Genomic DNA, 48,733 nt, shown 5'->3' on the forward strand with positions numbered 1-48,733 from the left:
AACCGCGACCTGGCGGCTGAAGTCGCGGCCCATCGCTTCCGCGAGGATCTGTACTATCGCCTCAATGTGGTCGCGCTGCAGGTGCCGCCCTTACGCGAACGCAAGGAGGAGTTGATGGTGCTGGCGCAGGCCCTGCTAGCTGCCGCCGCCGGCCGCAATCATCGCAGCCCACCACGGTTGAGCGCCGAGGCCCAAGCCGCGCTGGCGCGCTATCGCTGGCCGGGTAACGTGCGCGAGTTGCGCAACGCGATGGAGCGGGCGGTCATCTTCGCCCGCGGCGAGGAAATCACACCCGACTGCCTACCCGACACCCTGTTTCGCGACCAAGGCGAGGGGCCCGCGCCCACCGGCAGCCTGGAGGAATTGGAGCGCGAGCATATTGTGCGGGTGCTGGCCGAAGCCCCAACGCTGGAGGACGCCGCGGCGCGTTTAGGGATCAACACTTCGACCTTGTGGCGCAAGCGCAAGCGCTTCGGCATCGACTAGTCGCATCGTTGATCCAAATATCGATGGGCCCCAATTCCTGTTCCACTTGAACCGCCGCGCTTGCAACCGTGGTGATTGGCGACCTCGGTCGAAATTGCCAGTGCCTGCCCGCCGGTTGCCAGGACCTCCTGAGGTCCCCCTCCAGCCCCTGGCGCCCACGTGCCAGCAAGCCTATTCGTATTCCAGGCCTGGCGAACCGGCGCACTACCGCCCGGCCCACTCAGGCCGAGGCTCCGGTTACGACTACGACCTCGCATGTTTCTATGGGGGGTACCTCAACTAAAGAGCATAGCTGGCACCCGACCGGGCACGAACTAAAATTGAGTCTTAGGACAACGGACAGACTCGCCTGCGCAATGGCACCAGCGCTGTGCTGATGCTAAGAGTCAGGCGATGCCAAAGGTCAAAGGTTATCGACTGTTTGGACCGCGTTTCGCCGTGCCTGGATGGAGCGAAAGGCCCTCTCCAGCGGGAAAGGATTAGAAGGCGATGTTGAGTTTCGGCGCCAATATAATGCTAACCGACCGCACGCTGCGCTCGTCCGAGGTGGCGCAGGCGGTGGAGGCACGCGGTTTGGATGCGCTGCTGTTCTCCGAGCATACCCATATTCCCGTGCAACATACTACTCCCAGCCCGTTGCCCGAGGACTACTTCCGCACCTTGGACCCTTTGATGGGAATCGCAGCTGCCATCCCGGTCACCAGCCGGATCAAATTGGGCACTTGCGTACTGTTGGCGGTCGAGCATGATCCCATCACTCTGGCCAAGGCGATCGCAACCTTGGACGTAATGTCCAAAGGACGCGTCTTGCTTGGGGTCGGGGTGGGCGGTTTGCGCGAGGAGAACGCCGACCACGGCGTGGCGCCCCATTCGCGCTGGCGCATGATGCGCGAGAAGCTGATGGCCTTGCGCGAAATCTGGACCCATGAGAAGGCGACCTTCGAGGGCGCGTTAGTGCGCTTTCCACCGCTTATCTCCAATCCTAAACCGGTCCAGCCCGGCGGTCCGCCCATCTTGTTGGGTGTGCGCGATCCGCGTTTTATCGCCCGCGCCGCACGGCCTCCCTACGACGGCTGGATGCCCACCGCCGCGCGTGCCGATCTAGCGGGCGGCCTGAAGCTGTTGCGCGAGAGTGCCGAGCGCATCGGTCGTGACCCCAGCGAGCTCAAGGTGGTGGTAGCGGGGTTGGCCCCGGCGCGCGAGCAGCTTGAGCCGTTGATTGAACTGGGCCTGGACAATTTTCTCTTTCGTCTGCCCAGTGCAGGCGCCGACGAAATTTTCCCGCTCCTGGATCGATGCGCCGAGTTGGCGCGGCGGATGCGCTGACGGGCCCGACGGTATCGCTTGACACAGCTGCGCTCTGGCTTGTTGGCATGAATATCAGTAATCTTAGCAATTCTATGTTACGAGACCTACGCGGATGAGCGCGGGTATGCAGGTGCGGTCGCAGGGTGGTCAGGCTTGGGCGGCGCGGCCCGAGGTCACACCGGTGCCAACGGCGCCGGCGACGGTTGTGATCCTTGGTTTGTCGCAGGCTGCAACTGAGATCTACGGTCGCCCCCTACTGGAGCGAATTCTGTTGAACTGCCAGCGCGCAGGAATCTCACGCTTCGTGGTCGACTGCGATCCCAATAAACGGGGTTTGATGCGCGAGGCAGCCGGCCAATTCGCGGCCGATCCAGGGCTCCTGCTGGTAGAAATCGGCAAAAACGGGGTGCCCGGTCTCCCTGCCAATACCGCCTGTGTGATGGTTTGTGGCAACCTGGTCTTCGCGGCCTCTCATCTAGCCCGCTTGCTGGCGCTCCAGCGCGCGCAGCCCGGTCAGGTCGTAGCGCTGGCGGTTGGCGCGGGTGCGGCAGAGGCGCAGCTGTGCGCTGGCCCGTTGACGGATTTGCTGGACCGCCGGCACGCGACCTCCCACCGCCCTGGCTCGATCGGCGCAGACCTGCCCTACGCGATGGATGGCCGGGAGTCCAAGAGCGAGGCCGAGTTGCGGTTGGCGCGCGCGATGCGACTGGAAACCGCGCATACCGACGGCTTCATGGCGCGCTGGCTGGATCGCCGTCTTTCCTGGCGCATCAGCCGTCGCCTGGCTGCTACCCCCATCACGCCCAACCAGGTGACTTGGTTCAACACCGCATTGGGACTACTGATCGCGACGCTGGTGGCTTCGACCTCTTACTGGTATCGGGTAGGAGGCGGGTTGCTGCTTTTGGTGTCGGTGACCTTGGACGGTGTGGATGGCGAGCTGGCGCGGCTCAAGATGACGGAGTCGGAAGCTGGCCGCCGCTTGGACGTGCTTACCGACAATCTGGTCGAGGTGGCGATCTTCATCGGCTTGCTGGTGGGCTGTTATCGAGGCAGCGGTAACCAGGCTTATTTCTACCTGCTGGCCATTTTGCTGGGAGGGTTCGGTTTTTGTGCAATTTCGGTCAATCGCGCGGTCTCGCTCAGCAAGGAACAATTCAAGCGCTGGATTGAGCTGGTCGAGCGGGTGGCGGGGCGAGACTTCGCTTATTTGATCTTCGTATTGGCCTTGCTCAATGGCTTTTCCTGGTTTGCCTGGGGTACCGCTTTCGGCACGTGGATTTTTGCCGGGGGCCTGTGGATCTTGACCAGCCTCAAGCTGCGCTGCGCAAAGGTCGAGGACTAAGATGGACGCTATCTTCACCAAAATTCTCTGTCCGGTTGACCTCGACCATTCTTTCCACGCCTTGGATTTCGCGGCCCACCTGGCCCAGCGGATGAATAGCCGCATTTTGGTTTTTAACGTGGCCGCGATTCCGCTGGGTGCAACCGAAGTGGCCGCCTCCGGGATCGAGGAATACCCCTACTGGGAGCTGGCCAACCGCGACAAAATCAGGCAACTGGCCGAGCAAAAACTGGCGGGCCGAGTGGATTACGAAACCGACGTTCGCAGTGGCGAGCCGGTAGCCGCGATCCTCAAACGGGCAGCCGAGTATGGCGCCGACCTGATCGTGCTGGCCACCCACGGGCGCAAAGGCCTGAGCCATCTGTTGCTGGGCAGCGTTACCGAGGCGGTGGTGCGCGGGGCTTCCTGCCCGGTCTTGACCATCCGCCCCCATTAGCGCGGCGAATCTCACTCTAATAACTGGGCGGGTAGCGCGCGCCGCTTCTTGCACAACAGACGGCGAGACTTCTTCTCTGCCGGAGCGGGAGGAGTGGAAACCGCGGGAGCAGGGCGCGGAGGCTTTTGCCCGGCCGCTTAGAGCGCCGGCAAATGCGGTTGCTGGCTATCAACCGACCACAGCCGGCTGCGGCGTCGCCGCTGGGGTGGGAAGCAGGCTGACGCAGGCCAGCGGCGCCAATGCGGCCAACGCCAGAAGTACGAAGCAGATCGCAAAAGCTGGGCGATAGCTGGCGTACAGGTCAAAGATGCGTCCGGCCCCAATCGGTCCGACCGCCTGGGCCAGCATCGTGAAGGTTCCTACCAGGCCCCATAGGGTACCAAAGCGCTTGAGGCCGAAGACTTCGGCCCCCAGCATCGGGGTCAGGGCCACGGGCGCGCCCACCCCGATACCGTAAACCACGACGAACAATACCATCGACCACGCTCCGGCCGCATAGACCAGCGACAGACAGCCCAGACTCATCATCGAATAGACCATGGTCAAGGTGCGACGAGGCCCGATGAGATCGGCTAGCGCGCCGAAAAACGGCTTACATAGCGCATCGACCGCGAACATCGCACTGAGCACTCCGGCTGCGCGCGCTGGCGTTGTGCCCAACTCAATCAGATAGGGCGGGACGTGAATTGTCACCGCGCCCGCGCTAAAAGCGTAGGCAAAACACATCCAGCCCAGCAGCCAGAACGAACGGCCGCCCAGTGCCTGGCTGACCTGGAGGCCCGGCAACTGAGCGGCCTGGCGGTACGCGCCCTCGTCGGGAGCAAGTTCGGGCGGCCGGCTGCGCACGAAGATCAACCCCATCGGCATCACGACCAGAAGCATCGGCAGGGCCAGTACGGCGTAAGCCCAGCGCCAGCTCTCGTGGCGTATAACATAGCTTGAAAGTTGCAACATCAGAGCCGCGCCCACCGGCATCCCGGTCCAGGTGATTCCCATCGCCAGTCCGCGCCGCTGGCGAAACCAATTGGCCAGTACCGTGCCGCCGGGGACGGTGGTGGCAGCCGTCATTCCCAGCGATAGCAGCAGGCTGGAGTACACCAGGGTTTGGTAGGAATGGGCCTGGCTAGCCATCAACAGAGCCAGGGCCGCCAGCCCGGCGCCGGCCCCGACCAGCCATCGAGCTTCGATTCTATCCAGCAACCAACCTACGATCGGAGAGAAAATCACCCCGCCGGCGCTGGCCAGCACTGGGATCACCGATAATTTGGCGCGGCTCACGCCCAGGTATTTGAGCAATGGGGTAAAAAACACGCCGGCGGTTCCGAACGTGCCTCCGATGATAAAGAGCATGCTCAAAAACAGCGTTGCCACGATCATTTGTCCGCGCCGTTGCGTGGTCATGGCATCTCCAGAAGATCAGCCGGGAGCGCTGGGATCGCTTCGATATGGCAGGGACAGTGCGCCCGCTTTACGGTGCAAGTCAAGCCGGTGGCTGGCCATCGCCCGGTTGGTATAATCTTTGGGGCCAAGAGGTGGCTGGACTTTGCGCGCCGAACATAGCAACGGGGCTGGGGCGAAGACAGGTAATGCGATTCCGCGGCGCCGCCTGTTGGGTGCTATTTGGCTGCTTCCGGCTTGGTGGCATCTGGGCGGTGCCAATCCGACCAATCAATTGGTTTCTTCCGAACCGACGAACCTCGTGACGGTGGTCCGATTCAGCCCCGACGGCGAGCCGACGGGGGAAGCAGCGGTGCCCAAAGTGATCAAAAGCGATGCCCAATGGCGGCGCCTGCTGACCCCCGAGCAGTACTGGGTGACCCGGCGCGGGGTGATGGAGCGGCCGTTCGCGGGCCAGTTTGCCAGCTTTCGCGGGCGCGGACTCTACACTTGCGTGTGCTGTGCCAATACCCTGTTCAGTTCCCAGACTAAGTACGAGGCCGGAACCGGATGGGCCAGCTTCTGGGCACCGGTGGCGACCGAAAACGTCAGGCTCAGGGCTTCGTCAGGGGTACGACATCCGGCAGTCCTATGCGTGGAATGCGACGCCTTTGTAGGCCAACTGTTTGCCGATGGGCCGCCCCCTACCCATCGACGCTATTCCATTAGCTCGGCTGCGCTCAATTTTCGCGAATTTCCGCGCGCCTAGCCGCTGGTTGTCTCGTCGCATCGTTTGCAATTTAGGCGGGCGTCCAGCCGGCTTTTGCGGCCGGCTGCGGTGACCACCCAGGGGCGTAGCTGCCACGGCGGTCGATGGCGCACGTGTTGGGTATGTCCGCAGGCCAAATCGGCGACCCAGTCGCCGTGTTCGTCCCGATGAAATCCGACGATAGGTTGTTCCACGATCTTTTGCTTCATGTCTCGGACGCGAAAGGAAGGGTTGTCCCCCCTTGAAAGCGCGTGCGGGACGCCATTAGATAAAATATGTGAGCTTATTGGCAATGCTGTTGATGGCGATGCTGGTGCCGACGTTGGCGTCGGCCACAACCATCAAATCGGCCGGTTCGCTGACCACTGCCCCCAATAGTTCGATCGTGGTAATCGCTACCGATCCTACGATTCATGACACCCTCAGCGAGGATTTCAATGCCCAGCGCCGTCGGGAGAGCAAACCGGGCCCCGATGTGGCCTTGACCGTGACCCTGGTTTCGCGCCAGTTGACCCCCGACCTGTCGCCCGATGCGGTGGCACCAGGGGTAAGGGCAACGGCGGCCTTGCTGCGGGCGGCGGGATGGGTGCCGTTGACCGACGAAGCGGCGGCCGGCCCAACTCCACAGGAACCGGTGTCGAAATCGATTCAGGAGTACTTGAGCCAGGGCAACAGCTTGATGAGCAATGGCATGATGACGCAAGGGCCGCCCACCACCGTCCAGCAGATTTATCAGCTCAGCAATCCGCCTGACAGCTCGGGCGGATTTACCGAGCTGCCGCGCTATGTGGGCTCGCAGATCTACAAGCCCGAGGTGGGGGACCAGCCGCAGACCTACGATACCGCTTTGGTCGCCCACGCGGTGCTGGGTAACGGCACAGGCGACTTCACAGTGCTTGCGGTGGTCCATCCCGGCGACGACCTCGAAGCGGCCAAAAAGCTCATCGCGGAACGGATTGCCAACGCGGTCTTGCATTAGTCCGCCATTGTACTGGGAGCGCTCGAACGCCAGGGGTCGCGTGTGCTATCAGCGAAAAGCGGGAATGATCTGCTCGGCGAAATCGCGGAAGACCTCGCGCTGATAGTCGGCCGCGGGCAGCAGGTTTAAGCCACTGAAGCCCACCTTTTCCATCGCGCGAATGTGAGAGATGATTTCGTCGGGCTCACCCGCCAGGCAGGTGCCGCGAATTGCCTCGGGGGTGACAAAGCGCCGCTCCTCGGGCTGTAAAAAAGTGCAGTGGCCGTCGTGAATCTGCCGAAAGCGGGCCTGGGGCGGCAAACTGAAGTTGGCTACCCGCTTGAGATAATCATCCCATTGAGCGCGAAAGAAGGGCGGCACGACCTCCTCCTTATGTCCGGAGGCCTCCCAGACTTCATAGGTCTGATGCAAAATGCAGGTGACGTAGGAACCGGTCTCGTTGATAACCCGCTCGGAGGACAAACTCTCGCCCGGGCGCAGGACGCAGGCACAGGTCTGAAAGCTGAAATAGAAATCGTCGGGAAGTTGGCGGCCGGCAGCCTGGGCGCCCGCGCGCAATTCGGCGATATGATGGCGCCCGATTTCGGGATTCTTGGTTGAGGTGGTCCAGCCGTCGGCTAATTCGCCGGCCAGGCGGATAGCCTTGCTGCCGTTGGCCGCGATCAGGATCGGAATCCGATTTTCCAGATTGATGTAATGGCGATCCAGATGCATGAACTTGATCAGTCGGGGTTCGCCCTTGTAGGGATAATTCACCTCTTCGCCATTGAGCAGTCCTCGTACTACCCGCACGTATTCGCGCAGCGTCGCCAATGAGGATGGCTTGCGCCCGATCAGCCGCACAGAGGTATGGCCGGTGCTGATTCCGAAAAAGACCCGTCCCGGCGCCAGCCGATTGATAGTCGCGATCGCGCAGGCCGATACCGGCGCGATGCGCAAAGCGGGCGATGTGATGCCGGTGCCGATCAAAATGCGACTGGTGTTGGCAGCTATTAGCGCCAGGGTGGCATAGGGATCGGACCAGATCATTTCCGAATCCGGAATCGCTACGCGGTCAAAGCCCAGCTCCTCAGCGTAGCGTGCAAGCGGCCATTTATCGATGTGGGTGTCCAAAGTAACGCTGAATTGCATACTAAATATTGTCCTGCTCCGGTGTCCCCAGTCCAGTCGGAATGGTCCAATCCGCGTGGCAGTGGCGCAAGCTACTTGAAAGCGGGCATAATGAGCCGGGCGAATTCCTCGAACACGGCGCGGTCGCAATCTGCCGGCGGATAGAGATGAAGCTCGGCAAAGCCGATTTGCTCCATTGCTCGGATTCGATCGATGATTTCCTCGGCGCTGCCCACCAGGCAAATCGCCGCGATCGCTTCGGGAGTGATGAAGCGGCGCTCCCGCGCGGTCACGAACGTGCAGTGGCCTTCGTGAATTTGGCGAAAGCGCGCGACCGCGGGCAGGCTCATGTGCTCGACATGAGCGACGTATTCCTCCCAAATGGAGGCGAAGAAGGGGGGGACGGTTTCATCCCGGCGCCCGCTCTTGTTCCACAGCTCCCAGGCAATATGCAAAACGCAGGCGACATGCGCCCCGGTCCGATCGATCACCCGCTCCGAGCGCAAACTTTCGCCCGGGCGCAGGACGCAAGTGGTGGTTTGAAAGGTGGTATGAAAAGCAGCCGGCAGTGAGCGGGCACCCCGACGCGCTCCATCTTGCAATCGTCGCAAACCAGCCGCGCCCACGGCCGGAGCGATCGTGTGAGTAATCCAACCGTCGGCGATTTCTCCGGCCAACTCAGTGGCCTGCGCGGCATTGGCGGCAATATAAATCGGAATGCGATGATCGAGATCGAGATAGGCGCGGTCGCGATGCATGAATTTTATTAGACGTGGTTCGCCCTGATAGGGGTAATCGACCTCCTCACCGTCGAGCAGCGCGCGCACGACCCGGACGTATTCACGCAAACTGGCTAAGCTTGCCGGAGGCCGCCCCACCAGGCGCATCGAAGTGTGGCCCGTCCCTAGCCCTAGAAAGACCCGGCCGGGAGCTATCCGGTTGATAGTCGCGATTGCGCATGCAGTGACTGGAGCCAGGCGCGAGCCCGGGTTGGAAACCCCGGTGCCCAGGGCGATGCGCCGGGTGTTGGCCGCGGCTAGCGCGAGGATTGCATAGCAATCCGACCAAATCATCTCTGAGTCCGGGACATAGGCTCGATCGTAGCCAAGCTCTTCGGCGTGGCGAATCAGCGGCCACTTGTCGATGTGGCTATCGATCATGATGGCAAATTGCATCGGCTATTTCGTGGGTCGAGTAGGCGTCGCGCTCTCCATCTCTTGTTGAGGCCGCGCCCCCCTTTGAGCCGGCGCGAGCATCGACAAGCGCGCCAGGGAAGAATCAATACGAGAGTGGAAGAAACATGGGGCTCCCGAGGTTCACGAGATGGGCTACCGATGGGAGAGCGCTGCTCCTGATTGCTTTGGGCCGGATCGGCCTGCTGCTTGAAAGGCAGCAGGCTGCATGACAGTAGCCTTGCATCCTCAATCTTTTTCCCCTGACCGGGCGAGATAATAGCGTGGGGGTTAGTTGGGAGACTTTCTCCCCCGCTAGGCTTCCTCGTCGGTAATCACCACAGCACTGACTTCGCTTTCGCCCACCTGCGCGTTTGCCCCGGCGGGCGTGCGGCTCAGCGCGATCAGCTCGCGCAGCGCTTCGAGCGCTTGGCGCAATTCCGCAGCAATCGCTGCGAGGCTGGCCACCGCCTCGGTAAGGGCGCTGTTGGCCGCGCTCGGCGCGGGAGCGCGACTGGGGCGACGAACGGCGCGTCGCGCCGTGGTGATTTTGCCGGGACGTTTGCTCCCGCTCTTGGCTTTAGCCTTGGGGGCGGGGCGCGGCGGCATGGCCGTGGCTTTCTTTTTCATCGTCGTACCTCGAACGCTAAGCCGGCGCTAAGCGTCGGCGGGGGTTGCCACGAGCTCGCCCCGGCTTCGGGAGACGTGCCTGGAATCCTGCGGGACGCGCCCCTGAATTATGAGCGGTGTGCGGCGCGAAGTGCAACCGTTTGCGCCGCACACCGCTCAAGTTCAGCCCAACGGACCCTGAAAAGTCTGGTCCAGGTAGGTGTCGGACAGCGCTTCCAGGTGGTCCGGCCAATTGGACGCCACCGGACGGCGCAGTTCTTTGGGGCGTGGCTTGCCGTCCCATCCGATCTGCTCCATGTAGTAGTAAAGTTGGATGCAGTTGCCCTCGGGATCCAACGCATGGGCGGCGTAATCGATCCCCGGATAGAGATCGGGTGGAATGGTGTCGTTGAAATGTACGCCCTGTTCCTTGAGGAACCGCACCGCGTTGCGCAACTGCTCGTAGCTGCCGACTTCGCATCCGAAGCTCATCAGGCTGCCGCGCGGGTTGAGGTTGAACCCAGCACGCAGCTCCACCGGAAACAGTCCCAGGCTGTGATGCTCGGTGCCATTGCGCATGAAAACGCATCGCCGCCCTTTGAAATTGACCTCTTCGGTTCGGATGAAGCCTAAAATGTCGCTATAGAAGGCCTCGGCCGCGGCCAAATCCTTGACAAACAGCCCCACCGGTCCGATTCGGGTGATCTTGAAGGGGCGGGGCAGAAGCACGCCGCCGACGTTATATTTGCGCTCGCCGCTGTCGGCCAAACGCTGGCCGGAGAGCGGATTGATGCCTTTTTGGTAGGCTTCCTCCAGCTCGATTTCTTCGCCGATTTGCGGCAATTGCGGGGTCTCGTTGAAGCGCCGGTAATACATCTCGCGCGGCTTGCTTTGCAGGTTCCAGCCCACCTGCTCCATTCCGTAATACAGCTCGATGGTGTGGCCGTCGGGATCCTTCATGTAAACGTGCCAGTTGCTGCCGGGCATGTCGCGCCCGGTGCGCACTACCGGAACTTCGCGCTTCCGCAGGTAATCGATGGCCTGCACTACCTCGTTGAGGGTTCCCAACTGCCAGGTGATCTGATTGGTGTTGACCTCGGGATAGCGCGCGTCGCCCATCAGGGAATGATGCCCGATGACGAAGGCGTGGTGGTCGGTGCCATAGGTAGTGAAAATCAGGCGTGGGTCTTTGACTGCACCTAGCTGCTGAGCGCGTGGCGATTGGCTCAGGTCGATCACGTCGCTGACCCGAAAGCCGAGCAGCTCGCTGTAGAAGTGGCGCCCAGCATCCAGATCGCCTAAGTTGATGCCGAAGTGGCCCAGGCGGCGAATCTTGAACGGTCTATCCATCAGGACGCCGCCGACATCGTATTTGCCTTGCTCGTTGGCCATTTGATTTCTCCTCGCTGGTTTAATGCGGCCTATCCTCGGATTTGATTTTGTCGTGTCCGCCTGTGCTTTCCAATCCTGCTGCCCAGTCCGGCGCCATTTGTCCGCAGTCTACCACCGAGAGGGCAAATTTAATAACGGCAGCAGCCCTTCTTCACGCCGCTTTCGCCGGCTCTCCCCGGTAAAGGTTTTTGCCAACAGCGGCATTATTCTGGTATTGCCATATCGACTGGTATTGCCATATCGACCGCCTTGCCGGCGAGGCGGTCGTGGGAGGCCGCGCAATGGGTGAGATTCTCGGATTGGGAGTGACCCACTACCCCTCCTTGACGGTGGCGGATGAGGGGATGCTGTGGCTATTCAAGCACATCCTCTCCGCGCCCCTTATCGATCACCGCTACAAGGATCGCCGGAATTGGCCGGCCCCGATGGCGGCCGAGATGGGCGAGGACGAGGGGCTGAGCGCGGGGCGCCGCTACCGGGCGCGGATGTGGGAGAATTTTCGCCGCATCCGGCGCCAAATCGACGATTTTGCTCCGGACTTCGTGGTAATTTTCGGCGACGACCAGTACGAAAACTTTCGCGACGATATCATCCCGCCCTTCTGCATTCTGGGGCTGGATGACGATTTTGCCCTGCGCCCCTGGCTGCGTGGTGGCACTTATAAGCAGAAGAATTACTGGGGTGAGCCCGACGCTTGGAGCATGCCCCTCCATGGCCATCGCGAGGGGGCCAAATACCTTACCACCGGTCTGCTGCGGCGCGGGATCGCGATGCCCTATGCCTATCGCCCGCTGCACCATCCCGGCCTGGCTCACGCCTTCACCAACACCCTGCTTTACCTGGATTGCGACCGCCGCGGCTTCCCCTACCCGGTCGTTCCCTTTGACGTCAATTGCTACGGCAGCGTGGTGATCCAATCTCATGGCGGCTGGGCTCATCTGTTCAAGGAAGCGAGCGAGGAAAGTCAGCCCGACCCACCCGGCCCGGCCCCGGCATTGTGCATGGAAGTGGGCGCCAAGCTGGCCCAAACGCTGCGCGAAAGCCCTTATCGGGTCGCCTTGATTGCGTCATCGAGCTGGTCGCATTGCTTTCTGACTCCCACCAATGGCTGGGTGCTGCCCGACTACGAGGCCGACCGCCTGATGCTGGAGGCATTGTCGCGCGGCGATTACGAGTTTTGGCGCACCCGCTCTATCGCCCAGATCGAGCGGGCGGGTCAGCACGAGATGCTTAACTGGATGGTGTTGGCCGGGGCGATGGCGGAGCTGGGGCTGACGCCCCGGGTGCATGACTATATCGAGACCTACATTTTCCAATCCGACAAATGCTTTGTCTCGTTCCCGGTAGCCTGAAGCCGGATTTGCCTAGCCGGTCTTAACTGCCAGATCGACCGCCGGCGAAGCGCTGGCGCGCCATTTGGCGGGAAAAACCAGCGTGCTGAGGAGGGCGGACAACAGAATTACGCCACCTGCCAGTTCGAAGGCCAGAGTATAGCTGCGGGTCAAGTCAAAGAGCAGGCCGGCGATAATCGGGCCGCTGGCGTGTCCCAGCGCATCGGCGCACGAGAAGCCACCGCTGAGGGTGGCGAAGCGCCGAGGCCCCAGCGCTTCCAGCATCAGTACCGGTAGTACGCCGCGGTAGCCCATGTCCAACCCCCACAGGACGATATAAGCCAGTGTCGCCGCCAGACGCCAATGCGGATCGCGCACAGCCAGGATGCTGAGTAGGCCCAGCGCGAGCAGGGTCAAGGTCAGCGCGGTCATCAGCTTGGGGCCGTAACGGTCGGCCAGCGCGCCGGCCAGGATTAGCCCGACTCCGGAGAGAAAGGCTTGGACGCCGAAGATGCTGGCGGCGGCGCCGGCCGTATAGCCGCTGCCGACCAGGAAGGGAATTGCGTGTACATAGCCGGCCCCTTGGCCCAGCGCGCTGAAAAAGGCGACTGCTACCACCAGCCAATAAGCGGAGGTGCGCAGCGCTGGGCCCAGATCCAAGCCGGGCAGTTCGTGCGCGGGTCGGTCGCGGGTGGCGATCTCACCGGCCGGCCGGCCGCTGATCAGAAGCAGGTCGACCGGCAGCGCCACCAACAGCATCGGCACGGCCACCGCCCGCATCGCGATACGCCATCCGGTATGAGCGATGATTGCGGTCAGAATGCGCGGGGCCAGCGCCATCCCGATCGCCACGCCCATCCCGGCAATTCCAATCGCCATCGCGCGCTGGTTGGGAAACCAGCTCGTGCCCAGGACATAAATCGGAACCCAGGCGGCAAATGAGGCGCCCACTCCCATCATCGCGTAGCACAGGACCAATGGCGTGAGCGCATGTATATGGCTGCCAAGCAGACAGCCGGTGGCGGCGGATAGAATCCCCAATGCCACTACCCAACGGGCCGAGATGTGATCCAGCAGCCAGCCCGAGCCCAGCGCTGCTGCGCCCATCGATAAGGCGTAGGCGGTGGCGATTCGCGAGGCCTGTTCGTGGCTCCAGCCGAACTCCCGGATAAAAGGAAGGATGAACACTCCCATCGTGCCCGAGGTCGGACCGAACATGAATAGCTGGATCACGGTCAGGCCGAGGAGAATCTTCCACGCTTGGCGTCGGGTGGGACTCATGAGCGTCATCTTGCGCCAATTCGGGGGCGATAAGCGAGCGGTCAAGCCAGCGCTTACATCTCCTCTGCTTCTGGATTCAGGGGGAGACGATCGGACATTTGTGGGCGCGCGGTCTGCAATTACTCGCGCTTTGGGATAAAAGAGTACAAGCGCGAGCACCGGTGGGGTAGCCGCTAGCTAGCAGCCAGAGCGGGGCAATCGAGCTTCATGAGGGATGCTGACGACTTATGCCATCCGATTTATCGCGCCCTGGGCTGGGCGGTCCACGGCTATACCGCGTCAGGCGCCATGCTGGGGCTACTGGCGATCGAATTTTCCGCCACCGGCCGCTTTCGCGCCGCGTTTGTCGCGATGGCGCTGGCGACCGTTATCGACTCCAGCGACGGGCCGCTTGCCCGCGGCTTGCGGCTCCAGCAACTGATCCCTCAATTCGACGGCGCCCTGCTGGACAACCTGGTCGATTATCTCACATATGTGATCGCTCCGGTCTTCTTGATGTTGCGCGCGCAACTAATGCCGGTTGGGTGGGCAGGTTGGCTACTCGCGACGGCGGTGGTGATCTCGAGCGCGTTTGGGTTTAGCCGGGTCAACGCCAAGACCGCCGACAATTATTTTCTGGGCTTTCCTTCCTACTGGAACTTGGTGGCGTTTTATCTTTATTGCTTCGCGTTTAGTCGCACGATTAACGCTGTGATCATGCTAGTCCTGGTAGCTTTGGTGTGGGTGCCGAGCAAGTATATCTACCCCAACCGTACCCTGCGTCTGCGTCGCTTGACCCTTATCCTGGCCGCACTGTGGGCGGTCCTGGTGGCGATTATTTTGTTCGAGCTGCCCCATCCCAAACCATTGCTGGTTTGGTGCTCGTTCGGCTTTATCGGCTACTATCTGGTCATGTCCTGTATTTTCTCGATCCAGGGGCGTCGTGCGCTTGTGCCACCATGAAAGCCGCCAGTGAAAACACGTCTTCCACTGCGTGCAGCCGGCCAGAGTGGCTAGAAGCAATCGCTGGAAAGGGCTCGGTGCTTTTGCTGGCGCCCCATGGCGGACGGGCCGAAGCGACGGCGCACGCGAGCCCCAATCCGCGCATCAACGATCTGCACACGGCGCAGTTTACCCGCGAATTGGCTGGGCGGTTGCAGGCCAGCGCGCTGATTAACCGGGCGATGGATCGTAATCGGCTCGATTGCAACCGTATCGATCAGCTTTTGGCGCGCGCTCCGGTGGTATTGGATCTCCTGGCCGAGGTTTTGGAGCAAATCGTCGCGCGCCAGGGCCACGCCTTGGTGCTGCTAATCCACGGTTGGAACGTGATCGAGCCACGAGTGGATTTCGGCTTGGGTGCGCGCGTGCTGGACGAGCAGATACGTCCGGCGGGTGGCGCCTTTCTGAGCGCAACCCCACGTTTTCTTGCCAATACGCTGGCGCCGCTGTGCGCCCACCTGGAGGCAATCGGGGTGAGCGCCACGTTGGGGTTCCGCTATCCCGCCGGCGGTCGGCATAACCTGCTCCAGGCCTTGACTCGCCGCTATATCCAAAGTCCCGAGCCGGCCTTGCGCCGACTCGCGCGGCTGACCGAGCAGGGTGAAATCCAGGCCTTGCAAATCGAGCTGTCGGTGGCGGTGCGCTGGCCGGGGCCGCGGCGCGCACAAATCCTGGACTTGCTCGGCCGGAGCTTCAGCGACCACCATGCGGCGTTGGAACCGAAAGCGTCGCGCTACCCGCAGGGTTTGCCGCTTACGCCACCGGCGTTGGCGCGCAGCGCCCATCGCTTCGGTCTGGAGTGTTACGATGCGCATGCCGGCGTGGGGATCATCGCCAGCTTTGACCTGGACGGAGGCGGCGGCGCACGGCTGGCTTTGCTTATCGGCACCAACCTTTGGATATTCACGGCCGACGGTGCGGTGCGCACCCAGGGCGATCGGATAAGCGGCGGCCCGCTGCAGCTAACCGTGGGGGCGGGCGAGCTGGAATTGCGTTTTAACGGGCCAATGCTGCGAGTTGACGACAGCCGAACCTACATGCGGCTGGAACAGGCCTTGGCCGGCGCATACCTGGAGCCCGCGGTGGGGCTCGATTGTCGTTTTAGGTCGAGCAGCCTGGCGCCGCTTTGGCAGACCGAACGGAGTTGTTTCGGCCGGCTCGCAGGTGCGCTTCAATTGGGAGAATCAACCCTCGCAATTCAGGCTATCGGGCGAAGCGGGCCGCCGCTGGCAAGTCCGCTCGACTTCGACCTCAGTCGGCGCTGCGCGTTGTGGGGCGCGCTGGAGGACGGGTCTGCAAGCATCGGCCTGGAAGTAGTCAGCGTCGAGCGCAACGGCGGTATCAGTGCCAGCGCGCGCAAGATCTTCGCGCAAGCCGCGATTCCCGGCGTGGTACAGGCACTCACCGCTCAACCGCGTCTGCCTGGCGTGCCACCGGCAGTGATCGAGGGGCGAGTGAGGGTGGGATTGAAGGAGGAGACGTTCGCGGCCCAGCCCCGATGCTTCATGGCGATGGCGCGGCCGGCCGCCGATGGCGCGCGGCTTTGTCTGTCAGTGGGCTTTGCAAGCCTTGAGCTCGACGGCGCGGCAGGAATCGCGATGTTCGAATGCGCCGATTTGGTCAGTGCGTCCGCCGCTCGCCCGTATACGCCCGAGGATGAGCCGGCAGATTAGGAGCCGGTCCGGGGCCTCGCACTCGCCATCATCCTCCACTGGTGCGTCGATTACGCCCACCCCAGTCCCGAGTCTCTCTCGCCACCATCGACCGTTCGCCTCGCCACACCTCCGCCCGCCCCCTTCCGCGCGCCTCGTCTAACTTTCGGCGCATCCACGGACTGGCTGCTCGCGCCCTTAGCCTATCCGCCCCGGACCGGCTGTCGTGTCGTCCTGGAGCAAGTCGTGTTCCAGGGAAATAAGTAAGCGCTAATACTGGATTTGTGCGAGCAGACTGTACCGCTCCGGGTCATAGCGGACTCAGCAATACAGACCCAGCCGTGTCCGAGAGCGGGCCTGGGCGGCAGGGACATTACGCCGGCGGGGTTGCATGCGGCATCGCTTTCTTTGAGACTGTGAGCCAATCGGGCATCCAGGACCAGGGCTAACTGACGGCTCTGCCCGCAAAAGTATCGCTTAACCAACTTAATCAAGGAGCAGGCTTATGGCAGAGGAACGAAAAGGCGTGGTTACGATGCGCGGCAATCCGGTTACCCTGATCGGGCCGGAGCTTAAAGTAGGGCAAAGCGCACCCGCCTTCACGGTAACCGGTAAGGGCTTGGCGCCGGTTTCACTCGACCAGTTTCAGGGCAAGGTCAAGATCATCTCGGCGGTGCCCTCGCTGGATACGCCGGTGTGCGACGCCGAGACTCGACGCTTCAACGAAGAGGCGGCCAAGTTGTCTGCCGACACGGTAATCCTGACCATTTCGCTGGATCTGCCCTTTGCGCAGGCACGCTGGTGTGCTGCCGCCGGGGTGGATAAAGTCACGACCGCCAGCGATTATAAAAGCCACGAATTCGGCGAGAAATACGGTACCTTGATGAAGGAGAGCGGGCTGTTGTGTCGTGCCGTGTTCGTGCTCGACAAGAACAACAAGGTGGTACATTCCGAATACGTCAGTGAGGTCGCCAATCAGCCTAACTTCGAAGCGGCGCTAGAGGCGGCGCGCAAGGCCGCCTGAGCGGGAAGCGAGAGGAGGGCCGGGGCGAGGCAGGACGCGAATAGCAGATGGCAACCGAAAAGCATTCGTTTTCGGCGGCGCGCCGGCGCGGTCTGTACGAGGCAATTTTTCGCCGCCGCGACATGCGCGAGTTCCTGCCTGACCCGATTCCCGAGGACAAGCTGGCGCGGGTTTTGATCGCGGCTCATCATGCCGCCAGCGTGGGCTTTACCCAGCCCTGGGATTTCATCCTGGTGCGTGACTTGGAACGGCGCCGGCAGGTCAAAGCGGTCTTCGAGGAAGCGCGCGCGCGCAACGCCGAGCAATTCAGCGGCGAGCGCCGGGCCAAATTCCTCTCGCTGAAGTTGGAAGGCATCCTGGAGGCGCCGCTCAACGTAATCGTGACTTGCGAACCCGATCGCTTCGGCCCGGCGGTGTTGGGTCGAGTCGAATCGCGCGACGTCGAGATCTTCTCCACCTGTCTGGCGGTGGAAAATCTCTGGCTGGCAGCGCGCGCCGAAGGATTGGGAATGGGCTGGGTTAGCATCCTGCGCAACGATGCCCTGCGCGAACTGTTCGCGATTCCCGCCCATATTATTCCCATTGCCTACCTCTGTTTGGGCTACGTTAGGGATTTTCCCGACCGTCCGGTGCTGGAGAGCGAGGGCTGGCTGGAGCGTCTGCCGCCCGAAGCTCTGATTCATTTCGAGCAATGGACCGGCGACCTCGCTCGCCGCCGCCAGTTCACCGCGCTGATTGCCGATCCAGCCATCTGGCGGGATATTTTCCCCGAGGGCCAGCCGGACTCCGATTCGGCGGACGATTCTTGATGATTGGGTCGAGCGCGCTCGCTGCGGCGGCTGCATTGCCTTGCGCGATCGCTCCGGTCGCTGAGCGATGACCTCAGAAAGTCTTGCACCAAGGTGGGTAGCGCGCTCCCGGCGATGAGCTTCGCCTGGTTTCTGCCTACCGGTTTCATCGCCGTGGCGATGGTGCTCGATGTGGCGCTGGGCGATCCCGCCGCGCTGCCCCATCCGGTGCGCCTGATCGGCTGGCTGATTGCTTTTGGCGAACGCCATCTGCGGTGCGCTAAACCCGCTTCCGATTTGCGCCGGGGCGGGCTTCTGGCCACGCTCGTGATGCTCTTGGTGGGTGGCGCGGTGTGGCTTCTGATTTGGGCCGCGGCCCAAGCTACTCCGGCCTTGGGTGCGTTGGTCGCGCTGATCCTGGCCTGGACCACGCTTGCACTGCGCGAACTAGATCAGGCGGCGGCACGGGTTGAGCAAGCCCTGGGATGGAACGATCTGGGGGCCGCGCGCCGGCGGTTGCCGGCCTTGGTGGGGCGCGACCCCGCGTCGTTGGACGAGGTGGGGATCGCGCGTGCGGTAATCGAGTCGGTGGCGGAAAACTCCTCCGACGGCGTGATCGCGCCGTTGTTTTACCTTTTCCTGGGCGGGCCGCTGGCCGCGATGGTGTATAAGGCGATCAACACCATGGATTCGATGATTGGTTATACCGACAGCCGCTATCTGTACTTTGGCCGCGCGGCTGCGCGCCTGGACGATCTGGCCAACTATCTGCCCGCGCGCCTGAGCGCGCTGTGTCTGGTGGTAGCGGCCCAGTTTATCAACCGGCGGGGCCGATTCGCCTGGGAGACGATGGTGGCCGACGGCCGCCGCCATCGCAGCCCCAATGCCGGATTGCTGGAAGCCGCGATGGCCGGGGCGCTGGGGATTCAGCTCGGTGGCGAAGCGTATTACGAGGGTGAGCTGGAGCCTCGTCCGCTGATGGGGCGGGCGCAGCGGCCGCTGCGTATCGCGGATATCCGCCTAGCCCGTACCATGATGTGGACCCAGACCCTGTTCGCGTTTTTGCTGATGGCAACGGTGCGTGCGCTCCTGGGTCTGCGATGACTTCGGCGCTGGATCGAGTCCACGGCGGTGGTGCCGATGCTGGGATGGTCGATTTCAGTGTCAGTCTCAACCCCCTGGGCCCGCCGCCCCAAGTCCTCCGCGCCTACCAAGAAGCGATAGCCGAGATCGATCGCTATCCGGAACCATACGCTGCCAGCTTGCGTGCCGGCTTGGCCCGTTACCTGGACCTGCCCGCAGAGGCTTTGGTGGCTGGCAACGGCTCGACCGCCTTGCTCTATCTGATCGCGCGGGTGCTCAGGCCCAGGCGTCCAGTGGTGGTGACTCCCACTTTCAGCGAAATTGCCAACGGGCTGACGCTGGCGGGCGATCCGGCGCGCTGGCTACCCCTGCGCGAGAGCGCTAACTTTGCGCTGTTGCCCGAGCAAATCTGCGCGGTCCTGGAAGAGGGTGCCGATGCCATCTTCATCGGTCGTCCCAACAGTCCCACCGGCTCCTGTCTGAGCCTGGCGGAGGCCGAGGAGATCGCGCGCCAATGTCAGGGGCGGCAGTGCTGGTGCGTGTTCGACGAGGCCTTTATCGAGTTCGCCGACGAGCCAGTTTCGATGGCCGGCCTGACTGCGCGCTATCCGCGCCTGTTGGTGGTCAGGTCGATGACCAAGATCTACGCGATCGCCGGCCTGCGCCTGGGCTACATCGCGGCAGAAACGGCGGTTGCGCGAGCGCTGGGCGAAGCGCTGGAGCCGTGGTCGGTCAGCGCCCCGGCTTCGGCGGTAGGGCTGGCCTGTCTGAAGCTTCCTGCGGCGTGGTATGAGGAAGTCGGCCGACAGGTAAGGATGGAGCGAGACTATCTCAGCGCGCAATTGGCCGCGCTCGGTGGCCTCGCGGTGTTTCCTTCCCGCGCCAACTTTTTGCTTATCCGCGCGCCTCTTGCGGCGGATGGCGTCGAGTTATCCGATTACCTGCGCAGGCGTGGAATATTGATTCGCAGTTTGGCCACGATGACGGGCGCGGGTCCCGGGCTGTATCGGATTGGGTTGCGCCGGCGCGCCGATCACGATCGGTTGCTGGAGACGATGCGCGAATGGTGCGATCGATCGGAGCCCGAAGAATCGCGGCCACAACGCCGATCGCCAACAGGAGAACCACAGGATGGCGCTTGAGGAGACACTAGCCGCAATCGTCGCGCCTGATCCCGATGCGGCCCAAGCCGCCGCGCGGCGGCTCGGGCAACTGACCAAGCCGCGCGAGAGCCTGGGCTACCTGGAGGAAGTGGTACGCCGTTACGCCGCCATTCGTCATGACGGTAGCGCGCGGGTGGGCGCTGCGGAAATTCTGGTCTTCGTTGCCGATCACGGCGTGGCGACACACGGCGTCAGCGCCTATCCGCCTGAAGTTACGGTGCAGATGCTGCGTAATTTCGCTGAGGGGGGAGCGGCAATTTGCGCCCTGACGCGTCATTTGGGTCTGAGGCTGAGGGTCTTCGACGTGGGCGTAGCGACTGATACCAGCGCCGCTCCGATGGCGGGAGTCAGCTATCGGCGGATTGCCGCTGGCACGCGGGATTTTCTCCTCGATACCGCGATGGATCTCGAGCAAGCGGTGCGTGCGCTGGCAGTCGGAATCGCGGCCGCGCGCGAGGCCGAAGCCAGTGGCGTTACCCTGCTGGGCATCGGCGAGATGGGGATCGGCAACAGCACTGCCGCGGCAGCCCTGTTGTGCGCCATTACGGGGATGCGAGCGGAGGAAATCGCCGGGCGTGGCACGGGTCTGGACGAGGCCGGATGGCACCGCAAGATCAAGGTGATCGAACGTGCGCTGGAACGTCATCGCTCTAGCTCTAGCGATCCGCTGCATCTGCTGGCGGCGCTGGGCGGATTCGAGATTGCCGCGATGGCGGGGGTGTGCCTGGGCGGCGCCGCGGTGCACATCCCGGTGGTGATCGACGGCTTTATCGCTACCGCGGCCGCGGCGATCGCCGATCGGATCAAACCCGGTCTGCGCGACCATCTGCTGTTCGGCCATCGCTCAGCCGAAGGGGGCCATCAGTTGGTGTTGCGCTATCTGGAGGCGCGTCCGCTGCTCGATCTCGATTTGCGCCTGGGTGAAGGGACCGGTGCGGCGTTGGCCATCTCGATCATTCAGGCCGCCTTGGCCGCATACTCCGGGATGGCGACCTTCGCCAGCGCGGGCGTGGCGGAAAAGCTTGGCTGATGGAGCGGCGGTTTACCGCACGCGCGCGGAGGGCGGCTGCGCGTCAAGTGCACGCCTTGTGCTTGGCGGTTAGTTTTTTAACTATACTTCCTGTAGGAGCCAGGAGGCCGGCGCCGGCTGCTTTGGTCGCTGCCTCCTTCGGATGGTTTCCGCTCGTCGGCTTCGCAATCGGCGCCATGTTGGCAGTGTGGGCGCACGCGCTGGCCAGGCTTTTTCCGCCAATGTTGAGCATGATAGCGGTGCTCGGCTCGGCCACCCTTCTGACCGGTGCACTTCACCTGGACGCGTTGGCAGATACTGCCGACGCACTGGGCGCGGGCGCGGACCGGGCGCGCACGCTGGAAATTCTGCGCGATCCGCGCATCGGCGTGTACGGCACGCTGGCCCTTATCTTCTTCCTTGCCTTGGAATGGGCCGCCCTGATCGCGATCGGTCCGGCACGGTGCGCCGTCGCGCTATATTTGGCTTTCGGGCTGAGCCGCTGGAGCATGGTCGCGGTCGCTGAGGGGATGAAATATCTGCGCGCGCAAGGGGCTGGATCGAACTTGCTGGAGGAAAATCGGCCTCAGACATTGTACCTGGCCTCGGCGCTCTCGATGCTGGGCGCACTGGCGACCGGATGGCAAGGCGTGGCGGCGGCCGCAGCCGCGCTGATTATGGTATCTGCGGCGCGCGGGTTTTATCGCCGCAGAATGGGCGGGGTGACCGGCGATCTGGTCGGTGGTGCGGGAGCGCTGGTTGAGTTGGCCATCCTGCTGCTCTTTGCGGCGCTGCGCTGAGCGGTGCGTCGCGGCGCCCGTCGCTGTCCTGAGCCGCTCGCGTAATATCGGGGGTGCTAGCCCATCAGGCCGTTGTTGTGGCCGCCGTCGATCGTCACATTCGAACGAGTGATAAAGCGGGCGCGTTCGGAGGCCAGGAACAGCACCAGGTCGGCGACTTCCTCGGGCATTGCTGGGCGCCCCATCGGGGTGCATTGGCGATAGATCTCCTCCCGGTCGTCGTTGGGTCCGATCCGATGCTCGAAGCGGTCGGTCAGCACCGCGCCGGGATTGACCCCGACCACCCGCACGCCGTGGCTGACGCCCTCGTCGGCTAGGGCCTTGGTGAAATGGTTGAGGGCGGCGTTGATCGCGCCGCCGATCATGTAATTGGCGGAGGGCATCAGCCCGCCGTTGCCGATGACGTTGACGATTACGCCCTGGCCGCGTTCTTTCATGTGGGGATAGACCGCGCGCGCCATCCGCACGAACCCGAAGAACTTCAGCGTCCAGTCGTCCAGCCAAGCCTGGTCGGAGAGTTGGAGAAACGGGCCGCGGCGCGCGCTGCCGGCATTATTGACCAGGATATCGATCCGGCCGAAAGCCTCCAGGCATCGCGCCGCGGTAGCGCCAGCGGCTTCCTGCTGGGTCAAATCGGCCTGCATGGTGAGCAACCGCCCACCCAAGGGGGCGGCCAGGGCCGCGGTTTCGTCCAATGCCGCTTGACCGCGCGCGCATACCAGCACGGCGGCGCCCTCGCGCAGCATCGCCATCGCCACGGCCCGCCCGATGCCTTTGCTACCGCCGGTCACGATCGCCACCTTGCCGCTTAACTGCAGATCCATCGCTCTGATAAGGTCCTTTTTTCTTGAGATGCAGCCTCTGTGGTTAGCATTTCGAGCCATTTGGGAGTAGCGGACGGTTGCCTTTCGCGCGGCGTGTTCTAGATTAGGAGCGGCGGGCGGCATGAAGGCCTCGCTGCCCCAACCCAAGCGTTACGGGCTGGACGGCCCGCATCAAAAGGAGGCTCACAAGCGATGGCAGCAGCAGGTGCGACCAAGTATGTCCCCGGTCAGGTACACGATCTGTCGCGGATCGAAACCGCCGAAGTATCCTACAGCAGCGAAGGAGCGAGTATCGGCTCCTACCTGGCTCGTCCGCGCGAGGCCGGCAGCTATCCCGGACTGATCGTGATTCACGAGGCCTGGGCGGTCAACGATCACATCAAGGACCTGACCCGGCGTTTCGCCAACTTGGGCTTTATCGCGATGGCGCCCAATCTGTTCACTCGGGTAGGCGATCCGAGTAAAGCGGAAATGCCCGAGATTCAGCGTTTGATGCAGGCGATGCCCGATGCGCTGGTGGTGCGCGACCTGGAGAACGCGGCCGACTACCTGCGCAAGCAGCCGGGAATCAACGGCAAGATAGGATGCGTGGGCTTTTGCATGGGCGGGCGCTGCACGCTGTTGTTCGCGTGCAGTAGCGACAAGGTCGATGCGGCGGTGGATTGCTGGGGCGGTGGCATCACCCGTGCCAACAACGACGCCGTGACCACGCCCAATCGACCCAAGCCGATAATCGACATGGTCGCCAATTTGCACTGCCCACTTTACGCGGTATTCGGCGCCGAGGATCAAAATCCGTCGCCCGAGCACATGGCCCAGTTGCAGGCCAAGCTGGAGCAAACAGGCAAGGCTTCGATCGCAACTTTGGAGAGCTTCGCCAACGCTGGCCACGCCTTTCTGGCCGATTATCGGCCCAATTATCGGGAAACCGCAGCCTTCTCCTTGTGGCCGAAGATGGTGTTCTTCCTTAAACGGCATTTGTCCTGAAAATTTTCAAAAAAGCGCCGCGGTCGAAACGATTAATTGGACCGCGGCGCGACGAGGTTGGCGATGGCCAGGCTTGAGGGCAAAGTTGCGCTAATCACGGGCGCGGCCAGTGGGATCGGCAAGGCCTCGGCCATACGCTTTGCCGGCGAGGGGGCCGCGGTAGTGGTGGCCGATCTGAATGCGGTGGGTGGCGAGGAAGTGGCTGCGCGATGTTGCCAAGGCGGCGGGCGTGCGCTCTTCCAGCGCACCGACGTAACGCAAGAAGACGAAATTCAAGCTGCGATCGCTCGCGCCGAGCGCGAGTTTGGCCGGCTGGACATCTACTTCAACAACGCCGGGGTGGTAGGGGCGATCGGCCCGTTGAACGAGCTTGACGCCGCCGACTGGGACCGCACGATGGCGATCCTGCTGCGCGCCGCTTTTCTGGGTATCAAGCACGCGGTCGAACCGATGCGGCGGGTGGGCGGCGGCGCGATAATTTCCACCGCCTCGGTGGCTGGTTTGCGCGCCACCGACGGTCCGACTGCCTACAGCGTGGCCAAGGCCGGAGTGATTCATCTCACCAAATGCGCGGCGCGCGAGTTGGGCAAAGATAATATTCGGGTAAATTGTATCTGTCCCGGCGGAATCGTAACTCCGATGCTGTTCGGCCGCGCCCCGGGCGGCGAAGAGTTGGTGGGCAAATTCCTCGCCCGTGCTCAACCGCTGGCACGTGCCGGCCAGCCCGAAGACGTCGCCGCGATGGCGCTCTTCTTGGCCAGCGACGAGTCAGCCTGGATTACCGGGGCTGCGATGGTTGTGGACGGCGGCCTGACCACTGGCGGTAAGACTCTGACCGGCAGCGCGATGGGTGCGGCGCTTAATACCAGGCGCTGGGCCGGCCCTTCCTTCGATCCCTGAGCGCGATGCTGAAACGCGCGCTTTACGTGAGATGGGCTGGCACCTTGAACAGCACGCTGCGTGAAAGAAGCGAAGTGCGGTTTTTCTCCCTTTTACTCATAGCCGAGATTTAGCAGGCGTTGAGCCAGGGAGCGACGATCCGTGTTTGCACCTGCCAAGCGGGGAGAAGCAGTCGCAGGGATTTCCCGTATCCGTTGGTGGGAGAAGCAGCAGGGAAAAACATTAGCCTCAACTTAAAAACGGTTAGCTACCAGGTCGAGACATCAATGATGGAAGATCGCGCCGAAGAAGCCCGCGACATGGCCGAAGAAACCGCCTGAGTTGGCGTTTGCGGCCGTAGCCGCGGCAGGAGTGGTGGCGGCAGCAGTTCGGCCCGCGGAGGGCGAGAGGCCCATCGCCCCTGCCATCGTGGTCAGAATCGAGTTGCCGCCATGCAAGCCGCAGGCGTGGGTAGGTGCGGTACCCGGCAGGAATGGTTCCACCACGCGCCGGGGACAGGCTGGGGTGGCCAGCCCGCCGCTGTCGGGATCGATTGCGGCCAGCGTGATACCCGCCGGGATAGGAAAGTCGTGGCAATTTGCTGGTGCCACCTCCTGCATGAAATCTACCCACGCTGGCAGCGCCGCCTGTGCGCCGGTCAGACCGATGCTGAGCGGGGTGTCGCGGCCCACCCAAACCCCGGCCACCAGGCGCGGGGTGTAGCCGATAAAGTAGGCATCGCGGTAATCGTCGGTGGTACCGGTCTTGCCCGCAGCCGGGCATTCCAAGCCCAGATTTTGCGCGGCCGCGCCGGTGCCGAAGCTGAGCACACCCTTGAGCGCGCCAGTAATCAGATAGGCCACGGCTGGGCTGAACAGGCGACGGGCCTGGGGCTGATGCTGATAAATCAGGTGGTTGTGGTTATCAACCACCGCTTCGATTGCATAGGGCGGTCGTGCCACGCCTTGGTTGGCGAAGACCTGGTAGGCCCCGACCAGATCCAGCAAAGTGACATCACCGGCCCCAATCGAGATTGACAGGGCACTGGGCAGCGGAGTGCTGATACCCAAGCTATACGCCGTCTCGATAATCCGGTGAGGACCAAGCAGACTGCCCACATACGCAGTAGGAACGTTGAGCGATTCGGCCAGGGTTTCGGCCACCGTCACCTGGTTTTTGTAGGTGTGCTCGTAATTGGCCGGAGTCCAGCCGCCGAAGGACATCGGGCGGTCGGGCAGCAAGGAAGCCAGAGTCAACGGGTGCGGCAACGGCGAGCGAGAGGGATCCATCGCGGTTACAAACACGATCGGTTTGAAGGCTGATCCGGGCTGACGTTGCGCCATCACTGCCCGATCATATTGGCTACGGCTGTAGTCGCGCCCGCCGATTAGGGCGCGGATCGCGCCGCTGGCCACGTCCAGTACCACCATCGAGGATTGCAAGGGGTCGCGAGTGGCACGTGCCAAGCGCGGATGGGTGCGCTCGATGCGCGAGAGGTTGGCCAGCAGGCTGTTTTGTGCGCTTTGCTGCAGCTCGGGGTCTAGTGTGGTATAAACCGTAACTCCTCGCAGGCTGCCATCGAAGCCGGGAATCGCCGCCACTTGGCTGGCGACGTAATCAACGAAGTAAGGCGCTTGGCGAACTGTGAAGGCGCCGCGTACTACTAGTGGCGTGGCCAGTGCCTGGCGGTAGCTGGCCTCATCGATTACGCCCGCCCGCCGCATCAACCCCAACACCGTGTCACGCCGACGTACGCAGAGTTGGGGGTGGCGGCGCGGATCGTAGAGACTGGGGGCCCGAATCATGCCGATCAAGGTGGCGGCCTGGGCGGGGGTGACTTCGCGCAGGTCCTGGTTGAACAGGTAGCGCGCCGCCATCGGCAGTCCGTACACCGGCACGCCGCGATAATCGCCCATCGGTACGTCGTTGATATAACGCTCCAGAATTTCGTTCTTGCTGAGCCGCGCCTCCAGCACCAGCGCGATCGCCAGCTCGTTGAGCTTGCGACTGAAGGTGCGCTGGCGGGTCAGAAAGGTGCGGGCTAGCTGTTGGGTGATCGTGCTGGCGCCCTGTTGCAGCCGATGAGAGCGCAGGTCGGCTAGCGCCGCCTCGACAATTCGAATCGGATCGACGCCAAAATGGTAATAGAAAAAGCGATCTTCGGTTGCTAGCAGACCGCGCACCACATAGGGCCGCAACTCGTTCAAAGGAACTTCGACCCGCTCCGCCGGTGCGTCGCTTTGCAGCCGCCCAATAACCTCGGGCTCCAGCCAGGCGCCGCGTATCGGGGCGCCGCTGGGATCGCGCAGGCTCTGGATGATGTTGCGCTCATCCAGCGTGACTACTACCAGTGCGGCGGGCAATTGCTCCACGCCCCAGCGGAAGGCGCGCAGATACACGACCAAGTGGGAGGCGTCGAGGGAGTATTCGCCCGGGCGCGTGACCGCGGCAACCGGGGTGTAGCTGAGCCGTCCCAAGCGGTCGAGCAGGTTGAGCTGCTCCACGTCGCTACCCACCATCAGGGGGGTGGGCGCCGAATAAACGCTAGAGGTTAACGCCGCCTTGCGTTGCTCAATCAGGTAGGAGATCTGCTGGTAGAGCCCGGCCAAATAGAAGCCCAGCCCGAAGCAGGCGGCCATTGCCGTCGCCAGCGCCCATTGCCAAGGCCGCAGGCGCCATCGGCGCCTAGCTGTTTTCCTCCGCACCGCCATCGCACGCCCCTCGCCGCGGGTCCGCTCTAGGGCCGCCCGGCGAAACCACGTGCCATAAGGCTACGCCGGCGATGGCCGATGCGCAAAACAATTGTCGGGCCGCCACGGCTCGCTTTTTAGTCCAGGACGCCGGCCGCATCCACTGTGAACGACGAATTTGTGAACGACGGATTCCTTGGTAGATCAGTTTGGCAGGCGAAATCGCGCCCAGAATAGCGATGGTGGCGGCAAAACCGGCGCCTATCAACACCATCATTCGAATTTGGAGGCGATAGATTTGTCCCTTCAGCTCCGCGCGCAAGCGATCCGGGCGAGCTTCTATACGAGCCTCGGATTCGCGCCCCAGTTCGTCGTCCGAGGCGTCGCCGCTCGCCGCGGCGGCCATTACCGCCCCTTTACGATGGCAAAGCGCAGCATGTCAATTAGCGGGCGTGGAAAAAATTATATCACCTTTGGCAAAAAACGGCGTCCGCTTCCCAGCGCGGGGCTAATTGACCCACTTGCCGGCGGCTTGCTAGTTTCAAACCGAGCAATCAAGCTATTCAAGGCCGAAGACATGGCACAAGTAAATCAAAGCTCCGCACTCTCGAAGGGCGACGAACTGATTCTGGGCGATACGGCGGTCTTGACCCGCTTGGACAAGGCGGTGGGATGGGCGCGCAAGTTTTCCCTCTTCCCCTATCCTTTCGCCACCGCCTGTTGCGCGATGGAGTACATGGCGCTGTCGATGACGCCTTACGACATCGATCGCTTTGGTGCGCTATTGCCGCGCTTTACCCCGCGCCAGTCCGATCTATTGATGGTCATTGGGACGGTGTCTGTGCGCCAGGCCCCCATTCTGAAGCGAGTGTACGATCAAATGGCCGAGCCCAAGTGGGTGATGGCCTTTGGAGCCTGTGCCTCTACCGGCGGCTTTTATGATAATTACGCTACCCTGCCCGGAATCGATCGGATCGTGCCGGTGGACGTCTATGTGCCGGGGTGCCCGCCCCGTCCCGAGGCGGTGCTGGACGCTCTGATGGCATTACAGCGCAAAATCCAGGGCGAGAAGCAAAAACTGATCACGCGGCGCGCTGAGGCGGCCTGAGTGCGGCGCCCACTTTCGGTTCGAATCCATGGAACGATACCTTACCCGCTGGCTGGACATCCCTGACCTGCGCAGGCTGTCGGTGTACGAGGCGCACGAGGGCTACCAAGCTGCTCGCAAGGCGTTTCATGAGCTGACCCCCGAGCAGATCATCAATGAGGTCAAGGCCTCTAACCTGCGCGGCCGCGGCGGTGCGGCCTTTCCCACTGGAGTGAAGTGGAGCTTCATTCCCAAGGACAGCAAAAAGCCGGTGTACGTCTGCTGCAACGCCGACGAGAGCGAGCCCGGCACGTTCGCCAATCGCTACCAGCTCGAGAACGATCCTCACGCGATAATCGAGGGGATCCTCATCACGTGTAAAGCGGTTGGGGCGCATACGTGTTTTGTCTATCTGCGGGGCGAGTTCACGTTGCAAAAGCAGCGGCTGGACGAGGCTATCGCGGAGGCTTACGCCAAGGGTTACCTGGGCAAGAGTGTGATGGGTTCTGGTTTTGCCGTCGATATCTATACCCATCGCGGGGCCGGGGCCTACATTTGCGGGGAGGAGACCGGGCTGTTGGAATCGCTGGAGGGCAAGCGCGCCTACCCACGCAATCGCCCACCTTTCCCAGCCATCGCCGGCGCCTTTGGCTGTCCCACCGTGGTCAACAACGTCGAGACGCTGACCAACGTGCCTTGGATTATCCTGCGCGGTGCCGATTGGTATCGCTCGATCGGGCCGGAGAAAAGCCCGGGTCCCAAGTTGTTCTGCCTCTCGGGCCACGTCAACAAGCCTGGCCTGTATGAACTGCCGATGGGCTATCCGCTCAAGGATTTGATCTACGACGTGGGCGGCGGGATTCTCGATGGCCGACAACTCAAGGCGGTGATTCCGGGTGGCTCTTCCTTTCCCGTCTTTACCGCCGAAGAAGCGCTCAAGGTCAACATGGACTTCGATTCAGTGCGCGCAGCCGGGTCTTTGATGGGCACTGCCGGAGTCATGGTAATGCACGACGGCACCTGCATGGTGGAAGCACTGCGTATCGTGGCCCATTTCTACCATCACGAATCCTGCGGCCAATGCACTCCCTGTCGCGAGGGCACGGGCTGGATCGAAAAACTTCTCACTGATCTGGAAGCCGGGCGCGGCAATGAGGCGGACCTCGACAAGCTCATCAGTATTGCCAACAACATGGAAGGCAACACTATTTGCGTGCTGGCCGACAGCTTGTCGATGCCGGTCAAAAGCTTCGTACCCAAATTCAAGGACGAATTCCTCGCGCACGTTAAGCTGCGCGGCTGTCCCTTTGGTCCGCGTCACGTTAGCCGGCCGTTGGCGGCCGCTTCCTGAGCGAGCGCGATCTCAGCAAGCCCTATCGAGCAAGCGATGCCCAAGATAACCATCGACGGTAAGCAACTGGAAGTTCCTGCCGGAATCAATTTGATCACGGCGGCCGAGCTGGCCGGAGTGGAGATTCCCCACTATTGCTACCATCCCGCGCTCACTGTGGTGGGTAACTGCCGGATGTGCCTGGTCGAGGTGGAGAAGGCACCCAAGCTACAGATTGCCTGCAACACCACGGTGGCCGAAGGAATGGTAGTCAATACTGCCAACACGCGGGTCAAGACCGCGCAGCAGGCGGTGTTGGAGTTTTTGCTCATCAACCACCCGATCGATTGTCCGGTCTGCGATCAGGCGGGCGAGTGCAAGCTGCAAGACTACTATATGGATTTCGATCGGGCGGAATCGCGCTTTCCGCTGGGCAAGAAGGTGCACAAGGGTAAGGCAATCGATATCGGCGCGGGCGTCATGCTTGACCAGGAGCGTTGCGTGCTGTGCGCGCGCTGCACTCGGTTTCTGGACGAGGTGACCCACACCAGCGAGCTGGCCTTTTTTGAGCGCGGCGATCACAATCGGATCGATATTTACCCAGGCCGCCCGCTGGACAACAAGTACGCCGGCAACATTGTGGATATTTGTCCGGTGGGTGCGCTCACCGAGAAGCATTTCCGCTTTCAGGCGCGAGTCTGGTATCTGCACCGCACGGCTTCGGTGTGCGCCGGCTGCGAACGCGGTTGCGCAATCGATATCTACCATCGCAACGGCAAAATCTATCGCTTCAAGCCGCGTCACAATCCCTTGGTCAACGGCTATTGGATGTGTGACGAAGGGCGGGTCAGTTTCGAGCGTCTGCAAACCGAAAGCCGTTTGAGCCGCCCGTTATATCAGGCGGGCGAGAGGCTGGTGGCCGAAGACTTTACCGGCGCCATTGAGCGCGCGGCACACGCCTTGCGCCAGGTAGGCGAGGCTCACGGCGCCGGGGCGATTGGATTGGTGGTCGGTGCCCAATCTACCAACGAAGAAGCCTTCGCGCTCAAGCGCTTCATGCGCGACGTAATTGGCTCGCAGCAGTTCGCGGCGCTCAGTGTCAGTCCCGCCGGGGCCAGCGGCGATGACGAGCTGTTACTCCGAGCCAACAAGAACCCCAACTCCCGCGGGTTGGCGGCGTTGGACTTCAAGGAGTTGGGCTCGCTGACCACCGCGGCCGCTTCCGGTCAGCTTAAGGCGCTGGTGGTATTGCGCGCGGACCTGGTGGGCGCGCTAGGCGAAACCACCTTTTTGCGCGATTTCGGCGGGCTGGACTATATGCTGGTGCTCGACACCGACCTCAGCCCGACCGCACAGATGGCCAACCAGGTTTGGCCCATCGCAACCTTTGCCGAGCTGGAGGGCAGCTTCACCAATTTTCAGGGCGTGGTGCAGCGCCTTCATCAGGCTATCGATCCTCCCGGCGGCGCGCGCCCCGCCTACGAGTACGTGAGCGCGTTAGGGCAGACGCTGGACGGCCAACAGCGCGCGCATACCGCGGCCGATCTTTTTGCCGAGATGGCCGCGGCCGAGCCGGCTTTCGCCGGTCTCAGCCTGGATAGCTTGGGCGAGCACGGGCGTCAGCTGGCTGGCGCGTAACCTCTTCGGCTGCATGATGGGTAAGCGCCCCTGGGAGTCCAGGTTGAGCGTTTCTTCGATATCCCGGTGCGACTTGAGCTTCTGAGCGAAGGCGGTATTGATGAGGGTCGTAATCATCGGGGGTGGCATCATCGGCGGCTCGATCGCATGGGCGCTGGCGCGTGCCGGTCTGCAAGCGACGATATTGGAGCGCGCTCGCGCCGGCCAGGAGGCCTCCTGGGCGGCGGCGGGGTTGCTGGCGCCGCAGGCAGAAGCCGAGGGGCCGGGTCCATTCCTGCATTTCTGCGTGGAAGCCAAGCGGGCGTTCGAGGAGATTCTGGAGCAACTTATCGCTGACAGCGGGATCGATCCGGAGTACGAGCCCACCAGCGGAGTGTTGTATGTAGCGCTCAACGAGGAGGAGCGGGCTGAGCTATCCCGGCGCGCCATCTGGCAACGGCAGGCGGGGTTGATGGTGGAAGAGCTCAGCGCACCGGCGGCGCGCGCGATCGTTCCCCAGCTTTCTCTTGCCACCTGCGCGGCGCTGTACTTCCGCCACGATTATCGCGCGGAAAACCGCAAGCTGACCCAGGCTTATCTGATGGCCGCCCTGCGCGCCGGAGCCCGTTTGCGCGAAGAGAGCGCGGTGGACAGGCTACTGATCCAGGCCGGTCAGGTACGCGGCGTCGTGCTCATCGATGGCAGCGAGATCGAAGCCGACGCGGTGGTCAACGCCGCCGGGGCCTGGGCCAGCCAAGTCAAGGGCGCCGAAGTCGACCGGGTCAATCTGTTTCCGATTCGCGGCCAGATCCTCTGCTTCGAAGCCTTGCCTACGACCCTGCCGGTGGGACTGTTTTCGCTGCGTGGCTACGTCGTGCCTCGGCGTGATGGTCGGCTGCTCGCCGGCTCGACGCGAGAACGCGCGGGTTTCAGCAAGTACGTAACAGTGGAGGGGATGGCGCGGATCGCGCGAGGAGTGCGCGATCTCCTGCCCGAGATGGCCGATCTACGCTTTAATCAGGCGTGGGCCGGGCTGCGTCCGGCCGCGGAAGATTTGCTGCCGGTGCTGGGGCCTTCTCCCAATCTTCCGGGCTTATACTACGCGGCCGGCCATTTTCGCAGCGGAGTGCTGCTTTCAGCGATCACCGGCCAGATTATTGCGGCATTGCTGTGCGGCTCTCGCCCACGCTTCGATATCGCGCCATTTTCTCCTGCTCGTTTTGCCAAACGAGGTTGAAATGAAAGCTTTAGGCCTGGTGCGCGATCTGATCTTTCGCTCTAAAATCGACGGCGCGGCCGAGGCTTGCGGGGTCGAGATCGGCTATGTCGCGGAGTTGGCGCGCCTAGCCGAGCGGTGCGCGCAGCTGTCACCGGCATTGATAATCGTAGATCTGTCGGACAAGTTGTTTGATGCGCGAGAGACGATGGCAGTAATCAGCACCGCCGCGCCTCAGGCGCAGGTGATAGGCTTCGCCTCGCATGTCGAGGTGAGCGTGTTCAAGGCCGCGCGCGAGGCCGGCTTCAACCGCGTGCTCTCGCGCCAGGAGTTTGTGGCCAAGCTCCCTGCTCTGCTTAACGGCGGCTAAAGCGCGGCAAGCACGCGAACGGGCGCGGCCGGTTCGATCGCCTGTTGCTTTAGCGCGGTCTTGATCTCATCGCGGCCGATGCGCGCTCCAGCCAGCAACGGCCACAGTACATGCTGCAGAAACAGGCGTGGACTGATTCCGGCGCCGGTGCTGGTCAAGCGTTCGCGATAATCTTCGATCAGACCATCGCCGGGCATCTTGAAGTTGGCGAGCACGTAGGCCAGATCGCTCACCGTGCCGGGGCGGTCCAGCGCCAGCTCCAAGTCTAGAACGGCGCGGTAAAAGCCGGCGTGGGCAGCCTCATCGCGGCCCAGGTTGAAGAAGATTGCTTCCAGCACGGGGTCGCACGACTGTCGAGCCAGTTCGCGCTGGGTCTTATAGGCCAGGAACGTGGCGGCTTCCTGCAACGCACCGTAACAGGCCATCTGGCGGGCCCGTGAAAAGGGCAATTGCCAATGGCCGGCAAATACTTTGTCCTCCAACGCGCTGAATTCAGCCTCCGAGCGCAGCCTCGAGCGAGTCAGATACTCACGTAGCGCCAGCGCATGCTTGGACTCCTCGCAGGCCCAGGTAGCTTGGAACCAAGCCATCCCGAACATCGAGCGGCACAGTTCCAGACCGTTGGAGCTGTAATCGGGAACATACATTTCCTCGGCGCAGAAGATCTCCAATCGATTCCCGATTTCGGCGGGAATTCGGGCCTGATCCAGTTGATTCCAAGGAATGTCGTCGAACACGCTCCAGCGTCGTTTCTTTTCGGCCACCTCCAGAAAATCGAGGTAGATACGGTAAACCTCGTCTCTATATACCGGCATGGATAACTACCTTTGGCGCATTTCCTCGGTGGCTGGCGCGGCTCGAGCCGGAATTACGCAGTTGCCCGGCGGGCATTAGCTCCGACCTCGCTACTACGCGCATGGCGCACCTCGCTGACGAAGCCGATTTTTTCCAGCAGACAGATCACCACATAGCCGCTGTCGGGTTGGCGCCAAGTTCGTCCGATCCGGGCCGAGGCTGGACGTTGGTGGTGATTGCGATGCCAGTTTTCGCCCTGAAAGAGGTGAACGAAAGTCAGCCAGGGCACATTGCGGCTGCGGTCTTCGCCGCGGGCAACGCCCGGCTGGCTGTGGCAAATGCTATTGACGAAACATTGGGCATGCAGAGTAAAAACCAGCCGAATCGCACCTAGCCAAAAAAAAGCGCAGAGCCCAAAATATAAACCGCCAAAGTAAGAAAGGGCGAGGATCAGGGGCTGGAGCGTTTGCCAAACACGATAGAAGGGGCGGTCGAGTTCGGGGCAAAAGCGGGTAACCGAAGGGGGAGCGCTCTGCCACAACCAACGCAGATGAGCCCACCAGAAACCGCGCCAGCTTGGGCTGGAGACATCCCGCTCGGTGTCGGAGTAGGCATGATGGGTCCGATGGCTGGCGACCCAGGTCAAGGGCGGCCCGGAGCCGTTGAAAACGGCGAAGAAGGTCAGCGCCACGCTTGCCACGGGGTGGATGCGCAAGGCGCGATGGGCCAAGCAGCGGTGATAGCACACCGTGGTGCCGATTCCCCCGATCCAAGCCAGCGCCAGGGTACCCAAGAGGATGCGCCAGCCCGGGAGCGGGAACATTATCAACCCGGCTACGGCAGTGAGGTGGATCAAGATGAACCAGGGTAGTACCGCGACGTCGTGGCGCGTGGTGCGCCACCAGGGCCATTCCCACCCTGGCCGCGGGTGTCGGAGCGGGGGCGAGTTTTCAGCGGCGGGGGCGGTCGCGAAACGGCTCATCTTTCACCCTACCTGGTGACCCATCAATTGCCAGAACGTTGCCACGATGGTGGGACAAAAGCACGCGGCCCAAAGCCGAGCCAACCGCGAAAATTTCACGAGGCCGGCGCGACGTGGAGGACTGTGAGCACAAAAGCAACCCCTACTACGCGCAGCTTAGCTGGTGATGGCACGCTGGTTGGCTCGATAAACCTAGCCAGTCTAGCCCGGAGAAGTCAGGCGTCTCACCCGCTGCGTTAAGTTGGCGCCTAGCTTATGGTGGCCGGCTGGCGTGCGCAAGGGGAGGGGGCGATCGGCGGACATCGTGCGCCAGTGTTCCGGGCAAGAACCAAAGCGGCAGAACTTCACGAAATGGTGGGCCGCGGCCGTCCTTTGCCGTTTTTGTGCGCCGGTTCGGGATCCAAGGTTATCTGCTGACCGTTGAGTTCGCTGTGGTTGAGGAGAGTGAACGCTACCATCACGTCGGCAGGTGCGGCCATCTCGACAAAACCGAAGCCGCGACACAAGCCGGTGTTGCGGTCGGTCACTGCCAGCGCTGCCACCACCTGGCCCGCACGCGCAAAGTGATCAGAGAGATCGCGGCTAGTGACCGAACTGGCAAGATTGCCTACATAAACTTTGGGCACTTGGTGACCTCACCCACGATATTATCACTATTTGACGCAAACCACCTATGTGCCGGATAGGGGACGGCAGGTCGCTCCGCAAGTGGGCGACAGGGATCCAGCGGTCGGATTTGTAGAAAAACCGTATCTTTGGTTAAACGAATGATATAAGCTAGCGACGTCAACGCTTGGATCGTTCCTTTCATAAAGACCTGGGAATTAGCCCAGGTTGGTCTGTTCGGAGCTACCCGGCCAAAACTCTCGGAGGGCAATCATGCCCAGCAAACTGTACGTCGGCAATCTGGCCTACTCGGTCACGGGCAGCGACTTGGAAGCGCTGTTTTCGCAAGTGGGAGAGGTGCAAAGCGCCACTGTAATCACGGACAAGTTTTCAGGTCAGTCCAAAGGCTTCGGTTTTGTCGAAATGGCCAGCGCCGGTGACGCAGCCACGGCGATCCAGCGGTTCAATGACACTGAACTCAAAGGACGGAACATCAAGGTGAATGAAGCCAAACCGCGCGAGGCTGGCTTTGGCGGCGGGGATCGCGGCCGTAGCGGCGGGGGCGGCGGTGGAGGCGGCGGCGCCGGCCGCGGCCGCAACCGCTGGTAGAGATAAAAAAGGCGGGCCTGTGCCCGCCTTTTTAGCCTGAGCGGGGCGTCAGTGCACCCGCTCAGGCATCAGTAATAGCAATCACACGACGAGGATTTTATGGAGAAACGGCGTCGCGAACAGCTTCGCAAGCAAAAGCAAACGGACAAGGAACAGCGCCGGGTTCAGCGGGCTGTCCAGCGCCAGGCCAGGCGCGAGGCCGGCGGCCTCGATGCCGACCTAGAAGGCATGGTTCCAGGGCCCCAGCCGGATCAAATCCTCCCAGACTAGTCTCCCGTCACTACTAGTGACGGGTGCCATGCCTCGTTGTTTGTGGTACAGGTGTGTTCGGCGGCCCGTGTCCCGACCCGGCAGCCGCAGTCAGCTTAAGAACCACCAGAAGATCAACCCGTTGCAGCCCAGATAGCCCAGCGGGAGCAGTATCCTGCTGATACGGCGGATGCGCAGCCCGCCCGCGTCCTGGTGGCGGTTGGCGACGTGCACACAGGTTAGCTCGACCGCAGTAAAAAAGACGAACACATAGCAGGTCAGGAAGAAGCCGTCGATTACGGTCAAATAAGGGACCTTGGGTAAGCTGAGCGTGATCGCGAAAGCAAACGCGATCACGGTCAGGATGGTCGTTACCGAAATCTGCACCTGGACCGCGAGATCGCGATGGTCGACCCAGAAGACCGTCCACGATAGCAGCACCATTAGCAGCAAGGGCAGAAACACCTTCCACACATAGAAACCATAGCGGCGCGCGACCGTGATATCGAAACGTACTTCCGCTATCTGAGCTCCCTTCAAAGGGACCATCCTGGTGTGAGCCTGGATGCTTTCGATATTCCATTCGGGTAGCGCTGAATACAGCTTCTGCTCGGCGGTAATCGAGGTCTGAGGGTCGTCGTCGTGAAAGACCACAATGGGTGCCTGGTCGATGAAGGGGTGCACGAACAGCGAGAGCGTCTGATGATCGAAAGGAAAACGACGCAGTCGGAATTCCGTGCTCAGGGCCGCGCTGTCGCGTTCGATGTAGGTCACAAGTCCGGTGGGCGTGACCTGCAACACGCTGTCATAAATCTGGTGAGGCTGAACGGAGTTGACGAACTCGAAGCGCGGCTGCCAGACCGAACCTTGAGCCAATAGGCGAACCTTTTCTCCCTGGTAGCGCGGTTTAAAGGCCAGCCGCTCGTCCTGCCATTGCGCAAACAAGTAGGCGATTAGCTTGAAAGTTCCGGCTACCTCATTGATGCTCGTGATATTCATCACGTGCATCGCGACTTCCACCGTAATAGGCCGGCCATCGGACCAGTCGGGAGGGCGCCGCAGGTCAACGGCAGAGGATTGAGCGAAAGCTCGCCCTTGGATTATCGCAAACCCCAACGCTATCAAAGCGATGGAGATCGGTCTGAGTTTTAACACCAGTCACCCGCGAGCCGGTTTGGGCGCCGTTAGCCACGCCTATCTGCAAACACGTCGGTAGCGCGCAGCATACAGGCAAATGAGGCGCAATCAAAGCTGCTCAAGCTTAAGCGGAGCATCCAGGACAATTTGCCCGATGAGTCGGATGACTGCGCCGAGCCTATTAGGCAGGCTATTTGCCTTCACCGCAATTCCGTAACGCGTCGCGCGTGCAAATTCGAAGCGAAATTGCCAGGGCCGCGAAGCCAGCAGTGGCGGACGGGGCACGAGCCCTCCCGCACCCCGTCCGGTCCGAAATCAAGTGTCCAAGGTGCCTTCGGCGAACACCTTGTCGTTGGGAATTGGAGCACTGATCAAGCCTTGTTGCAGGCAGTACTTGGCGTAGGTGTCGATCGTCCCCCGGTTGGCCTTGAAGCCGTACTTCCAAGGATCGCCCCACCGCTCGCGCTGTTCCTCGAAGCGCTCGCGCAAATAGACCACCGAGAAGCCGCCCCGTTCATTGAGGATATCGGTAAAGGCCAACTCCTTGGCTTGCTCGAAGGCGTTGTAGAGTTTGCGGGCCAGGTCGGGATGGGCACGATGGAGTTTGCGGCTCAGAACCATGATGTGCACCGGAGTGAACAAGCCGGTCTCGCGATAGAGCTTCTCGTCTTCCTCCATGTAGTTGGGCCACAACCGCTTGACCTTGGGATGGCTGAGCAGTTCACCCAGCATCTTGGTGTCAGAGATGTCGCTGATAATGGCATCGACGTCGCCGTCGAAGAGGACCTGGGACATGCTCTTCTTGGGATCGAGATCGAAAGAGATGTCGGTCTTGTTGTCATGGATTGGGAAGAACTTGGGCATCGCTGCCCGCCAGTGCAGCTTGCGATGATCCACCCCGTAACGCTCTTCGAGCAAGCCCTGGTTCCAAGTCGTAAGGCCAGTGGGGTAGGAGCGCGTGCCGATGCGCTTGCCTTCCAAATCTTTGGGTGATTTGACCACGTCAGAGCGCACGAACACGTACTGATAGCAGGGCTTGCGCTTGGAGAAGACCGGCAGGGCGGTGATCTCCCAGCCAGCATCGATGGCCGGGAGCAGGTAGCCGACGTTGAGGTCGACCAACCCAAAGTTGCCTTCGCGCAGGACCGGGTCGTCGTTGAACACCATTACATGGGCGGCGGGTACCGGCTTGAGCTTGACCCCCTCGATCTTCACGCGCCCTTCCAGCAGCGGCATCGTGATGTCGTAACGCATCATGGGAAATTCAAGTTCGAGATCTGCCATCGGCGTCTCCTTCTATGCGAGCCTATCGTCGCGCCGGTTACTTTAGCGCCGCCGCCCGCGTTGCGCTACCGCGAGTTCGCGCCCCCGGCGGGCTGCTCTGCGGAAAGCTATTCGCCGCCCAGATGATGCTTGAGAAATCGCTTCAACTCGTCTGCGCGCAGCGGCTTGGTTAGATAAACGTCGAATCCGGCTCGAGAGGCGCTCTGGCGGTCGTCCTCGCAGCCGTAGCCGGTGAGCGCGATCAGCTTGATTTCACGGCCCCAACTCTGCGCCCGTACCTGCTGAGCGACCTTGTAGCCATTGAAGCCCGGCATCGAGACGTCGATGATCGCGGCGGCGGGTTGAAAGCAGGAAATTTCCTGCACCGCGGTCGGTCCGTCGCGGGCGGTACGAACTTGGTAGCCGAACAGTTCGAGCAAAATCTTCAACGTTTCCCGACCGTCGGGGTCGTCGTCGGCCACGACCAGCTTTTTGCCCCTCAGGGCCATCGATCACCTCCACGATCAAAGACCTGCTGCGTTCCCCGACCAGGGGGCTGGTGGTTATGGAACTAATTTTCTTTTTCCCAACCGGTCTTGGGATGTCGCGCTGAGGTTGTCACGCGCTTATGCGACTAGGCTAAGGGGACAGCTGCGGTATGGCAAGCAACAAGATCGAGTTTAGACCGCGTCGGTCGATCGCGCTGTCGAGTTAGATCGTCGGGCGTTGCTTTGCAGCAGCATCCGCAGCCGCCGGCAACCGCGAAACCGCGCCAGCCGTTGTCGAAATTGACTGTAAAAGTCGGCGCCACGCTCGCGCAGCCCGGCACCACTTGGCTTCAATAGCTTAGTTCAGGCTTGGTAAAGCCGCCCTCGGGGCCCCGCCACCCTTGTGCATGCGCAGATAGCTGAAGAAAGCTGCGAGCGGGGGTTTGGAGGCCGGTGCCAGCGCGCCTACCGCTAGACACGCCTCGGCGCCGGGCGCCCGCAAAAGCTCATGGGATGCAAGCCGCTTATTCAAATTAACGGATGACAGTTGGGGCAGGGGCTCAGCCCCGCCTTTCGGGCGGCTGGTGCGCCGCAGAAAATAAGCCATTGGGCCGGCGTGCGCCGAGCGCAGGAAGGCTCGCAGTAAAGGCCCCGCTCCGGATCGCCCCACACTGCGCCGAGCAGCCGGTCGTTGGCAGAGAGGGTGAAACCTTCGTGGCGCAAAAGAGCGCGCTTGATTTCAAGGCCTCCCGCATAGCCGGTCAAGCTGCCGTTGCTGCCGATTACGCGATGGCAGGGCAGGAAGATGGCAATCGGATTGGTATGCATCGCGTTGCCGGCCGCGCGAGGGGCCGCGGGCGACCCGGCTTGCGCCGCGAGATCGCGATAGGTCAACGCGGTACCCACGGGCAGTCCTTGAATAATCGCCAGCGCCCGGCGGTTGAATTTGCCCGCTATCAGGCGCCAATCGATTGGGAACTGAAGCTCGCCGCTACCATCGAAGTAAGCGCTCAGGACGGCTTGCAGCCTTGCGATATGGGCGCTGGCGGGTTGCAAGTCGAAATACTCGGCCAAGCGCGCGCGTGCGCGCGCCAGCGCCGGGTCGAAACTGCGATGGTACAGGTACTGGAGCATTGCCAACCCCTGTTCACCGACTACGGCCAACATCGGTCCCACCGCCGTGCGCAGCTCGCCCAGCTCCGCCGGCACCCTGTGATAGGGGGGCGCCGAGGACTTAATCTTGGATTCATTCCAGGCCAGCGCTTGCGCCATTTAACTTACCGTCCTGAGCGTTGGGCTGTAGCGCAGTGCCATAAGGGTGACACGACTAGACGACGATATTGATGAGCTTGTTGGGCACATAGATCAGCTTGCGCGGTGGCTTGCCTTCAAGCTGGCGGACGACCGCCGCGCTGCTTAAAGCCAACTCGCGCACCTGCGCTTCGTCGCTATCGGCCGCCACTTGCAGTTTCTCGCGTACCTTGCCGTTGACCTGCACCACCACCGTGACCACCGCCTCGCGCGCCAAAGCTGGATCGAAGCGGGGCCAAGGCTGCCGATGAACCGATTCGGAGTGGCCCAGGGCTTGCCAGAATTCTTCGCAGACGTGGGGCGCCATCGGGGCCAACATCAGGATGTAGCTTTCGATCCCGAAGCGGCCGATTTCCTCGGGGGCCAGGCGGGCCAAATGATTAAGCTCGTCCATCAGGGCAGCCAGCGCGGTATTGAAACGTAGCCGCTCCAGGTGATCTGTAAGCGTGGCGATGGTTTGATGGATCTTGCGCTGAGTTGCCAGGGCGGGAGCGCCCTGCGGACAACCGGCCAGAACGTAGCGGCGCACCAAGTTCCAGACCCGGGTCAGAAAGCGAGCGGTCCCAACCACCCCCTCTTCATTCCAGTTGGTCGGCTCCTCGAAGGGCCCCATGAACAGCTCCCACAGCCGTAGCGCGTCGGCGCCATACTTTTCCACCATCGCGTCTGGGGTGACCACGTTGCCCCGGCTTTTCGACATCTTGTGGCCGTCGGCGGCCCAAATCATGCCCTGGTTGCGCAGCACCGGAAAAGGCTCGGTGAAGCTGATAAGGCCGGCGTCGTACATCACTTTGGTCCACATCCGGGCGTACAGCAGATGCATCACCGCATGCTCGGCGCCACCGATATAGAGATCGACCGGCAGCCAGTAATCGGCCGCCGCGCGCTCGAAAGGAGCCGATTTGTCATGAGGCGAAGCGAAGCGCAGAAAATACCATGAGGAGCAGGCAAAACCGTCCATAGTGTCGGTCTCGCGTTGGGCGGGACCGCCACAACTGGGACAGGTGGTATTGACGAACGAGGGCACATTGGCCAGCGGCGAGCGCCCCGTACCCGCAGGCTGATAATCCTGCAGATCGGGCAACAATACCGGGAGTTGATCCTCGGGCACTGGCACCAGCTCGCACTTCACACAATAAACCATCGGGATGGGGCATCCCCAATAGCGCTGGCGGGAGATCAGCCAGTCACGCATTCGGTAGCTGATCGTACGCCGGCCCAGGTTGTGTTCTTCGACGTAAGCGCACACCGCAGCCCGAGCTTCGGCGGTGGTTTTGCCGGTGAGGAAACCGGAATTGACCGTGATCCCGTATTCCGTGAAGGCGCGATCGGCTGGGGGCGGACTACCGTCGGCGGGAGCGGTCACCCGCGGAATCTGCAGGCCGAATTTTTGTGCGAACTCGAAATCGCGCTGATCCTCGCCTGGCGCCGCCATGATCGCGCCGGTTCCGTAGCCCATCAGGACGTAGTCGGCGATCCAAATGGGAATGTTCTGTCCGCTAAACGGATTGTGCGCATAGGCGCCCACGAATACTCCGGTCTTTTCCTTGACCGTGGACAGCCGCTCGATATCACTCTGGCGCTGGGCCTGGGCCTGATAGCTTTGCACCGCGGCGCGCTGCGACGTGCTGGTGATGCGCGCGACCAGCGGATGCTCGGGGGCCAAGACCATGAAGGAGACTCCAAAGACAGTATCGGGCCGGGTCGTGAAGAAGCGCACCTCGGCGGAATGGCCGACCACGGGGAAGGCGATTTCCGCCCCCTCCGAACGACCGATCCAGTTGCGTTGCATGATCTTGATCCGCTCGGGCCAATCGAGCCCTTCCAGATCGGCCAGCAGGCGGTCGGCGTAGGCAGTGATCTTGAAGTACCACTGCTCGAGCTCTTTCTTGGTGACTGGGGTTTCAGGATGGCGCCAGCAGCAGCCATCGATTACCTGCTCGTTGGCCAGAATGGACAAGCATTTCTCGCACCACCATTGGGCACCCACCGCGCGGTAGGCCAGGCCGCGGCGGTAAAGCAAAAGAAAAAACCACTGAGTCCACTTGTAGTAATCAGGCGAAGAGGAATTAATCTCGCGTGTCCAATCGTAGGCGCATCCCGTCAACTTTAACTGACGCTTGAAGTTGGCGGCGTAGCGGGGAACCGTCTGCTTGGGATGGAGATGCTTGAGCAGGGCGTCGTTTTCGGCGGGCAGCCCGAAGGCGTCCCAGCCCATCGAATGGAGCACATTGAAGCCGCTCATCCGCCGTTTGCGCCCAATTACGTCGCTGGGCACGTAGTTATGCAGATGACCCACGGACAAGCCCTCGCCGGAGGGATAGGGAAACATTTCCAATAGATAGAACTTGGGCCGGGTGCGGTCGGCAGGCGTTAGGTAGAGTTGCTCGCGCTCCCAGTGCTCCTGCCATTTGGCTTCGATTCGATGCGGCTCGTAGCGTTCGTCCATGAGTTTTGTGGCCCGTCCGCTCCCCCAGCGGGAATTCAGCCAAGTCTAGCGTGCGGTTGCGTTTGGACCAAACTTAAACCTGATGGTGATGGGGCTGCTTTTGCGCCAGGCGAGGCAAGCGCGCGCCATGAGGCTTCCTAGTTGAGCCGACGGCGAAGCTCTTCGAGCTGCTCCTGCAGCTCGCCGTTTTGGGGGACCAGGGCGAGTGCGCCCTCCAGTTCCCTGACCGCGCGCACAAGCTGTCCACTGGCAGCATAAATCCGTGCCAGGTTGATATAGGGGTAATGGCGCGGCTCGTAACGAGGAGCGTGCTTGGCCTGTTCCAGCCATGGGATCGCCTCTTCGCTGCGCCCCTGCTGCATCAGGTACACCCCGATGTCGTTGTAAGGGTTGCCGAAGGTGGGATCCAGCGCGATCGCTTGCCGGCATTGTGCGATCGCTTCCTCCAGCTCTCCCTGATAGCTCAATGCCCAACCCAGGTAAGTGTGGGCCTCGGCGGTCGGCGCTAGCGCCAACGAGCGACGATAAAGTTCAACTGCCTGCTCCAGCGCGCCCTGCTGTTGGGCGCGCAGCCCCTGGTTAACCAACGCAAGCGCGGTTTGGTAACGATCCCGTCCGCCTACCATGATGTCTTACTATTTCTCTTATATCGTTTGTTGTATCTTTCGTTGGCTACGTGCCCGCCGTATCCAGTCGTCGCTGCAGCGTGGCTATCTCGTTGGCCATCCGTGTCACGTGAGTTGCCGGCCAATAGATCTTGCCGCATTGCGGACATTGGGCGAAATGGGATTGGGTTTTGAAGACATAGGGAGGGACCAGTTCCTGAGCGGCGGTTGGCGGCAAATCCTCCAGCGGCTGGTTGCACTGAGAGCATCGACTCAGCGCGCCGGCGTACGGGTCGAAAGGATAACGGCGCAGGACCTCGAACAGTTGGTCGCGCAGCGCGTTTGCCTGAAGGTAGAGCACATCGGGGGCGGTGCGCAGCCGCTTGTCCCGGGTCAGAAGCGGGCGCTGCTCGGCGCGCGCCAGGCGTAAGGCAGCAGGGCCTGAGCGGGTGCGATGGTAGGAGACGTCGGCGCCCAGCAGCCGCAGCCATCGCGCCAAGCGGCCAACCATCCGATCGGCGGCAAATCGCGGCGTTTCATTCATTTGGGCGTCACCTCCGCGCTCACTCCGGCGCCGCCTCGGCGCCTTCCTTGCGCACGCCCATCAGGTACGCCTGGATGAAGGAGTCGATCTCGCCGTCGAGCACGGCATCGGTGTTGCCGATCTCCACTCCAGTACGATGGTCCTTGACCATCCGGTAGGGTTGCAGGACATAAGAGCGGATTTGGCTGCCCCAGGTAATATCCTTCTTCTCCTTGGAAAATTGATCCAGCTGCTCACGCTTTTTGCGCAGTTCGAGTTCGAACAGGCGGGCGCGCAATATTTTCATCGCCATGTTGCGATTCTTATGCTGCGAGCGTTCGTTTTGACAGGTCACCACGATCCCGGTAGGAAGATGGGTAAAACGCACCGCCGAATCGGTCTTATTGACGTGTTGGCCGCCGGCCCCGCTGGCCCGAAAGGTGTCGATGCGCAGGTCGGCTGGGTTGATCACCACCTCGACCTTGTCGTCGATCTCGGGATAGACGAAGACCGAAGCGAAGGAGGTATGTCGGCGGGCGTTGCCGTCGAATGGCGAAATCCGCACCAGTCGGTGAATCCCTGCCTCGGCTTTGAGGTAGCCATAGGCGTACTCGCCATCGACCGTGAAGGTGACGTTCTTCAGCCCGGCGCCCTCGTTGCCAGGCAAAAAATCCACGATCTCGGTATGGAAGCCATGGCGTGCGGCCCAGCGCAGATATAGACGCAACAGGATGGAGGCCCAGTCCTGGGCTTCTTCGCCGCCAGCGCCAGGATGGATTGAAACAATAGCGCTTAGGCGGTCGAATTCCCCGCTCAGCATCACCTTTAACTCTTGCCCCTCCAGACTCTCGCGCACCGCCGCTACCGCGCGCTCGGCTTCGCGTGCGGCCTCGCTGTCCTCGAGCCCCTCTTCTTCGGCCATGGTGAGAAACAGCCGGGCTTCTTCAATCAGATGGCGCAGCTTCTCTACCTCGGCAAGCTGGGCCCGAATCTGGTCTTGTTCGCGAAGGTTGCTTTGCGCCGTTTCGGGTTGGTTCCAAAACTCTGGCTGGCTGGCCTGGGCCGCCAGGGTGGCCTGACGGGCAGTTAGTTGAGCGGGGTCAAAGCCGCCTCCAGAGTTTACCGGCGCGCTCTTCGAGGTCGGTCAAGACTTGTTCGATTTCGTTCAAAGTCACAATAAATCCCTCACACTCTCTACTGAAATGATTCTGCCACAAACGCGGACCTGAATTAACTCGCCCTCCCAGGGGGCCCTCCTTAGCCAAAAAAGGTAGGTTGAGGTCAAAGGGCTCATCTTGCTAAATATTCAAGCTGTTTAGGACCAAAAGTTCGATCTGATTCTTTTTTCAAAACATTTTTCCTCCTCCGTGCAGTTATCAATGAAGGAGGAGAATCGGACTAGGCCAAAGCGCTGCTCGCCGGCCGCCTGACCGAAGCCCACTCTGTTCCAAAACCGTACAGCAAACCCGTGGCTTGAGATCTTTCCGCGCTGGTAAATAACTAGTTGCTTGTAATCAGGGCTGATTTCTGATCCGCCGGTGGGGCCGTTATGAAAGGACAGGTTTCCAATGGCACGAACTCTGGTGGGGATGATGGCGATGGGAACGGTGGCGCTGGCGCTGTGGTCGGTGCTGAGCAGACCAGCCGACCGCTTGCTCTTGAATTCGCAACTGGCGCAGGAGCTGGAGGCGTTGCGCCGTAAGGCGCTCTGCCGCCTGGTGAGATAAAGTCAGCCGGTGATCGGCTTTTCGGGTTCGCCCTTACATAGCGCGCATCCGCACAGAGCACGCAATTCGGGCAGGGTGTAGATGGTCTCGTGGCCATCAGCCCACCCCAGGAAGAGGCTGGCGTCACCCAGGCGTATCAGTTGACGCAAACGCCCGCCATTGGCACCGGGGGGGTCATGCTTGCCTTTGGCGCTGCATTCACGGCAGGGGCAATGGCGGCGCAAGTTGTTCCACGGATAGATACTGTCGTGGCCGTCGCTCCATTTAATTCCCGCAGCGTAATTCCCTACTTCGTGCAGCGCGGTGATTTTGAGCACCATTTGCCGTGCCGTCGTTGCCATCGAATCTAAGCTTAAACCTCGCTCTCGCTCGCCTCAAGCAGGCTTGCTGGTCTGAGCCGACATGGGCGCGAAGCACGGCAGGATCGCGGCCACTGAAGTCAATAAAAGCGCTTCTCCCCGGCGGGGCGTGTCTTCCAGCGTCGATGGATCCAGTTCCAATGGTCCGGATAGCGGCGGATCATAGCTTCCACCTCGGCGCTGAAGCGCTGGGTATAGTCGCGGATGGTTTGAAGCCGATCCGGCCCTGGTAAGACCTCGATTACCGGTCGAATCACGATCCGATGGCGCAGCGATTGGTCCTCGCGCACGATGAACACCGGTGCCACCGGAGCACCACTGACCAAGGCCAGGCGCGCTGGGGCGTCGGTGGTGCTGGCGAGGCAGCCGAAGAAATTAACGAACACCCCGCGCCGGACATCCAGATCGATCGGGATGACCACATGTTGGTTGCGTTGCAAGCGCAGTACGACGTCGCGACCAGCTCCCTTGCGCGCGATGATCTGGTTGCCGACGCGTGCCCGTTGTTCGGATACCAATCGGTCTATCAGGCGATTTCGCAGCGGCCGATAAACGATCGCTATCGGGTGGCCATTGAGGGCGTGCGCATGCGCCATCAGTTCCCAATTGCCGAAATGCGCGGTCACCAGGAGTCCGCCTCGGCCGGCCGAGAGCGCCTCGCCCGCGCGCCAGTTCTCCACTCCGTCGTAACTGACTAAATACTTGAGCTGGTCCGGACCCAGCTTGGGCAGATGGCACCATTCGGCCGCCATCCGGCCCCAATTGCGATACATCGCGGCCAAGATTTCCCGATGGCGCGCACGGTCGTAGTCGGGAAAAGCGATGGCCAGATTGCGCATCGCGATCGGGCGATTAAACCGGTCGGCGGCCGCGGCCAGTGTGCCTATCTTGGTTCCCAGCCAAACCGCGCGCGCCAAGGGCAGGCGTTGGAGGGTGGCGCGAGCGGCGGAAAACAAAATAAATTCGGCACGCGCCGCAACTCCGCTAGTTTGTCGTGCCATTAAACCGCCTGCCCACCCCGGCCCACAGCAACGGATTGGAAGCGCGCTGGGCAGGTGTCAAAGTAACCGGGGACAATACGCAAAATCACACCCCGGTCGGCGGCGTAAGGTCACCGTGTTCCAAACATGCCGCTGACCGCATCGAGCATCCCGCCTGCCTTGCGATTTTCGCCGGCGCTGGCCGCCAGCGGCGCCGCCGCCGCCGCCGCCATTGGCGAAGAGGGGGAAGCATTGCTGGCGCCAGGTGGCGGCGGATTGATCTCCTCGGTGTTGAGTGGCGTGGGAGAATAGGGTGGAGGTGCGCCGGCTGCCGGGCCCGCCGCGCCTGAGCCTGTGGGGGCACCCAATTCGGCGCTGGGCGGTACAGTCAAGCCAAAGCTAGGCTTGTAGAGTTCCTGGACCTGATCCATCGGCATGTCGTGCAGTTCGCGCCGTCCCAGCGATTGCAGGTATTTCTGGCGCTCATCCAGCGAGAGTTCGCGCAAATCCTCCCGATCGCGAATCACGTGAGGCGTCAGAAATAGCAGCAGATTGGTCTTCTGTCCGGTGCGGTCGGTGCTGGTGAATAGGTTGCCCAGGACTGGAATATCGGAGAGATACGGGACGCCTGATTTGGTCAGGTCGACCTCGTCAGATAGCAACCCGCCCACGACCGTGGTGCGATGGTTCTGCACTAACACGGTCGTCGAGGCGGAGCGGATGGTTGTGGTTGGGCCCAGTGGATTGGTGGAGGAGTTAAGCGTGCTTGCAATGACCGCGGAGACCTCCTCGTAAACATCCATCTTGATGTAACCGCCCTCGGTTATCTGGGGAACGATATCCAGGGTGATGCCCACGTTCTGGCGGTTGACCGAATTGAAGATCTGTCCAGACAAGGCTGAAGTCGCGCTGGCCCCGGAGAGGAAGGGCAGGTTTTCACCGACCACGATGGTGGCCTCTTCGTTATCGGTGGTGAGTAAGGTGGGGGCCGACAGGATGTTGGAATGAGTGTCGTTCTCGATAGCCGTGATCAGGGCTACGTCGCAAGGCACGCTGATCGAGGTGGGAATGCCGCTAAGGCCATTGAATCCTGACAGACCGCCAAGACCACCCAGGCCGCCTAGCCCGCCTAGCCCGCTGCTGGCGGCAGCCAAGGCGGTAGAGATGGTGCACATGCTGCCAGAGGCCAAGCCGAAGTTGAGTCCGGTCAGGCCCAAGGGATTGGTCAGGCTGGTGGCCAAGTTGCCGAAATTAAAATTGGCCACGCCCAGGGCGCTGCCGATGCCAGCGCCGCCCTGGAAGCTGATGCCCAATTGGCGCTCACGATTGCTGCTGACTTCAGCCACCACCGCCTGCACGAAGACCTGGCGGCGGGGAATATCCAATTCGTAGATGATTTGACGCAAAGTGGCGTAATCCTGCGGCATCGCGCTTATTACCAGCGAATTGGTCGCAGGGTCGGCAGTGACGTGGACCGGCAACTCGAATTCGGTGCCTGGGCCACCATTGGTGGAAGCGGCAGCGGGGGTATTGGCGCTGCTGCTGCGATTGCCCC

Annotated in this window: 47 protein-coding genes and 1 pseudogene; 24 read left to right on the forward strand and 24 right to left on the reverse strand. The window is 61.9% G+C overall.

Features of this window, described 5'->3' with window-relative positions; translation table 11 throughout:
- From VKV28_13985 to VKV28_14000, 4 genes are all read left to right on the forward strand, one after another.
- Window positions 1-486, forward strand: a 486-nt coding sequence (locus VKV28_13985) for a helix-turn-helix domain-containing protein (protein HLH77908.1), incomplete at its 5' end; no start/stop codon positions are given.
- A 489-nt stretch (window positions 487-975) separates the two neighbouring features.
- On the forward strand, window positions 976-1,812 hold the full coding sequence (locus VKV28_13990; GenBank protein HLH77909.1) for a TIGR03619 family F420-dependent LLM class oxidoreductase: 837 nt from the start codon (window positions 976-978) through the stop codon (window positions 1,810-1,812).
- 94 nt (window positions 1,813-1,906) lie between these two features.
- A complete protein-coding gene (locus VKV28_13995) occupies window positions 1,907-3,139 on the forward strand; it encodes a CDP-alcohol phosphatidyltransferase family protein (protein HLH77910.1) in 1,233 nt (410 codons plus the stop codon).
- 1 nt (window position 3,140) lies between these two features.
- Window positions 3,141-3,575, forward strand: coding sequence for a universal stress protein (locus VKV28_14000; GenBank protein HLH77911.1), 435 nt, complete (start codon window positions 3,141-3,143; stop codon window positions 3,573-3,575).
- Between the two features lie 168 nt (window positions 3,576-3,743).
- On the opposite strand, the gene VKV28_14005 is transcribed toward VKV28_14000, so the two are convergent.
- Entirely contained in the window at window positions 3,744-4,976 is a 1,233-nt protein-coding gene (locus VKV28_14005) for an MFS transporter (protein HLH77912.1), read from the reverse strand.
- 208 nt (window positions 4,977-5,184) lie between these two features.
- On the opposite strand from VKV28_14005, the gene VKV28_14010 reads away from it, so the two are divergent.
- Window positions 5,185-5,721: a peptide-methionine (R)-S-oxide reductase gene (locus VKV28_14010; GenBank protein ID HLH77913.1), complete on the forward strand. Its 537-nt coding sequence runs from the start codon at window positions 5,185-5,187 to the stop codon at window positions 5,719-5,721.
- On the opposite strand, the gene VKV28_14015 is transcribed toward VKV28_14010, so the two are convergent.
- Window positions 5,718-5,930, reverse strand: a complete 213-nt coding sequence (locus VKV28_14015) for a DUF3565 domain-containing protein (GenBank protein HLH77914.1) — start codon at window positions 5,928-5,930, stop codon at window positions 5,718-5,720. The two genes, VKV28_14010 and VKV28_14015, sit on opposite strands and share 4 nt — an antisense overlap.
- 68 nt (window positions 5,931-5,998) lie before the next feature.
- Here VKV28_14015 and VKV28_14020 point away from each other — a divergent pair, with 68 nt between their 5' ends.
- Window positions 5,999-6,700 (forward strand): hypothetical protein, encoded by a 702-nt coding sequence (locus VKV28_14020; GenBank protein ID HLH77915.1) that lies wholly within the window; start codon window positions 5,999-6,001, stop codon window positions 6,698-6,700.
- Between the two features lie 48 nt (window positions 6,701-6,748).
- Here the strand turns inward: VKV28_14020 and VKV28_14025 are convergent, their stop codons facing one another.
- The 4 genes from VKV28_14025 to VKV28_14040 form a co-directional block, all read right to left on the reverse strand.
- Entirely contained in the window at window positions 6,749-7,831 is a 1,083-nt protein-coding gene (locus tag VKV28_14025) for an LLM class flavin-dependent oxidoreductase (protein ID HLH77916.1), read from the reverse strand.
- 71 nt (window positions 7,832-7,902) lie between these two features.
- A complete protein-coding gene (locus VKV28_14030; protein HLH77917.1) occupies window positions 7,903-8,985 on the reverse strand; it encodes an LLM class flavin-dependent oxidoreductase in 1,083 nt (360 codons plus the stop codon).
- A 312-nt stretch (window positions 8,986-9,297) separates the two neighbouring features.
- Complete coding sequence (locus tag VKV28_14035; GenBank protein ID HLH77918.1) at window positions 9,298-9,612, reverse strand: hypothetical protein; 315 nt, start codon at window positions 9,610-9,612, stop codon at window positions 9,298-9,300.
- A 162-nt stretch (window positions 9,613-9,774) separates the two neighbouring features.
- Window positions 9,775-10,983 carry a VOC family protein gene (locus VKV28_14040; protein HLH77919.1) on the reverse strand — a complete coding sequence of 403 codons (1,209 nt, stop codon included), beginning with the start codon at window positions 10,981-10,983 and terminating at the stop codon, window positions 9,775-9,777.
- Between the two features lie 281 nt (window positions 10,984-11,264).
- On the opposite strand from VKV28_14040, the gene VKV28_14045 reads away from it, so the two are divergent.
- Entirely contained in the window at window positions 11,265-12,335 is a 1,071-nt protein-coding gene (locus VKV28_14045) for a hypothetical protein (protein ID HLH77920.1), read from the forward strand.
- 12 nt (window positions 12,336-12,347) lie between these two features.
- Here the strand turns inward: VKV28_14045 and VKV28_14050 are convergent, their stop codons facing one another.
- Window positions 12,348-13,595, reverse strand: coding sequence for an MFS transporter (locus tag VKV28_14050; GenBank protein HLH77921.1), 1,248 nt, complete (start codon window positions 13,593-13,595; stop codon window positions 12,348-12,350).
- Window positions 13,596-13,802: 207 nt separating this feature from the next.
- Between VKV28_14050 and VKV28_14055 the strand changes: the two genes are divergently transcribed.
- From VKV28_14055 to cobS, 8 genes are all read left to right on the forward strand, one after another.
- Window positions 13,803-14,537: a CDP-alcohol phosphatidyltransferase family protein gene (locus VKV28_14055; GenBank protein ID HLH77922.1), complete on the forward strand. Its 735-nt coding sequence runs from the start codon at window positions 13,803-13,805 to the stop codon at window positions 14,535-14,537.
- 77 nt (window positions 14,538-14,614) lie between these two features.
- Complete coding sequence (locus VKV28_14060) at window positions 14,615-16,249, forward strand: hypothetical protein (GenBank protein HLH77923.1); 1,635 nt, start codon at window positions 14,615-14,617, stop codon at window positions 16,247-16,249.
- Between the two features lie 484 nt (window positions 16,250-16,733).
- Window positions 16,734-17,252: a thiol peroxidase gene (gene tpx / locus VKV28_14065; protein HLH77924.1), complete on the forward strand. Its 519-nt coding sequence runs from the start codon at window positions 16,734-16,736 to the stop codon at window positions 17,250-17,252.
- A gap of 47 nt (window positions 17,253-17,299) precedes the next feature.
- Window positions 17,300-18,061, forward strand: a complete 762-nt coding sequence (gene bluB, locus VKV28_14070) for a 5,6-dimethylbenzimidazole synthase (GenBank protein ID HLH77925.1) — start codon at window positions 17,300-17,302, stop codon at window positions 18,059-18,061.
- 93 nt (window positions 18,062-18,154) lie between these two features.
- Complete coding sequence (cbiB, locus tag VKV28_14075; protein ID HLH77926.1) at window positions 18,155-19,144, forward strand: adenosylcobinamide-phosphate synthase CbiB; 990 nt, start codon at window positions 18,155-18,157, stop codon at window positions 19,142-19,144.
- On the forward strand, window positions 19,141-20,265 hold the full coding sequence (locus VKV28_14080; GenBank protein ID HLH77927.1) for a threonine-phosphate decarboxylase: 1,125 nt from the start codon (window positions 19,141-19,143) through the stop codon (window positions 20,263-20,265). Before cbiB ends, VKV28_14080 begins: the two co-directional genes overlap by 4 nt.
- Window positions 20,255-21,316 (forward strand): nicotinate-nucleotide--dimethylbenzimidazole phosphoribosyltransferase, encoded by a 1,062-nt coding sequence (gene cobT / locus VKV28_14085; GenBank protein HLH77928.1) that lies wholly within the window; start codon window positions 20,255-20,257, stop codon window positions 21,314-21,316. The genes VKV28_14080 and cobT overlap by 11 nt, the downstream gene beginning before the upstream one ends.
- The gene (gene cobS, locus VKV28_14090; protein HLH77929.1) at window positions 21,316-22,095 is read left to right on the forward strand and encodes an adenosylcobinamide-GDP ribazoletransferase; all 780 of its coding nucleotides are present in this window, start codon (window positions 21,316-21,318) and stop codon (window positions 22,093-22,095) included. The genes cobT and cobS overlap by 1 nt, the downstream gene beginning before the upstream one ends.
- 56 nt (window positions 22,096-22,151) lie before the next feature.
- Here the strand turns inward: cobS and VKV28_14095 are convergent, their stop codons facing one another.
- Window positions 22,152-22,919, reverse strand: a complete 768-nt coding sequence (locus VKV28_14095) for an SDR family oxidoreductase (protein HLH77930.1) — start codon at window positions 22,917-22,919, stop codon at window positions 22,152-22,154.
- A gap of 192 nt (window positions 22,920-23,111) precedes the next feature.
- Between VKV28_14095 and VKV28_14100 the strand changes: the two genes are divergently transcribed.
- Together VKV28_14100 and VKV28_14105 are read left to right on the forward strand one after the other, a co-directional pair.
- Entirely contained in the window at window positions 23,112-23,906 is a 795-nt protein-coding gene (locus VKV28_14100) for a dienelactone hydrolase family protein (protein HLH77931.1), read from the forward strand.
- A 63-nt stretch (window positions 23,907-23,969) separates the two neighbouring features.
- A complete protein-coding gene (locus VKV28_14105; protein ID HLH77932.1) occupies window positions 23,970-24,806 on the forward strand; it encodes an SDR family oxidoreductase in 837 nt (278 codons plus the stop codon).
- A gap of 263 nt (window positions 24,807-25,069) precedes the next feature.
- Here the strand turns inward: VKV28_14105 and VKV28_14110 are convergent, their stop codons facing one another.
- Both VKV28_14110 and VKV28_14115 read right to left on the reverse strand, forming a co-directional pair.
- Window positions 25,070-27,424 (reverse strand): transglycosylase domain-containing protein, encoded by a 2,355-nt coding sequence (locus VKV28_14110; GenBank protein ID HLH77933.1) that lies wholly within the window; start codon window positions 27,422-27,424, stop codon window positions 25,070-25,072.
- A 46-nt stretch (window positions 27,425-27,470) separates the two neighbouring features.
- Complete coding sequence (locus tag VKV28_14115) at window positions 27,471-27,881, reverse strand: hypothetical protein (GenBank protein HLH77934.1); 411 nt, start codon at window positions 27,879-27,881, stop codon at window positions 27,471-27,473.
- A 171-nt stretch (window positions 27,882-28,052) separates the two neighbouring features.
- On the opposite strand from VKV28_14115, the gene VKV28_14120 reads away from it, so the two are divergent.
- From VKV28_14120 to VKV28_14140, 5 genes are all read left to right on the forward strand, one after another.
- Window positions 28,053-28,583, forward strand: a complete 531-nt coding sequence (locus VKV28_14120) for an NADH-quinone oxidoreductase subunit B (GenBank protein ID HLH77935.1) — start codon at window positions 28,053-28,055, stop codon at window positions 28,581-28,583.
- 28 nt (window positions 28,584-28,611) lie between these two features.
- Window positions 28,612-29,913, forward strand: a complete 1,302-nt coding sequence (gene nuoF, locus VKV28_14125) for an NADH-quinone oxidoreductase subunit NuoF (protein ID HLH77936.1) — start codon at window positions 28,612-28,614, stop codon at window positions 29,911-29,913.
- Between the two features lie 36 nt (window positions 29,914-29,949).
- Entirely contained in the window at window positions 29,950-31,530 is a 1,581-nt protein-coding gene (locus VKV28_14130) for a 2Fe-2S iron-sulfur cluster-binding protein (protein HLH77937.1), read from the forward strand.
- A 100-nt stretch (window positions 31,531-31,630) separates the two neighbouring features.
- Window positions 31,631-32,746, forward strand: a complete 1,116-nt coding sequence (gene thiO, locus VKV28_14135) for a glycine oxidase ThiO (GenBank protein ID HLH77938.1) — start codon at window positions 31,631-31,633, stop codon at window positions 32,744-32,746.
- Window position 32,747: 1 nt separating this feature from the next.
- Window positions 32,748-33,095, forward strand: coding sequence for a hypothetical protein (locus tag VKV28_14140; GenBank protein HLH77939.1), 348 nt, complete (start codon window positions 32,748-32,750; stop codon window positions 33,093-33,095).
- Here VKV28_14140 and VKV28_14145 read toward each other — a convergent pair.
- The 3 genes from VKV28_14145 to VKV28_14155 all read right to left on the reverse strand — a co-directional run bounded on the left by VKV28_14145 (window position 33,092) and on the right by VKV28_14155 (window position 35,498).
- Window positions 33,092-33,910, reverse strand: coding sequence for an acyl-ACP desaturase (locus VKV28_14145; GenBank protein ID HLH77940.1), 819 nt, complete (start codon window positions 33,908-33,910; stop codon window positions 33,092-33,094). The genes VKV28_14140 and VKV28_14145 overlap by 4 nt on opposite strands.
- A gap of 53 nt (window positions 33,911-33,963) precedes the next feature.
- Window positions 33,964-34,872: a fatty acid desaturase gene (locus VKV28_14150; protein ID HLH77941.1), complete on the reverse strand. Its 909-nt coding sequence runs from the start codon at window positions 34,870-34,872 to the stop codon at window positions 33,964-33,966.
- Window positions 34,873-35,216: 344 nt separating this feature from the next.
- Complete coding sequence (locus VKV28_14155; protein HLH77942.1) at window positions 35,217-35,498, reverse strand: hypothetical protein; 282 nt, start codon at window positions 35,496-35,498, stop codon at window positions 35,217-35,219.
- Between the two features lie 253 nt (window positions 35,499-35,751).
- Between VKV28_14155 and VKV28_14160 the strand changes: the two genes are divergently transcribed.
- The gene (locus VKV28_14160) at window positions 35,752-36,087 is read left to right on the forward strand and encodes an RNA-binding protein (protein HLH77943.1); all 336 of its coding nucleotides are present in this window, start codon (window positions 35,752-35,754) and stop codon (window positions 36,085-36,087) included.
- A 360-nt stretch (window positions 36,088-36,447) separates the two neighbouring features.
- Here the strand turns inward: VKV28_14160 and VKV28_14165 are convergent, their stop codons facing one another.
- The 8 genes and pseudogenes from VKV28_14165 to prfB all read right to left on the reverse strand — a co-directional run bounded on the left by VKV28_14165 (window position 36,448) and on the right by prfB (window position 45,205).
- On the reverse strand, window positions 36,448-37,491 hold the full coding sequence (locus tag VKV28_14165) for a hypothetical protein (GenBank protein ID HLH77944.1): 1,044 nt from the start codon (window positions 37,489-37,491) through the stop codon (window positions 36,448-36,450).
- A gap of 297 nt (window positions 37,492-37,788) precedes the next feature.
- A complete protein-coding gene (locus tag VKV28_14170; protein HLH77945.1) occupies window positions 37,789-38,757 on the reverse strand; it encodes a hypothetical protein in 969 nt (322 codons plus the stop codon).
- A gap of 107 nt (window positions 38,758-38,864) precedes the next feature.
- Window positions 38,865-39,245: a response regulator gene (locus VKV28_14175; GenBank protein HLH77946.1), complete on the reverse strand. Its 381-nt coding sequence runs from the start codon at window positions 39,243-39,245 to the stop codon at window positions 38,865-38,867.
- A 507-nt stretch (window positions 39,246-39,752) separates the two neighbouring features.
- On the reverse strand, window positions 39,753-40,496 hold the full coding sequence (locus VKV28_14180) for a methylated-DNA--[protein]-cysteine S-methyltransferase (GenBank protein HLH77947.1): 744 nt from the start codon (window positions 40,494-40,496) through the stop codon (window positions 39,753-39,755).
- Window positions 40,497-40,551: 55 nt separating this feature from the next.
- Window positions 40,552-42,984 (reverse strand): leucine--tRNA ligase, encoded by a 2,433-nt coding sequence (gene leuS / locus VKV28_14185; protein HLH77948.1) that lies wholly within the window; start codon window positions 42,982-42,984, stop codon window positions 40,552-40,554.
- A gap of 137 nt (window positions 42,985-43,121) precedes the next feature.
- Window positions 43,122-43,610 (reverse strand): tetratricopeptide repeat protein, encoded by a 489-nt coding sequence (locus VKV28_14190; protein ID HLH77949.1) that lies wholly within the window; start codon window positions 43,608-43,610, stop codon window positions 43,122-43,124.
- A 46-nt stretch (window positions 43,611-43,656) separates the two neighbouring features.
- Window positions 43,657-44,133: a Mut7-C RNAse domain-containing protein gene (locus VKV28_14195; protein ID HLH77950.1), complete on the reverse strand. Its 477-nt coding sequence runs from the start codon at window positions 44,131-44,133 to the stop codon at window positions 43,657-43,659.
- Between the two features lie 19 nt (window positions 44,134-44,152).
- Window positions 44,153-45,205 (reverse strand): annotated as a pseudogene (gene prfB, locus VKV28_14200) (peptide chain release factor 2).
- 475 nt (window positions 45,206-45,680) lie between these two features.
- Here prfB and VKV28_14205 point away from each other — a divergent pair.
- Entirely contained in the window at window positions 45,681-45,839 is a 159-nt protein-coding gene (locus tag VKV28_14205) for a hypothetical protein (GenBank protein HLH77951.1), read from the forward strand.
- 2 nt (window positions 45,840-45,841) lie between these two features.
- Here VKV28_14205 and VKV28_14210 read toward each other — a convergent pair whose 3' ends face one another.
- From VKV28_14210 to VKV28_14220, 3 genes are all read right to left on the reverse strand, one after another.
- Window positions 45,842-46,180, reverse strand: coding sequence for a gamma-butyrobetaine hydroxylase-like domain-containing protein (locus VKV28_14210; GenBank protein ID HLH77952.1), 339 nt, complete (start codon window positions 46,178-46,180; stop codon window positions 45,842-45,844).
- A gap of 98 nt (window positions 46,181-46,278) precedes the next feature.
- Complete coding sequence (locus VKV28_14215; GenBank protein HLH77953.1) at window positions 46,279-47,199, reverse strand: lysophospholipid acyltransferase family protein; 921 nt, start codon at window positions 47,197-47,199, stop codon at window positions 46,279-46,281.
- 110 nt (window positions 47,200-47,309) lie between these two features.
- Window positions 47,310-48,733 (reverse strand): secretin N-terminal domain-containing protein (locus VKV28_14220; GenBank protein ID HLH77954.1); only part of this gene is annotated, 1,424 nt, incomplete at its 5' end.

It is taken from the genome of Candidatus Binataceae bacterium (assembly GCA_035294265.1).
Classification (GTDB): domain Bacteria; phylum Desulfobacterota; class Binatia; order Binatales; family Binataceae; genus DATGLK01.

Coding starts and splice junctions, on each gene's coding strand:
- VKV28_13990 (HLH77909.1), top strand. CDS start 976: ATGTTGAGTTTCGGCGCCAATATAATGCTAACCGACCGCACGCTGCGC.
- VKV28_13995 (HLH77910.1), top strand. CDS start 1,907: ATGAGCGCGGGTATGCAGGTGCGGTCGCAGGGTGGTCAGGCTTGGGCG.
- VKV28_14000 (HLH77911.1), top strand. CDS start 3,141: ATGGACGCTATCTTCACCAAAATTCTCTGTCCGGTTGACCTCGACCAT.
- VKV28_14005 (HLH77912.1), bottom strand. CDS start 4,976: ATGACCACGCAACGGCGCGGACAAATGATCGTGGCAACGCTGTTTTTG.
- VKV28_14015 (HLH77914.1), bottom strand. CDS start 5,930: ATGAAGCAAAAGATCGTGGAACAACCTATCGTCGGATTTCATCGGGAC.
- VKV28_14025 (HLH77916.1), bottom strand. CDS start 7,831: ATGCAATTCAGCGTTACTTTGGACACCCACATCGATAAATGGCCGCTT.
- VKV28_14030 (HLH77917.1), bottom strand. CDS start 8,985: ATGCAATTTGCCATCATGATCGATAGCCACATCGACAAGTGGCCGCTG.
- VKV28_14035 (HLH77918.1), bottom strand. CDS start 9,612: ATGAAAAAGAAAGCCACGGCCATGCCGCCGCGCCCCGCCCCCAAGGCT.
- VKV28_14040 (HLH77919.1), bottom strand. CDS start 10,983: ATGGCCAACGAGCAAGGCAAATACGATGTCGGCGGCGTCCTGATGGAT.
- VKV28_14045 (HLH77920.1), top strand. CDS start 11,265: ATGGGTGAGATTCTCGGATTGGGAGTGACCCACTACCCCTCCTTGACG.
- VKV28_14050 (HLH77921.1), bottom strand. CDS start 13,595: ATGAGTCCCACCCGACGCCAAGCGTGGAAGATTCTCCTCGGCCTGACC.
- VKV28_14055 (HLH77922.1), top strand. CDS start 13,803: ATGAGGGATGCTGACGACTTATGCCATCCGATTTATCGCGCCCTGGGC.
- tpx (HLH77924.1), top strand. CDS start 16,734: ATGGCAGAGGAACGAAAAGGCGTGGTTACGATGCGCGGCAATCCGGTT.
- bluB (HLH77925.1), top strand. CDS start 17,300: ATGGCAACCGAAAAGCATTCGTTTTCGGCGGCGCGCCGGCGCGGTCTG.
- VKV28_14080 (HLH77927.1), top strand. CDS start 19,141: ATGACTTCGGCGCTGGATCGAGTCCACGGCGGTGGTGCCGATGCTGGG.
- cobT (HLH77928.1), top strand. CDS start 20,255: ATGGCGCTTGAGGAGACACTAGCCGCAATCGTCGCGCCTGATCCCGAT.
- cobS (HLH77929.1), top strand. CDS start 21,316: ATGGAGCGGCGGTTTACCGCACGCGCGCGGAGGGCGGCTGCGCGTCAA.
- VKV28_14095 (HLH77930.1), bottom strand. CDS start 22,919: ATGGATCTGCAGTTAAGCGGCAAGGTGGCGATCGTGACCGGCGGTAGC.
- VKV28_14100 (HLH77931.1), top strand. CDS start 23,112: ATGGCAGCAGCAGGTGCGACCAAGTATGTCCCCGGTCAGGTACACGAT.
- VKV28_14105 (HLH77932.1), top strand. CDS start 23,970: ATGGCCAGGCTTGAGGGCAAAGTTGCGCTAATCACGGGCGCGGCCAGT.
- VKV28_14110 (HLH77933.1), bottom strand. CDS start 27,424: ATGGCCGCCTGCTTCGGGCTGGGCTTCTATTTGGCCGGGCTCTACCAG.
- VKV28_14115 (HLH77934.1), bottom strand. CDS start 27,881: ATGGCCGCCGCGGCGAGCGGCGACGCCTCGGACGACGAACTGGGGCGC.
- VKV28_14120 (HLH77935.1), top strand. CDS start 28,053: ATGGCACAAGTAAATCAAAGCTCCGCACTCTCGAAGGGCGACGAACTG.
- nuoF (HLH77936.1), top strand. CDS start 28,612: ATGGAACGATACCTTACCCGCTGGCTGGACATCCCTGACCTGCGCAGG.
- VKV28_14130 (HLH77937.1), top strand. CDS start 29,950: ATGCCCAAGATAACCATCGACGGTAAGCAACTGGAAGTTCCTGCCGGA.
- thiO (HLH77938.1), top strand. CDS start 31,631: ATGAGGGTCGTAATCATCGGGGGTGGCATCATCGGCGGCTCGATCGCA.
- VKV28_14140 (HLH77939.1), top strand. CDS start 32,748: ATGAAAGCTTTAGGCCTGGTGCGCGATCTGATCTTTCGCTCTAAAATC.
- VKV28_14145 (HLH77940.1), bottom strand. CDS start 33,910: ATGCCGGTATATAGAGACGAGGTTTACCGTATCTACCTCGATTTTCTG.
- VKV28_14150 (HLH77941.1), bottom strand. CDS start 34,872: ATGAGCCGTTTCGCGACCGCCCCCGCCGCTGAAAACTCGCCCCCGCTC.
- VKV28_14160 (HLH77943.1), top strand. CDS start 35,752: ATGCCCAGCAAACTGTACGTCGGCAATCTGGCCTACTCGGTCACGGGC.
- VKV28_14170 (HLH77945.1), bottom strand. CDS start 38,757: ATGGCAGATCTCGAACTTGAATTTCCCATGATGCGTTACGACATCACG.
- VKV28_14175 (HLH77946.1), bottom strand. CDS start 39,245: ATGGCCCTGAGGGGCAAAAAGCTGGTCGTGGCCGACGACGACCCCGAC.
- VKV28_14180 (HLH77947.1), bottom strand. CDS start 40,496: ATGGCGCAAGCGCTGGCCTGGAATGAATCCAAGATTAAGTCCTCGGCG.
- leuS (HLH77948.1), bottom strand. CDS start 42,984: ATGGACGAACGCTACGAGCCGCATCGAATCGAAGCCAAATGGCAGGAG.
- VKV28_14190 (HLH77949.1), bottom strand. CDS start 43,610: ATGGTAGGCGGACGGGATCGTTACCAAACCGCGCTTGCGTTGGTTAAC.
- VKV28_14195 (HLH77950.1), bottom strand. CDS start 44,133: ATGAATGAAACGCCGCGATTTGCCGCCGATCGGATGGTTGGCCGCTTG.
- VKV28_14205 (HLH77951.1), top strand. CDS start 45,681: ATGGCACGAACTCTGGTGGGGATGATGGCGATGGGAACGGTGGCGCTG.
- VKV28_14210 (HLH77952.1), bottom strand. CDS start 46,180: ATGGCAACGACGGCACGGCAAATGGTGCTCAAAATCACCGCGCTGCAC.
- VKV28_14215 (HLH77953.1), bottom strand. CDS start 47,199: ATGGCACGACAAACTAGCGGAGTTGCGGCGCGTGCCGAATTTATTTTG.